The 57,671-nt window shown below is 47.3% G+C and carries 53 protein-coding genes and 2 other annotated features (1 of these 55 running past the window's edge); of the genes, 46 read left to right on the forward strand and 7 right to left on the reverse strand.

Annotated features, from left to right (window positions below; translation table 11 throughout):
- The first annotated feature begins 836 nt into the window (after positions 1–836).
- The 8 genes from hemA (at position 837) to BBI11_RS06915 (ending at position 11,332) form a co-directional block, all read left to right on the forward strand.
- Positions 837–2,219, forward strand: coding sequence for a glutamyl-tRNA reductase (hemA, locus tag BBI11_RS06880; protein WP_068461788.1), 1,383 nt, complete (start codon positions 837–839; stop codon positions 2,217–2,219).
- A 161-nt stretch (positions 2,220–2,380) separates the two neighbouring features.
- On the forward strand, positions 2,381–3,211 hold the full coding sequence (gene ccsA, locus BBI11_RS06885) for a cytochrome c biogenesis protein CcsA (protein ID WP_068461789.1): 831 nt from the start codon (positions 2,381–2,383) through the stop codon (positions 3,209–3,211).
- A gap of 18 nt (positions 3,212–3,229) precedes the next feature.
- The gene (gene hemC, locus BBI11_RS06890) at positions 3,230–4,159 is read left to right on the forward strand and encodes a hydroxymethylbilane synthase (RefSeq protein WP_068461791.1); all 930 of its coding nucleotides are present in this window, start codon (positions 3,230–3,232) and stop codon (positions 4,157–4,159) included.
- Positions 4,152–4,838 (forward strand): uroporphyrinogen-III synthase, encoded by a 687-nt coding sequence (locus tag BBI11_RS06895; RefSeq protein ID WP_068461793.1) that lies wholly within the window; start codon positions 4,152–4,154, stop codon positions 4,836–4,838. The genes hemC and BBI11_RS06895 overlap by 8 nt, the downstream gene beginning before the upstream one ends.
- Positions 4,835–5,815 (forward strand): porphobilinogen synthase, encoded by a 981-nt coding sequence (gene hemB, locus BBI11_RS06900; RefSeq protein ID WP_068461795.1) that lies wholly within the window; start codon positions 4,835–4,837, stop codon positions 5,813–5,815. Before BBI11_RS06895 ends, hemB begins: the two co-directional genes overlap by 4 nt.
- Before the next feature lies 1 nt (position 5,816).
- Positions 5,817–7,103, forward strand: coding sequence for a glutamate-1-semialdehyde 2,1-aminomutase (gene hemL / locus BBI11_RS06905; RefSeq protein WP_068461797.1), 1,287 nt, complete (start codon positions 5,817–5,819; stop codon positions 7,101–7,103).
- Positions 7,104–7,329: 226 nt separating this feature from the next.
- The gene (locus BBI11_RS06910) at positions 7,330–8,379 is read left to right on the forward strand and encodes an AbrB family transcriptional regulator (RefSeq protein ID WP_068465644.1); all 1,050 of its coding nucleotides are present in this window, start codon (positions 7,330–7,332) and stop codon (positions 8,377–8,379) included.
- Positions 8,380–8,400: 21 nt separating this feature from the next.
- Positions 8,401–8,618, forward strand: a binding site (T-box leader).
- 80 nt (positions 8,619–8,698) lie between these two features.
- On the forward strand, positions 8,699–11,332 hold the full coding sequence (locus BBI11_RS06915) for a valine--tRNA ligase (protein WP_068461800.1): 2,634 nt from the start codon (positions 8,699–8,701) through the stop codon (positions 11,330–11,332).
- A gap of 460 nt (positions 11,333–11,792) precedes the next feature.
- Here BBI11_RS06915 and BBI11_RS06920 read toward each other — a convergent pair whose 3' ends face one another.
- The gene (locus tag BBI11_RS06920) at positions 11,793–12,587 is read right to left on the reverse strand and encodes an ATP-grasp domain-containing protein (protein ID WP_068461801.1); all 795 of its coding nucleotides are present in this window, start codon (positions 12,585–12,587) and stop codon (positions 11,793–11,795) included.
- Positions 12,584–13,447 (reverse strand): ATP-grasp domain-containing protein, encoded by an 864-nt coding sequence (locus tag BBI11_RS06925; protein WP_068461803.1) that lies wholly within the window; start codon positions 13,445–13,447, stop codon positions 12,584–12,586. The genes BBI11_RS06920 and BBI11_RS06925 overlap by 4 nt, the downstream gene beginning before the upstream one ends.
- A gap of 74 nt (positions 13,448–13,521) precedes the next feature.
- Here BBI11_RS06925 and BBI11_RS06930 point away from each other — a divergent pair, with 74 nt between their 5' ends.
- Entirely contained in the window at positions 13,522–14,703 is a 1,182-nt protein-coding gene (locus tag BBI11_RS06930; protein WP_068461806.1) for a bifunctional folylpolyglutamate synthase/dihydrofolate synthase, read from the forward strand.
- A 51-nt stretch (positions 14,704–14,754) separates the two neighbouring features.
- Positions 14,755–16,458 (forward strand): sensor domain-containing diguanylate cyclase, encoded by a 1,704-nt coding sequence (locus BBI11_RS06935; RefSeq protein WP_068461809.1) that lies wholly within the window; start codon positions 14,755–14,757, stop codon positions 16,456–16,458.
- 48 nt (positions 16,459–16,506) lie between these two features.
- Here the strand turns inward: BBI11_RS06935 and BBI11_RS06940 are convergent, their stop codons facing one another.
- Genes BBI11_RS06940 through BBI11_RS06950 form a run of 3 tightly spaced genes read right to left on the reverse strand, consistent with a single transcriptional unit; the run spans position 16,507 to position 19,303 of the window.
- Positions 16,507–18,357 (reverse strand): hypothetical protein, encoded by a 1,851-nt coding sequence (locus BBI11_RS06940; protein WP_068461811.1) that lies wholly within the window; start codon positions 18,355–18,357, stop codon positions 16,507–16,509.
- 3 nt (positions 18,358–18,360) lie between these two features.
- Positions 18,361–18,912, reverse strand: a complete 552-nt coding sequence (locus BBI11_RS06945; protein ID WP_068461814.1) for a PulJ/GspJ family protein — start codon at positions 18,910–18,912, stop codon at positions 18,361–18,363.
- Positions 18,896–19,303 carry a type IV pilus modification PilV family protein gene (locus BBI11_RS06950; RefSeq protein WP_068461816.1) on the reverse strand — a complete coding sequence of 136 codons (408 nt, stop codon included), beginning with the start codon at positions 19,301–19,303 and terminating at the stop codon, positions 18,896–18,898. The genes BBI11_RS06945 and BBI11_RS06950 overlap by 17 nt, the downstream gene beginning before the upstream one ends.
- A 426-nt stretch (positions 19,304–19,729) precedes the next feature.
- Between BBI11_RS06950 and BBI11_RS06955 the strand changes: the two genes are divergently transcribed.
- The 10 genes from BBI11_RS06955 to BBI11_RS07000 all read left to right on the forward strand — a co-directional run bounded on the left by BBI11_RS06955 (position 19,730) and on the right by BBI11_RS07000 (position 29,351).
- A complete protein-coding gene (locus tag BBI11_RS06955; protein ID WP_068461817.1) occupies positions 19,730–20,089 on the forward strand; it encodes a hypothetical protein in 360 nt (119 codons plus the stop codon).
- Between the two features lies 1 nt (position 20,090).
- Positions 20,091–21,524 (forward strand): VanW family protein, encoded by a 1,434-nt coding sequence (locus BBI11_RS06960; protein WP_068461820.1) that lies wholly within the window; start codon positions 20,091–20,093, stop codon positions 21,522–21,524.
- A 20-nt stretch (positions 21,525–21,544) separates the two neighbouring features.
- Positions 21,545–23,206, forward strand: coding sequence for a GspE/PulE family protein (locus BBI11_RS06965; RefSeq protein WP_208597182.1), 1,662 nt, complete (start codon positions 21,545–21,547; stop codon positions 23,204–23,206).
- 4 nt (positions 23,207–23,210) lie between these two features.
- Positions 23,211–24,251, forward strand: a complete 1,041-nt coding sequence (locus tag BBI11_RS06970; RefSeq protein WP_068461821.1) for a type IV pilus twitching motility protein PilT — start codon at positions 23,211–23,213, stop codon at positions 24,249–24,251.
- Complete coding sequence (locus BBI11_RS06975; RefSeq protein ID WP_068461823.1) at positions 24,252–25,463, forward strand: type II secretion system F family protein; 1,212 nt, start codon at positions 24,252–24,254, stop codon at positions 25,461–25,463.
- A 129-nt stretch (positions 25,464–25,592) separates the two neighbouring features.
- Positions 25,593–26,042: a prepilin-type N-terminal cleavage/methylation domain-containing protein gene (locus BBI11_RS06980; protein WP_068461826.1), complete on the forward strand. Its 450-nt coding sequence runs from the start codon at positions 25,593–25,595 to the stop codon at positions 26,040–26,042.
- Positions 26,043–26,067: 25 nt separating this feature from the next.
- Entirely contained in the window at positions 26,068–27,006 is a 939-nt protein-coding gene (gene pilM, locus BBI11_RS06985) for a type IV pilus biogenesis protein PilM (protein ID WP_068461828.1), read from the forward strand.
- Entirely contained in the window at positions 27,007–27,747 is a 741-nt protein-coding gene (locus BBI11_RS06990) for a fimbrial assembly protein (protein WP_237150329.1), read from the forward strand.
- On the forward strand, positions 27,744–28,499 hold the full coding sequence (locus BBI11_RS06995; RefSeq protein WP_068461831.1) for a pilus assembly protein PilO: 756 nt from the start codon (positions 27,744–27,746) through the stop codon (positions 28,497–28,499). Before BBI11_RS06990 ends, BBI11_RS06995 begins: the two co-directional genes overlap by 4 nt.
- A gap of 96 nt (positions 28,500–28,595) precedes the next feature.
- Positions 28,596–29,351, forward strand: coding sequence for a prepilin peptidase (locus BBI11_RS07000; RefSeq protein WP_068461833.1), 756 nt, complete (start codon positions 28,596–28,598; stop codon positions 29,349–29,351).
- A 298-nt stretch (positions 29,352–29,649) separates the two neighbouring features.
- On the opposite strand, the gene BBI11_RS07005 is transcribed toward BBI11_RS07000, so the two are convergent.
- Positions 29,650–31,176, reverse strand: coding sequence for an AbgT family transporter (locus tag BBI11_RS07005; RefSeq protein WP_068465651.1), 1,527 nt, complete (start codon positions 31,174–31,176; stop codon positions 29,650–29,652).
- Positions 31,177–31,550: 374 nt separating this feature from the next.
- Between BBI11_RS07005 and BBI11_RS07010 the strand changes: the two genes are divergently transcribed.
- The 14 genes from BBI11_RS07010 to pheA all read left to right on the forward strand — a co-directional run bounded on the left by BBI11_RS07010 (position 31,551) and on the right by pheA (position 42,209).
- A complete protein-coding gene (locus tag BBI11_RS07010; RefSeq protein ID WP_068461835.1) occupies positions 31,551–32,162 on the forward strand; it encodes a Maf family protein in 612 nt (203 codons plus the stop codon).
- The gene (gene radC / locus BBI11_RS07015) at positions 32,152–32,844 is read left to right on the forward strand and encodes a RadC family protein (RefSeq protein ID WP_068461837.1); all 693 of its coding nucleotides are present in this window, start codon (positions 32,152–32,154) and stop codon (positions 32,842–32,844) included. The genes BBI11_RS07010 and radC overlap by 11 nt, the downstream gene beginning before the upstream one ends.
- A gap of 95 nt (positions 32,845–32,939) precedes the next feature.
- The gene (locus BBI11_RS07020; RefSeq protein ID WP_068465653.1) at positions 32,940–33,968 is read left to right on the forward strand and encodes a rod shape-determining protein; all 1,029 of its coding nucleotides are present in this window, start codon (positions 32,940–32,942) and stop codon (positions 33,966–33,968) included.
- 46 nt (positions 33,969–34,014) lie between these two features.
- Positions 34,015–34,896: a rod shape-determining protein MreC gene (mreC, locus tag BBI11_RS07025; RefSeq protein ID WP_068461839.1), complete on the forward strand. Its 882-nt coding sequence runs from the start codon at positions 34,015–34,017 to the stop codon at positions 34,894–34,896.
- Positions 34,893–35,423, forward strand: a complete 531-nt coding sequence (mreD, locus tag BBI11_RS07030; RefSeq protein ID WP_068461841.1) for a rod shape-determining protein MreD — start codon at positions 34,893–34,895, stop codon at positions 35,421–35,423. The genes mreC and mreD overlap by 4 nt, the downstream gene beginning before the upstream one ends.
- Positions 35,423–36,112, forward strand: a complete 690-nt coding sequence (gene minC / locus BBI11_RS07035) for a septum site-determining protein MinC (RefSeq protein ID WP_068461843.1) — start codon at positions 35,423–35,425, stop codon at positions 36,110–36,112. Before mreD ends, minC begins: the two co-directional genes overlap by 1 nt.
- 1 nt (position 36,113) lies before the next feature.
- Positions 36,114–36,917, forward strand: coding sequence for a septum site-determining protein MinD (gene minD, locus BBI11_RS07040; RefSeq protein WP_058380996.1), 804 nt, complete (start codon positions 36,114–36,116; stop codon positions 36,915–36,917).
- A 978-nt stretch (positions 36,918–37,895) separates the two neighbouring features.
- Positions 37,896–37,969: a sequence feature (ribosomal protein L21 leader region), on the forward strand.
- 14 nt (positions 37,970–37,983) lie between these two features.
- Positions 37,984–38,292, forward strand: coding sequence for a 50S ribosomal protein L21 (gene rplU, locus BBI11_RS07045; RefSeq protein WP_068461844.1), 309 nt, complete (start codon positions 37,984–37,986; stop codon positions 38,290–38,292).
- Positions 38,293–38,294: 2 nt separating this feature from the next.
- Positions 38,295–38,624, forward strand: a complete 330-nt coding sequence (locus BBI11_RS07050) for a ribosomal-processing cysteine protease Prp (RefSeq protein ID WP_068461847.1) — start codon at positions 38,295–38,297, stop codon at positions 38,622–38,624.
- Between the two features lie 12 nt (positions 38,625–38,636).
- Complete coding sequence (gene rpmA, locus BBI11_RS07055) at positions 38,637–38,927, forward strand: 50S ribosomal protein L27 (protein WP_068461850.1); 291 nt, start codon at positions 38,637–38,639, stop codon at positions 38,925–38,927.
- 126 nt (positions 38,928–39,053) lie between these two features.
- Positions 39,054–39,566 carry a Spo0B domain-containing protein gene (locus tag BBI11_RS07060; protein ID WP_068461851.1) on the forward strand — a complete coding sequence of 171 codons (513 nt, stop codon included), beginning with the start codon at positions 39,054–39,056 and terminating at the stop codon, positions 39,564–39,566.
- 4 nt (positions 39,567–39,570) lie between these two features.
- The gene (obgE, locus tag BBI11_RS07065; RefSeq protein ID WP_068461853.1) at positions 39,571–40,860 is read left to right on the forward strand and encodes a GTPase ObgE; all 1,290 of its coding nucleotides are present in this window, start codon (positions 39,571–39,573) and stop codon (positions 40,858–40,860) included.
- A 16-nt stretch (positions 40,861–40,876) separates the two neighbouring features.
- Positions 40,877–41,329: an ACT domain-containing protein gene (locus BBI11_RS07070; RefSeq protein ID WP_068461855.1), complete on the forward strand. Its 453-nt coding sequence runs from the start codon at positions 40,877–40,879 to the stop codon at positions 41,327–41,329.
- Positions 41,330–41,348: 19 nt separating this feature from the next.
- On the forward strand, positions 41,349–42,209 hold the full coding sequence (gene pheA, locus BBI11_RS07075) for a prephenate dehydratase (RefSeq protein WP_068461857.1): 861 nt from the start codon (positions 41,349–41,351) through the stop codon (positions 42,207–42,209).
- A 53-nt stretch (positions 42,210–42,262) separates the two neighbouring features.
- Here pheA and BBI11_RS07080 read toward each other — a convergent pair whose 3' ends face one another.
- Positions 42,263–42,796 (reverse strand): transcription repressor NadR, encoded by a 534-nt coding sequence (locus BBI11_RS07080; protein ID WP_068461859.1) that lies wholly within the window; start codon positions 42,794–42,796, stop codon positions 42,263–42,265.
- A 187-nt stretch (positions 42,797–42,983) separates the two neighbouring features.
- Between BBI11_RS07080 and ruvA the strand changes: the two genes are divergently transcribed.
- From ruvA to BBI11_RS07140, 12 genes are all read left to right on the forward strand, one after another.
- A complete protein-coding gene (ruvA, locus tag BBI11_RS07085; RefSeq protein WP_068461861.1) occupies positions 42,984–43,580 on the forward strand; it encodes a Holliday junction branch migration protein RuvA in 597 nt (198 codons plus the stop codon).
- 16 nt (positions 43,581–43,596) lie between these two features.
- Positions 43,597–44,595: a Holliday junction branch migration DNA helicase RuvB gene (gene ruvB, locus BBI11_RS07090; RefSeq protein ID WP_068461863.1), complete on the forward strand. Its 999-nt coding sequence runs from the start codon at positions 43,597–43,599 to the stop codon at positions 44,593–44,595.
- A complete protein-coding gene (queA, locus tag BBI11_RS07095; protein ID WP_068461864.1) occupies positions 44,592–45,671 on the forward strand; it encodes a tRNA preQ1(34) S-adenosylmethionine ribosyltransferase-isomerase QueA in 1,080 nt (359 codons plus the stop codon). Before ruvB ends, queA begins: the two co-directional genes overlap by 4 nt.
- The gene (gene tgt, locus BBI11_RS07100) at positions 45,668–46,810 is read left to right on the forward strand and encodes a tRNA guanosine(34) transglycosylase Tgt (protein ID WP_068461866.1); all 1,143 of its coding nucleotides are present in this window, start codon (positions 45,668–45,670) and stop codon (positions 46,808–46,810) included. Before queA ends, tgt begins: the two co-directional genes overlap by 4 nt.
- A gap of 40 nt (positions 46,811–46,850) precedes the next feature.
- The gene (gene yajC, locus BBI11_RS07105; protein WP_068461868.1) at positions 46,851–47,108 is read left to right on the forward strand and encodes a preprotein translocase subunit YajC; all 258 of its coding nucleotides are present in this window, start codon (positions 46,851–46,853) and stop codon (positions 47,106–47,108) included.
- 526 nt (positions 47,109–47,634) lie between these two features.
- Complete coding sequence (locus BBI11_RS07110) at positions 47,635–47,955, forward strand: post-transcriptional regulator (protein WP_068461870.1); 321 nt, start codon at positions 47,635–47,637, stop codon at positions 47,953–47,955.
- Positions 47,956–48,018: 63 nt separating this feature from the next.
- Complete coding sequence (secDF, locus tag BBI11_RS07115; protein ID WP_068461872.1) at positions 48,019–50,295, forward strand: protein translocase subunit SecDF; 2,277 nt, start codon at positions 48,019–48,021, stop codon at positions 50,293–50,295.
- Between the two features lie 107 nt (positions 50,296–50,402).
- On the forward strand, positions 50,403–50,843 hold the full coding sequence (locus BBI11_RS07120) for a LapA family protein (RefSeq protein WP_083389023.1): 441 nt from the start codon (positions 50,403–50,405) through the stop codon (positions 50,841–50,843).
- Between the two features lie 85 nt (positions 50,844–50,928).
- Entirely contained in the window at positions 50,929–53,271 is a 2,343-nt protein-coding gene (recJ, locus tag BBI11_RS07125) for a single-stranded-DNA-specific exonuclease RecJ (protein WP_068461874.1), read from the forward strand.
- Complete coding sequence (locus BBI11_RS07130; RefSeq protein ID WP_068461876.1) at positions 53,262–53,774, forward strand: adenine phosphoribosyltransferase; 513 nt, start codon at positions 53,262–53,264, stop codon at positions 53,772–53,774. Before recJ ends, BBI11_RS07130 begins: the two co-directional genes overlap by 10 nt.
- 88 nt (positions 53,775–53,862) lie before the next feature.
- Positions 53,863–55,416 carry a glycosyl hydrolase family 28-related protein gene (locus BBI11_RS07135; RefSeq protein ID WP_083389024.1) on the forward strand — a complete coding sequence of 518 codons (1,554 nt, stop codon included), beginning with the start codon at positions 53,863–53,865 and terminating at the stop codon, positions 55,414–55,416.
- 117 nt (positions 55,417–55,533) lie between these two features.
- A protein-coding gene (locus tag BBI11_RS07140) for a RelA/SpoT family protein (RefSeq protein ID WP_068461877.1) crosses the window boundary here: on the forward strand, positions 55,534–57,671 show its 5' portion. 55 nt of this gene lie beyond the right edge of the window; the window shows 2,138 of its 2,193 coding nt (coding positions 1–2,138); its start codon is at positions 55,534–55,536; its stop codon lies off the right edge, out of view.

Here is a 57,671-nt window from a genome sequence, read left to right on the forward strand (position 1 = left end):
AGACCCGGAAAATCATTGATTTTCCGGGTCTTGTTTTTTGTATAATGATTAGCTGATATATGTGAACGAGATGAATGGCTCGTTGGTTATTTCTTCATAAAGTAGTCGCCTCCCGCTTGGGGCATGCCTCCCGCAATAAGACAAGAAGAACACTTGTCTCATTGCTCCGGCTAGCCAATGAATGGGCGAAAGGAAGTTAAGCCCATTTATTTGCGACGCATCTGCTCGCAGATGTGGGAGCACGGGTTTGTGCGCGGTTCGGCTTGTTGATTTCATTAGATTTTATTTGCGAGGTAGTGTCACTGTTTGTTGGTTTCATCCACTGATGAGGCAGCTTAGCTGGGCTTGATAGCGAGATGAATCGGCTGTGATTATTTCGTCTAGTAGCCGCCGCCTCCCGCTTAGGGCATGCCTCCCGCAATAAGCCGAGAAGAACATTCGTCCTGTCGCATCGGCTGCATGACCCGTATCCTGCGGGCCTAAAGCTTCCCCTTGAAGCGAAATCTCCACCACATACATTTCCTATTAAAATTCGATAACTCACATACCTTTTTCCTAATTCAACACTAGGAAATTCACCATTCATTGGGCGACAGTTCACAGTTAATTCCGACTACAAGCGTTATACTTGTGACTCGATAATCGCTTTGCTAGAATTGTAATTGGATTAAGTTTAGAATGATTATAATCTAGAGTTTCCATTGCGGAAACGCATAGAGCATATAGTGAAAATCGATTAGGTTCATGCCTTGTTCACAAAATCGCAGGCATAATCGAATGAAAAAGTGGTATACTTAGGGAAATGAAATATTGAACGCGAAAGGTGTTTTAAACCCATGCATACACTCGTAGTCGGGGTCAATTACCGTTCAGCGCCTGTATCCATTCGTGAGAAGCTGTCGTTCATCGAAAGCGAGCTTCCGCAAGCGATGCAAGCCCTGCAACAACAAAAAAGCATATTGGAGAATGTCATCGTATCGACATGCAACCGGACGGAGATTTATGCCGTTGTGGACCAATTGCATACCGGTCGTTTTTACGTGAAGCAATTTTTGGCTTCCTATTTCGATATTCCGATGGAGCAGTTCTCCCAGTATTTGTTCCTTCATGAACAGGACGAAGCGATTGATCATTTGTTCCGTGTCACTGCCGGCATCGATTCGATGGTCCTTGGCGAGACGCAAATTCTCGGTCAAGTGAAATCCAGTTTCCTCGCAGGACAGGAAATCGGCACAACTGGAACTGTCTTCAATCAATTGTTCAAGCAAGCGGTGACGCTAGCGAAGCGTGCGCATAACGAAACAGCAATTGGCGAGAATGCCGTATCAGTTTCTTATGCAGCGGTCGAGCTTGGCAAGAAAATCTTCGGTTCATTGAAGAACAAACATGTTGTCATTCTAGGTGCAGGCAAAATGGGCGAACTCGCCATCAAGAACCTGCAAGGCAGCGGGGCAGACCGCATTACAGTCATCAACCGCACCTTTGAGAAAGCAGAAGTGCTCGCCGACAAATTCGGCGGAACGGCAAAACCATTAAACCAATTGCAATGCGCATTACTGGAAGCGGATATCCTCATTTCCTCTACCGGTTCGACAGATTTCGTGATTGATTTGGAATTGATGCAGTTTGTCGAGAAGCTTAGAAAAGGCAAACCTTTGTTCATGGTTGATATCGCAGTACCGCGTGATATGGATCCGCGCATCGGTGACCTGCAAAATGTTTTCCTCTATGACATCGATGATATGCAAGGCATCGTTGAAGCAAATCTTGCAGAACGCGAACGGGCGGCGAAGCAAATTGCCGTCATGATCACACAAGAAGCAGAGCAATTTAACGACTGGCTCGGCACACTTGGCGTTGTACCGGTTATTTCGGCATTGCGTGAAAAAGCGCTCGGGATCCAGGCAGAAACGATGGAAAGCATCGAGAACAAAATGCCGGATTTGACGGACCGCGAGAAAAAGATTCTCAATAAGCATACGAAATCCATCATCAACCAATTGTTGAAAGAGCCGATTTTGCAAGCTAAGGAAATGGGAACAGCGAAAAAATCACGCGAGCAGCTTGAGATGTTCATGCAGATTTTTGGCATCGAAGAAGAAGTCGAAGAACAGCGTGAAAAACAAGCACTTGCGACGCGTCAAAAAGCGGAGCGAGCACGCCTTGAAAAGCAACAGGAATCGCTCCAAGCACAGGAAAATCCAGGCTACACTGTCTAAACACATCTTCAACTGGCATGGGTTTTCATCTCCATCGCTGTAAATGACCCGCTCATGCCGCGAATGCGGGACAGGGCTATCTTATAATGAGGCGTTTTCGAATCTATATGTTAAAATATAGAGGCGAAACGCCTTTAATTATGGAAACGAAGGGGAATAGGATGGCTGATATAACAATGGCAAGGCTGCACGAAGCTATGGTTATACTATATGCTATCAGCCTTGTCTTTTATTTTGTCGATTATTTATATACTACGAAAAAAGCTATCCGCGTCGCCATGTCACTTCTTGGGGCCGTATGGTTATTGCAGACCGTGTTTCTAGTGCTGTATATCGTCGAGACGCAGCGCTTCCCGGTACTGACTTTGTTTGAAGGCATTTATTTTTATGCGTGGCTATTGGTTACGCTATCGCTCGTCTTGCGGATTTTTTACCGTTTCGACTTTGCGGTATTCTTGATCAATATTATCGGATTCATCTTTATGGTTATCCACACATTTGCGCCGGTGCAAATCGAACGGTCGCCGGTCGGGGAGGCATTGGTGTCGGAGTTATTGTTCATCCACATCACCTTCGCCATCTTGTCTTATGCTGCATTTTCATTGTCATTCGTCTTTTCCGCATTGCATTTACTATTGTATCGGCTATTGAAGCAAAAGAAATGGACCAAGCAGTGGAGCAGCTTGCCGTCACTCGGGCAGACCGAGCAAGGCATGACGATCTCTATTTTAATTGGGATTCCGATGCTGTTTGTGTCGCTAGTGCTTGGATTTCAATGGGCTATCGTATCGCTAGAAGAGTTTTCTTTGTTAGATGTCAAAATTGTGGGTTCGTTCGTTCTGCTGATTGTCTATAGCTTCATTTTATGGCGCCATCGCAGAGGGAATTTGAATGGCATGAATTATGCCTGGGCTCATCTATATGCGTTTTTGTTATTGCTGCTTAATTTCTTTTTCGGCAGCCGGTTATCGGAATTTCATTTTTGGTATTAATAGAAAGGTAGGATTCAGTTGAGAAAAATCATTGTAGGGTCAAGAAGAAGTAAACTTGCGTTGACGCAAACCAATCAATTTATCGACAAAATGAAAGCGGCAGGTGCGCCGTTCGAGTTCGAAATCAAAGAAATCGTCACAAAAGGCGACCGCATCCTGGATGTGCAATTATCAAAAGTCGGAGGCAAAGGGCTGTTTGTTAAAGAAATCGAAGAAGCGCTCTATGCCAAAGAAATTGATTTTGCCGTCCACAGCATGAAAGATATGCCAGCCGTTCTTCCTGAAGGGTTAACGATTGGCTGTATTCCCGACCGAGAAGACCCACGCGATGCGTTTATCTCGAATGACCACGTAAAATTGATGGATTTGCCAGTCGGTGCAGTTGTAGGCACAAGCAGCTTGCGACGCAGCTCACAGCTTCTGTTGTTGCGCCCGGACCTTGATGTCCAGTGGATCCGTGGCAATATCGATACACGCCTCTCGAAGCTCCATGCAGGCGATTTCGATGCCATTATCCTGGCAGCAGCCGGCCTGAAACGTATGGGCTGGGGCGATGATATCGTTACCGAATTCATGAAAACAGAAGATTGTCTGCCAGCAATCGGCCAAGGAGCACTCGCTATTGAATGCCGCGAAGGCGACGAAGAGCTTCTAGCAGAATTGGCGAAAATAACGGATAAAGAAACAGAGCTTGCCGTAACGGCAGAACGTAAATTCCTAAAAGACATGAATGGCAGCTGCCAAGTGCCGATTGCAGGATATGCGACAGTCTCTGGAGATGAAGTTTCTTTTACTGGATTGATTTCTTCTCCTGAAGCTGACCAAGTGTACAAAGAATCCGCAGCAGGCAAAGACCCGGTTGAAGCGGGACGCATTGTGGCTGAAAAAATCAGTGCTCAAGGCGGCTATGATTTGATTCAACGCGTCATTGCCGAGAGCAATGTATAAGAAAAAACCGGTCATCATTTTTACCGGCAGCCGCCTGCCGAAAGAAGCGGCGGAACTGGCCCAGCAGATAGGGGCGCAAGTAGAGTATTTTCCGCTGATCGAAACGGTGCTGCGAGATACTTCAGCACCTGATTTCGGCCGTTACGGCTGGCTCATTTTCACGAGCCGCAACAGCGCGGAGGCATTTTGCAAGCTGCGCCCTAAAACCTCAGCGAAAATTGCGGCTGTCGGCGACAAGACCGCTGAAATGCTTGAAGCGAACGGCTATTCAGTCGACTTCATCCCAACAACGTTCAGTGCCGATGTTTTTGTTCGGGAATTCCCGGACATCGCCGGCAAGGAACGCTGTTTGTTTGTCAGGGGCGCTCTTGCGAAAGACACGATCTTGTCGATGTCTCTTGAAATCGATGAATGGACCGTTTACGACACGGTCAAAAAACACAGCAATGCACAAGCGCTCGCTGAAATGTCCGATGTCACGATTATTTTCGCCAGCCCGTCGGCAGTTGCTGCTTATACGGAGGCCGGAGGAAATTTTAAGGGCATTCGGACTGCTGCGATCGGCCATATTACTGAAAGAGCCATAGTGGAAGCGGGAGGAGACGTTGATTTCCGCCCGGAAACCTATACGTATCTTGAAATCATCCAGTCAATAGCGAAAGGAAGTTGCAGTTTATGAAAGACTTGAAATTCGATCGCCATCGCCGTTTGCGCGGTTCTGCCAATCTTCGTGCCATGGTCCGTGAAACCTCAATTCAAAAAGAGGATTTCATTTACCCGATTTTTGTCGTAGAAGGCGAAGAATATAAAAAAGAAATTTCTTCTATGCCAGGCGTCTACCACTACTCGATTGATCGCCTTGGCGAAGAGTTGGACGAAGTGGTCGAGCTCGGCATTCCGTCCGTTATTCTTTTCGGTGTGCCGAAAGATAAAGACCCGGTTGGTTCACAAGCGTATCATGACCACGCGATCACACAAGAAGCGATCCGTTTTGCGAAACAGCGCCACCCGGAACTCGTCGTCATTGCTGATACGTGCTTGTGCCAATATACAGATCACGGCCATTGCGGTGTGATCGAAGACGGCGTTATCTTGAACGATGAGTCGCTTGATCTATTGGCTCGCACGGCTGTGTCTCAAGCGAAAGCTGGGGCAGATATCATTGCGCCGTCGAATATGATGGACGGCTTTGTAGCAGCGATTCGCTACGGCCTGGATGAAGCTGGATTCAGCCATATTCCAATCATGTCATATGGTGTGAAATACGCCTCTGCATACTACGGGCCATTCCGTGAGGCAGCCCATTCAACGCCTCAATTCGGCGACCGCAAAACTTACCAGATGGATCCGGCCAACCGCATGGAAGCACTTCGCGAGGCATCATCCGATGTCAATGAAGGCGCAGATTTCATGATCGTTAAACCGGCACTGTCTTATCTTGATATTATTCGTGAAGTCCGCGATAACTTCGATATTCCAATTGTCGCTTACAATGTTTCCGGCGAATACGCCATGGTCAAAGCAGCCGCGCAAAACGGCTGGGTTGATGAAGAGAAAATCGTTCTTGAAACTTTGCTCAGCATGAAACGTGCTGGGGCAGACATTCTCATGTCGTACCACGCAAAAGATGCGGTACGCTGGTTGGAGGGGAAATAAGATGGGATACGAAAATTCTAAACAAGCATTCACAGAAGCAAAACCATTAATGCCAGGCGGCGTCAATAGCCCGGTACGCGCATTTAAATCGGTCAATATGGAACCCATTTTCATGCAATCCGGAAACGGCGCAACCATTACCGATATCGATGGCAATACGTATATCGATTACGTTTTGTCGTGGGGGCCGCTGATTCTTGGCCATGCCCATCCTGAAGTGGTTCAAGCGATCCAGGAGCAGGCAACGCTCGGTACGTCTTTCGGCGCACCGACGATCCTCGAAAACGATATGGCGAAACTAGTGCAAGAGCGCGTGCCGTCGATCGAAATGGTCCGCATGGTCTCATCCGGTACTGAAGCAACGATGAGCGCACTTCGCGTAGCGCGTGGCTATACCGGACGCAACAAGATCCTGAAATTTGAAGGCTGCTACCACGGCCATGGCGATAGCCTATTGATCAAAGCAGGATCGGGTGTCGCGACACTCGGTTTGCCCGATTCACCAGGCGTTCCGGAATCAGTTGCGAAAAACACCATCACGGTGCCTTACAATGATTTGGAAAGCGTGCGTCTCGCATTCCGTGAATTCGGCGACGACTTAGCAGCAGTAATCGTCGAGCCGGTTGCCGGCAATATGGGTGTTGTGCCGCCAACTGAAGGATTCCTTCAAGAGTTGCGCAATTTGACGCATGAAAACGGCACCGTTTTAATCTTCGATGAAGTCATGACCGGCTTCCGCGTCGGTTACAATTGCGCTCAAGGGCATTATAACGTGACGCCTGATATGACTTGCCTTGGCAAAGTCATCGGCGGCGGATTGCCAGTCGGCGCATTCGGCGGCAAGCGCGAAATCATGGAACAAGTGGCACCAAGCGGTTCTATTTATCAGGCAGGTACGTTGTCGGGTAACCCGCTCGCCATGCGTGCAGGCTTTGAGACTTTATCCCATCTTGACGAATCAAGCTACGAAACATTCGTTAAACGTGGTGATGAGCTAGAAAAAGGGTTCCGTGAAGCTGCTGAAAAATACAATATCCCGCATACGGTTAACCGTGCTGGTTCGATGATCGGCTTTTTCTTCACGAACGAGGAAGTGACGAACTTTGAAACGGCTTCGAGTTCCGATCTGGAGTTGTTTGCGGAGTACTACCGTTTGATGACGGAAGAAGGCATTTACTTGCCGCCATCTCAGTTTGAGGGCATGTTCCTATCGACTGCCCATACACCTGAACATATCGAGCGCACAGTTCAAGCATTCCATAACGTGTTTGCGAAGTTGGCCCGATAAGTGAAATATTCCGTCCTCACAGGCCAGTTAAAATGGCTTATGAGGGCGGTTTTTTGTGAATAAATTTAACCTGTGTTTTGAAGATTATTAATTTATAAAGCTCATGGTTTAGCAGTAGTGCTTTACATCGACTAGGCTTTATTATTTTCGAGAAGGTCTATTTCTTTGTGATAGTCTGGTAATATAAAACTAATGTGAATTTTGTTTAGTGAAAGTTGGTAACGCTGTGAAATCATTTCTACTCACTTTGGCCATTGCGCTTACAGCTGGCTTTTTGTTTAGCTTGACCGGCTTGTTTCTGCCCTGGCTGTTAGGGCCGATGGCAGCTTTTCTTATCTTACGGCAACTGACCGATATGAACTTCCGCTGGCCAAAAGTATTCCGGACACTGGGATTATTGCTGCTCGGTGTCCAGATCGGGGCAGCATTCACGCAAGAGGCGGTGCTGCTGATGGGGGCAGATCTGCCGTATATGTTCGTGATGACCATTGCGGTTGTCGCATTTTCCTTACTGCTTGGCCTGTTGTTTCAACGCATGACGCGCGTAACCATGTCGACAGCCTTGCTCGGTTCAATGCCGGGGGGCTTGTCGCAAATGGTGCTGATCGCTGAAGAAGTGAAATCGGCCAATGTCACTGTTGTTTCGGTCATGCAGACCTTTCGCATCTTGCTCATCGTGTTTACCGTGCCGCTTGCCGCAGGATTCTTGTCGGGACGCGTGCCTGGTGATATGACGGAAGCGAGCTTTCGGTTCTCGCCTTATGCGTTTGGCATCGCCCTGGTCGTTGGTTATGTGTTGTACTGGATCATGAAACGCATTTCCTTTCCAGCTCGTGAGTTAATGGCGCCCGTTTTGGCGATGGCACTCGTCCAAACTTTAACCGGCAGTGATTTAGTCGACTTGCCGAGCCTTGTCGTCATCGTCGCGCAAGTACTCATCGGGACGCATCTTGGCTTGTCGATGGAAAAGCTTGGCGATTCCATGGACGGCCGGATTGCGGGTGCCGTTTTCCTAAATACTGTGTTGCTCATCGCGTTTTCGGCAGGTCTCGCTTATGGCTTAGAGCTGCTTTTGCCGGAGTATCTATTTCTCGATTTCTTTTTGAGTGCAGCGCCCGGTGGCATGGCGGAGATGACCATCACAGCACTCGAAGCTGGGGCGGATGTGCCGCTTGTGACAAGCTTTCATTTGTTCCGTTTGTTCTTTATTCTCCTCGTCGCCGCGCCACTCGTTTCTTACTACGTGAAAAAGCTTGACGCTAAATCAGGCTATTGAGTACAATAAGCTTAATAGGATATAGATGCGTAGATGAGGATAGTAAAATGCCGGGAACATTTCAGAGAGAGAGCCGAGTGGTGAGAGGCTTTCATGGACCGCATTTGAATGTCACCTCGGAGCAGTTGCCGTGAAATGAGTAGCGGGAACCGGATGCGAATCCGTTATCGAACTTGAGAGCCAGGCGAATTCTGCCTGTGTATAAAGGTGGTACCGCGAAAAACTCCTTCGTCCTTTACGAGACGACAGGAGTTTTTTTGTATTCATTTTTAAGTTCGACAGAATATGTGCCGTGTGTTGGCCAAGAGGAGGAATTTGGATGAGCAAGCAATTATCAACGAAATACGAACCGCAGGCAATCGAACAAGGGCGTTACGACTGGTGGGTGGACAATAAGTTCTTCGAAGCAAAACCCGAAAGCGGCAAGACGCCGTACACGATCGTCATTCCGCCGCCAAACGTAACCGGCAAATTGCATTTAGGCCATGCATGGGATACCACTTTACAAGACATCATGACACGCATGAAGCGTATGCAAGGCTATGATGCATTGTGGCTACCGGGGATGGACCATGCTGGCATCGCGACACAGGCAAAAGTAGAAGGGAAATTGAAAGAAGAAGGGCGTTCACGCCACGACATGGGCCGTGAAGCGTTTCTTGAAGAGTCATGGAAATGGAAAGAAGAATACGCAGGCCATATCCGCCAGCAATGGTCGAAGCTTGGCCTAGGACTTGATTATTCACGTGAGCGTTTCACTTTAGACGATGGCTTGTCTAAAGCGGTGCGCGAAGTATTCGTCAAATTGTACGAAAAGAAATTGATCTACCGCGGCAAATACATCATCAACTGGGACCCGGCGACACAAACGGCAATCTCCGATATCGAAGTAATTTACAAAGACGTCCAAGGCGCGTTTTACCATATGCGCTATCCGCTTGCAGACGGGTCGGGACATATTGAAATCGCAACGACGCGTCCAGAGACGATGCTCGGCGATACAGCGGTAGCGGTTCATCCAAGAGATGAGCGCTATCAGCATTTAATTGGCAAAAAAGTCATCTTGCCGATTGTCGGCCGTGAAATTGACATTGTTGCCGATGAGTATGTAGACCGTGAGTTCGGAAGCGGCGCTGTCAAGATTACCCCTGCACATGACCCGAACGACTTTGAAATTGGCAATCGCCATAACCTGGAACGCGTTCTGATCATGCACGAAGACGGTTCCATGAACGAAAATGCCGGCAAGTACGAAGGCATGGACCGCTTTGAATGCCGTAAAGCGATCATTAAAGACTTGCAGGACATGGATGTTTTGTTCAAAATCGAAGAACATTTGCACTCAGTCGGACATTCCGAGCGCAGCGGCGCCGTTGTCGAACCGTATCTATCGACGCAATGGTTCGTAGACATGCAGCCACTTGCGAAAGCGGCTGTTGATAGCCAGAAGAGCGAAGGCGGCGTCAACTTTGTGCCGGATCGTTTTGAGAAAACGTATTTGCACTGGATGGAAAATATCCGCGACTGGTGCATCTCCCGTCAATTATGGTGGGGCCATCAAATCCCGGCTTGGTACCATAATGAAACCGGCGAAATCTATGTCGGCCACGTTGCACCAGAAGATGCCGAAAACTGGACGCAAGATGAAGACGTTCTGGATACATGGTTCTCATCTGCACTATGGCCGTTCTCGACACTCGGCTGGCCGGAAGAAAACGATGAGTTGAGCCGTTATTACCCGACCGATGCTCTCGTGACGGGCTATGACATCATCAACTTCTGGGTATCGCGCATGATTTTCCAAGCGCTGGAGTTCACTGGCGAAAAGCCATTTAAAGACGTGCTCATCCACGGACTTGTTCGCGATGCAGAAGGTCGCAAAATGTCGAAATCACTCGGTAATGGCGTTGACCCGATGGATGTCATCGCAGAATACGGTGCCGATTCCTTGCGCTACTTCCTGGCGACTGCCTCGTCTCCAGGACAAGATCTGCGCTACTCGAACGATAAAGTCGAGTCGGTGTGGAACTTCGCCAACAAAATCTGGAACGCTTCGCGCTTTGCGATGATGAACATGGAAGGCATGGAACACCAAGACATCGATTTGTCTGGCGAGAAGTCCGTGGCTGACACATGGATTTTGACACGCCTAAACGAAACGATCGAGCAAGTGACAGGCCTTGCGGAACGTTACGAATTTGGGGAAGTCGGCCGCCTATTGTACAACTTCATCTGGGATGATTTCTGTGACTGGTATATCGAAATGGCGAAATTGCCATTGTACGGAGAAGACGAGCAAGCGAAAGCGATGACGCGTTCGGTGCTCGCATACGTGCTCGATAACACGATGCGCTTGCTGCATCCGTTCATGCCATTTATCACAGAAGAAATCTGGCAGAACTTGCCGACAGAAGGCGAATCCATCACGATTGCCGCTTGGCCGACAGTGAATGCTGAACTTAGCGACAACGATAAAGCTAACAGCATGAAACTGTTGATGGACGTGATCCGTTCGGTCCGCACGATCCGTGCCGAAGTACAGACGCCGATGAGCAAAAAAGTGCCAATGACGATCAGCGCGAAAGACGAAACGACGTTATCGGTGCTTGAAGAAAATGCGGCGTACATCGAACGTTTCTGCAACCCGGAGACTTTGACGATCGGCCACAACATCGAAGCACCAGAGAAATCGATGTCAGCGGTCGTATCCGGAGCGGAATTGTTCATGCCGCTTGAAGGTTTGATCGATATCGAAGAAGAACTGAAACGCCTGCAAAAAGAACTCGACAAATGGGCAAAAGAAGTGAAACTCGTTCAAGGCAAATTGTCGAACGAACGCTTCGTATCGAAAGCACCGGAAGCGGTAGTGGCAGAGGAGCGCAAGAAAGAAGCGGATTACCTCGAGAAACACGCAACGGTTGAAAAACGCATGGAAGAATTGAAGAATTTGTAATATAAAAAAGCGATTCCCCTCGATTGGGGAATCGCTTTTTCAGAGTGTTGAAGAAGTCCGCAGTTCACTCTCAATTATGAAAAAGAGAATCTTTTTCTATAGCCAACAGTCAATAACCTCTCTAAGTATTTGGAGAAGCGTTCGCTCGTAAACCCTTCTGCTCAATAATGCTACGCATTACTTTCGCAAAGATAAGGCCTCCCGTAGGTCGACCTTATCTTTCCTGTGGATCAGCGAGACGACCGAGACCCCGCAAGAAATGAATGAGTGAAGCTTAGCTGAACGCATTCATTTGCGACGCATCTGCCACGCAGATGTAGGAGCACAAGGGTTTCAAAGCGGCTGAGGAGGCTTGGGCGCGAGCCCACGGAAAGCGAGCGATAAGCTTCGGAAAATACGACTTTATCACTTTCTCGACAGCCTGAAAAAAGCGATTCCCCTTGATTGGGGAATCGCTTTTTTAGTTCCGGTCATATTCGCGGAACGGATAGTTTTGGTCGAGCTTCGTGAAATGACGTGCCAAGAGTTCGGCGATGTTATCGCCGTGTGTTTGATAAAAAGAGCGTGCGCCGACGGGGTCTTCGATTTCGTTAAACAAATGGCGACCGTCTTCTAATAGAAGAAAATCGATGCCGAGGTAATCGCTCTTCAAAGCTTCGGCAATTTTTTTGATGTCTTGCCGCTGCGAAGCCGATAGCTCAAAGCGTTCAACAGTAGCGCCAAGAGAATAATTTGCTTTGAATGAATCGGTGGCACTGCGTTTCACGGCGCCGACGATTTCCTTGCCAATCACATAGGCCCGGACATCGGCTATGTGCGGAACAACAGGCTGATAGAGGAGAGGGGTGTTAGTGTCCGGCTGATCTTGTGGCGATTCTACTAGCCACACTTCCTGACCGCCATGGCCGTCAGCGGTTTTAGCGATATAAGGGACCGCAAGCGGCGTTTTCTGTGTCGGGATCACCGGCACGCCGAGCAACTGCAGCAATTGATAGCTTTGCCATTTGTCGTTAGCGATGCGATTCACTTCTGCGCGGTTGATTAACCGGACACCGTGATCCTCTAAAAAACGCGCAGCGTTGGGCTTCCGAACGCGGAAAAAGACCGATTGACCGTGCATGCGCTTGAGCAATTCCTTGAGCCCGGACTCACTCCAGTCATCCCAAGTGAGCAGCTCAATCGGATAAAAGCGTTTTAAGTCGTCAATCCATGCCATATTGTGCTGTGCAGATGCAGTTTCATACAAAGCGATCATGACAAATCCTCGACAATATAGCGAATCATCGCATCGCCGACGTTAATGCCGGTGACATTAAGGATATTGCGAATATGTGCCGCAGCATTGACCTCGCAGACGAGCGTCTCGTCGTTCGGACCGTAGAGCAAATCAACGCCGGCAAATACTGCCCCGACGGCTTGAGCCGCATTTAGGGCGAGTTGCTGTTGCTCGGACGTCAACTCGACGGGGAACGCACGGCCGCCATTGGTGATGTTCGCACGGAAATCGGTATCAGACTGGCGCTTCATCGCTGCCACGATTTTCCCGCCGACAATATTGACGCGAATATCGCGCCCGCGGCTTTCTGAGATGAATTCCTGGAAGACGTAATCGATGCCAGACAGGCTTTCGACTTTCTCGTAAAACTGCTTTTCGGTTTCGATCAAATACACTTTCATGCCGAACGAGCCGTGCCCTTCCTTGATGATCATCGGCAAGCCAAGCTGATTTAAGACGCCTTCATAATAACCCGAACCTTGGATGGAGAAATTCGGATACACTTTCGGCGCGACGATTGTTTTTGGCATCGGGATTTGCCGTTCAGACAGCCGCAAGTATTGTGTGGCCTTATTGTCACACAAGTCGATGATGGCGGGATCGTTATAAACCGGCACGCCTCGGCTTTTGAGGAAATAGCCGAGCAGGATGTCTTTGTCGAGCAACACCGCAAAGTCCGGAAACTTCTGTTGTTCAGACAGCGACATTTGAATTTCGTAGTTTTTTTTGATGTCCACTTGGATTCCTTGGCGCTTGGCAGCTTCTGCCATCAATTGCGCTTGGTCTTGAAATTTATCGGAAACGAGACTTCCGTTATAGATCACCCAACAACTCAGCATTTCCATTCCACCTTCATGATATACTCATACGTAAAAAGTGTATCACGTTTACTTAAGGAAAGAGGTTTTTATTCATGATTACAGGGCTCGACCACTATAAAGAAAAATGGGGCATTCGGTCGGACGCTGCCATTCAACCTGGACTCGAAGCAATGGAATCGGCTTTAGCCGAACTAGGGCATCCTCATCACGGGTTGCCATTTATCCACATTGCCGGAACCAATGGCAAAGGCTCGACAGCGGCTTTCATCTCATCTATCCTCATGGCTCACGGCAAACGGGTCGGTAATTTCTTCTCGCCTGCAATTGAAGATGTTCATGACCAGATTCAAATCAACCGGCAGCCAGTTGGCGAGAAAGAATTTGATGTGGCGATGAAGCAGCTTGCGGCAGTGAAAACACCGCTGACGGATTTTGAATTGCTGACGGTGGCGGCAATTCTTATGTTGAAAGAACAATCTCCAGATTACATCATCATGGAGGCGGGGATGGGGGGCAGGTTTGACAGCACCAATATCATCGAGCCGCTTGTCAGTATCATCACAAGCATTTCCAAAGAACACACAGCCTTTCTCGGCGACACGATTGAAGAAATCGCTTGGCATAAAGCGGGCATCATCAAACAAGGCAAACCAGTCGTTATCGGTGAATTACCGGAATCAGCGCATGAGCAAGTAAAAAAAATTGCAGAAGACAAAAATGCTCTTGTCTTCACAGTGCAGCCGTACAAAGGCTCGTTAACATTGAAAGGAGCCCATCAGGAAGTCAATGCGTCACTGGCATGGACAGCTGTAAAGCAATTACTCGGGGAATCCTTTATAGAAGAAAAAGCGGTTTCCGGTTTGGCGCAAGCAGCCATTCCCTTCCGGTTTGAGGAAGTATATCCAGGTGTCATTTTTGACGGTGCGCATAACGAGGCGAGCATCAATGCGCTTGTTGAAACCATCAAGGAAAATTACCCAAATAAAAAAATTCATATTGTGATGGGCTTAATTCAAGGAAAGGACTATTTATCCATTTTAAAATCTCTGGAAAATATCGCCATCCGTTTCACGTTTATAGATTTTAAAGATGAGCGTGCCATGCCGGCAAAAATTTTATTTTCAGAAAATATAAGTAAAATAAAGACAATTCAAAATGAATATGATATATTACCTGTACACGAAGAAGTAGAAGTGACAATAGTCACAGGTTCTCTGTACCTACTGAGTCTCTTGAAACAACAAAATTATGAAATGTTCCGGCTGTATAACTAGCCATTGATCGGGAAACGGGTCAATCCGTGAGCATAGCGAGGGAGAAAAGCGATGGATCCAATAACCAAAAGAACGCGAATCCTATGGACAGCTTGGTTGTTCGTAGTGCCGCCAGGTCTTTACCTTATCTATCAATATTACCCGCCTCCTGCCATGGAACTGACCGACGTTTTAGCTTATTTAGCCTTTTTTGTGCTGGCTTGTTTATTCCCGATGAATATCAGTGGGGTGCCTACCTATCTCGTCCAGTGGCTGACGGTGGCGGTTTTCTTGAAATACGGAATCTTCACAGAAGTCATTCTGTCTCAAGTAGCGATGATTATCGTGATCTTGAGGCTACGCACTTCCGAGAATCTGTCGGCACGATTTCCCTTTAATTCCATCATGTTCTTTGCCGTCTCGGCGATTGCCGGATTACTGTTCCTGTTTGCCGGCGGTGAGATCGGTTCCTTGAGTCTGGCTCACGTCATTGTATTTGGCTTGCTATTCCAGACTGTCTCTTTTGTCTCCAATCAACTGATTCTCTACGGTTATATCCGGATTCTCGGCGAACATAAAAACTTTTTCTCGCTCGATACGATTTGGGATTTCACCATTGCCTTTTTAGTGTTTCCGTTTTCAATCGCCCTTTATATGTCAGAAGCCTATTTCGGGTTGGCGGCTTTGTTATTGCTAGGCATCCCGTTTTTTACAATGACCGCTGTCATTCACATGTACACTAATTCCGAGAAGGTTAATAACGATTTGAAGAAAGCGGGAGAAATCGGCCACCAATTGGCTGCTCGGCTGTCTTCAGATGAAGTGCTCGATCAATTCGTCATCCAAGTCGCAGAGCTTTTCAAAGTGGACTATGCCTATGTCATTGACTATCACAAAGGGCAATTGTTAATGTTGAGAACCTATGAAGACAAAGAATTTAAATCGCTCGATGCAAAACCCGTCAATTGCGATCAAGGGATAGCGGGCAAAGCGATTATTGAAAACGATTCCTTTATGTTCAGCAGAAAATCCCAGTGGAAAGACATTCAAAGCGATCATATCAACCCAGAGTCAGAGAGCCTCATGGCGATGCCGATTTCACGCAATAATAAAATTGAAGGGGTTCTGGTTCTCGCGGCTCGCAGAAAGCATGCGTTTCTTCATCACCAGCTTCAAATTCTCGATATCTTAAGCACCTATTTCGCTGTATCACTGGAAAAAGCGGTACTCGTCCAAAACGCAATCGCCAAGAGTGAACGCTGCGGGCTCACTAAGCTATACAATTACCGCTACTTGGACGAAGCAATTGGTAAATGCATGGACCAGGTCAATAAAGGTGAACTAAAAAGTTTATCCGTCATCATGATGGACATCGATTACTTCAAATCCATCAACGACAAATATGGCCATCAAAGCGGCAATGAAATCTTGATAGCCTTGGCAAATTTATTGACAGAGATGATCGGTGACGAAGGCACAGTCGCACGATATGGGGGAGAAGAGTTCGTCATCTTGCTTCCAAGCTATAGCAAAGAACTGGCTATGCTGCTCGCTGAGAACATTCGCAAAGAAATTAAAAGCCACGAATTTCTCGTGCAAAGTGACCTCGACGACAATCGCGGGACTGTTAGTATCCACATCACCATGAGCATCGGCGTTTCATCCGCACCAGATGATAGTGACGATGCCATGGCGATGATCCGCAACGCCGACCGTGCTCTGTATATCGGGGCGAAGCAGGCGGGGCGGAATAAAGTGGCGGCGTATTCGAAATAGAATAAAAAGAAAGCCCAAGTTCAGAGGTGAACTTGGGCTTTCTTAAAGTTACGGAGCATCATAGCTTCGTTCTAGTTCTACTGGAGGAGAGATATTATTAATCCATGGCTCAGTATCAATATCCAACTTTGAAAAATTTTTAATTATATCTTGATCGTATATAATGTTTAATCTGGAAAGTGCTTTTGACATCTTAAGTTGTTCGTTACTCGAGTAGTACTTTTTGCCATCTCCTCTTAGTGCATTGAGAGTGATTCTTCTAGCTGAAATGCCTCCCTCGATTCTAATATTCGATCCTACACCATATATCTCCATAGCTTGTTCGCTATAAAAATAACCTTTAATCCGACTAGGATTGGGCTTGTCTACAGAGTTATTTGAGAGATTAATATTTCCTTTAGCAAAAATGATTAAAGAACCTGTGCGATCATCATATGGAATACCATATATTTCAGATTCTGTGATAGTAACATCACCCTCGACGTAAAAAATCACGTCACTTTCAAGATGAGCGTTTTCAATTTTTAAATCTCCATTAACGTATACGATGCCTTTAATTTTAGATGGATACTCCTCAGTTGAATTTTTTATGTACATATTCTCTTCTATATACGCACCTTCTTTGAAAGTTGTATTTGTTGAATAAAGCACAAGACTCCCGCGGGTGCCAAATTTATTAAAGTTATTTTTTCCGGATCCGTAAAAGCTGCCGTCATAGTCTAGTTCAATCTCTTTATTTTTGTTGTTACACCTTCTAATACATTTTTCTTCAACTAAATACACGTCACCAGCGTTATCTAAATTACTGAAAGCTCTATCATCACCTACGTCATATATATTTGTCGCGGTTGGTTTAATATGTACTTTACTTAATTGACTTTTGAAATTAATAGGATCTACGTTTACTAATTTATTAGTATTTAAGGGGGCCTGTTTATCAAAGAAAAGATTTTCTTCAGTTATTAAATTCCCGTTATACTTACTCCCGACTTTAGTGTAGTACCAATTATCCTTGTCTAAGAATGTGGAGTTCAAATGTTTATCGTAATTAAATACACTGTTTTGGGTAGTGCCATTAAAAATAGCATTAAACTTGTACATGCTACCACCAAGAAATAGTTTTCCTTTTTTCCCCGAACTAACAGCTGAAATTTGAGGGAAAACACTAGCTTGCGAATAATCACTGTAGCCAACAATCCAATAATTTGAAGTTCTTCTAATACCGTAGTCGGATACAATTAAATTTCCATCAACTTTCAGATCGCCTTCGATTGAAGAACCCCCATTTAAAAACAAATTACCTTCACCTGGAACTATAGGAAAGCGATTAGGATCATCCAAGTCAACAAAGTCACTTTTCGCTTTGTAGGCGCCAACTGCATAATTCAATACTTCCGGATATTGCGTTGATCCGATATTATATGTTGTATAAAGAGTTTCTGATTTGTCATCTGAAGTACCGATGCTTTTGAAAGTAATGTTCTTTCTTAAATACTTTTGGGTAGAATTTACAACAAGTAGGCTATCTAGGTCGTCAACAGACTTTGATATACAGACTGTATAATCTGTTCCGGCTCCAGGGTTCGCTTCTCCAGTTAAAGGCATACCGCCAATGCACTTGTATTTATCTACTACATTATTCAGTTTGTTTACATAGTCAGCTGCTGAAATTCCGTTTGCAGAAATAGACTGATTTAACTCGGTGGTTATTTGGGAGGTAATTAACTCAATACCTTTATCAGCTAAATCGGAAGACTGTATGACCTTTTCCCGAGTTTCGTTTTTCTGAGTACCATTAATTGTCATCGCCATCAAACTGGCGCCGAGGATAGAAAATAAAAGTACAAGCATTAAGGTTAATAGCAAAGAATATCCTGTTTCACTGTTTAGTATCTTCATCGTTTAGTCTCCTCCACCATTAATTACCTGTACAGTATTTTCAAAATCCATTGTATGCTCTTGCTTCCCCTTTAAAGTCTTCAATGTGAATTTAACTTTGTATTCCGTGTTGTCTTTTTCTTCTGTAATTAAATTATAAAGTTCACCATTACAATCATTTTCTAGAAGAGTAACTGAATTATTGTGAAAATGAACCGGCTGGTCTTTTACAATCACTTCTCCGTCTTTAAATCCAGTGTTGTATTGTTCAATTACTTCTTCGGAATTAATAGGGTTACGTTTAGTTATTTTCATTAATGTGGTGGAGGAAGCGTCTAAACAAATAGATCCCATTTCTATTTCTTCACCTTTCAGAACAAACATATCCTTAATAAAACTAGACATGATTAAATCTGCTTCATCACGCAATTCTGCTTCTGCCTGTATCCTTTGATAATTGGAATAGCCCTGGGAAAGAACTGAGTATGAGAGTGAAGCGACAATGCTAACAATGACTAACGTAGCTAAGAGTTCGACTAGTGTAATGCCCTTTGAGTTATTAATCTTTGCTAACATCGGAAATGTACCCCTCCACGCTGCTTGACATATTAGAGTCAACGGCAGTTACTATTACTACTACATTAATTAAAGATAAACTGCATTCGTCTAAATCCTGATAAGTATTTACTTCAATTCTGTAATCTTTTTCGTTGATATTGTAAATGAAAGAGGGCATTTCTTTACTGTTACATTTATCTGCCGTAGGAAATTCAATATATTCATCAGCTTGTACTTTGACTCTCTCTAAATAAGCATCTGCCAAATTGATCACCACTAGTTTCTCGCTGTTGCTGACAGCGAGTTTATTTGTATTGGAGAAGATTGCCATAAAACTCATTAGGACAATGGAGATAATGACGAGGGATGCTAAAACCTCCACTAGTGTAAAACCATTTTCGTTTTCCATACTTCACCCCTCACAATCTCTTTCTGCAAAATAAATCTTTATAAGTGTTTGAAAATACCCGATATCTTACTGAATCCTCATTAGTAATCTGATTTCATGACATAAAACGACGAGAAAATGAAAATAAAAAGACCTTTCAAACTTTCAAATGGGGTCTTAATAAATAATAATACCTACTTTTATTTATAACATTTATCTTGTATGATAGCTATAGAAACGTGGGAGTGTAATACTAATAAGGTGGATTTTTTTTACAATTAAAGAATGATAAATTCTTATTAATAGATTGACTATGATAATCATTACTTTCATATCAAAATTAGTATTGAATTTCGGGTCGACAGATAAGACTCTCTTCACAAATGCCTATTTTTGAAGTAATAGCCTTGTGAGACAAGAGTGTAACCAAAAAGAGGGGGATTATATATGGTTCGTTTATTAATTTTGATCATGCTCGGAAGTGTTGCGCTGGCAATAGCTCATTTTTTCTTTAAGTCCATACCGATGAGTAAAAAAATAATAACGGTTGGAGGGGGACTGATCGCTGCTATGGCAGCGGTCGCGTTGCAAGGGAACTATCCGTTCTATATGCCATTGATTGCCATCGTTGGAGTGGCTCTACTGGTAACATTAGTTTATGTGAAGTTAGAGGAGAAACGGCAACTTGAAAAGCAACGGTATGTTAAAGAAAGAAAGGGAAGAGTTGCTGCAGCATCTTCGTCAAAAAATACAACAGAAAATAGTTTTAGCATGAGCCCAGTTGAAACGGGTAAGGGGGAGCAATAACTTGGATAATAAAGTATTTGGTTTGACGTTTGTGACAGTTCTGGCTTCTGCGATGGTTTTTTTCGGAATAGCCAATGCCGGTTCATATGCGGTTGATAATTTGTTGTTCTCCTCTGAAGAGTACGGTGACAATACATATATAGGCACTACAGATGTTTCAAATATGGAAGTGGCAAGTGCAGTTTCGACTGTCTCGAGCAGTTTCGATTCTTGGAAACAGAACGCTGCATTGTTCGTTCGTTTTCAAGATGCTACCGCAGAGTATCCTCTTAAACATGCGGAAGCTCTAGTGGAAGAAACAACATCACAAGCACAAAGCGGTCAGCAAAATAATGTTGTCATTAATTTGCCGGAAGCAAAAACGCGTTCGTTTTTGGAATCGAATTTCCCAGAAGTGGCTTTTTCTGAAACCGATACCCAAAGCATTACATCGATACTGGAGCAGGCACTGGCAGCTGGGCAGACAGAAACCCGGGTAGATATCAGTGACGATTCGTTGACGGTTGAAAAAGTTATCGTCTCTGAAACGAGCTTTCCACATGATTTAGAAAGCGACGGGGCGGACTTGGTCATCGAAGAGTTGGATGGCATGCAGATAGCGCCCGAATCGCAATTCTCATTATTGGCCGTCTTAGCTGAGCTGAATGCATGGGACATTACGGATGAGGAATTGACGGAAATTGCTTCTGTTGTTTATTCGACCGTATTGAAGACGAATTTATTGATTGATGAGCGCAGCATCGGTGCTACGCAGCCGGCGTCAATTCCACTTGGTTTTGAAGCAACTATCAGCCAAGATCTTGCAATCGATCTGGCGTTCACCAACCCGAACCATAATACCTTTACATTGAATGTCGATAAAGCTGGCGAAATGATTACTGCTTCACTCACTGCTTTGCCTTTTGTTTACGATTACTCGGTTCAAACGGGCGGCGAAACAGAAATCGAGCCGCGCTTGATCAAACAATATAGCGCGTTTGTATCTTCTGGTACATCGGTTAAAGAAGATGGTGCTGATGGCGCGCGCATCGAAGTCAGCCGTGCCGTCTTCGATGACAATGAGGAACTAGAGGTTGAACCGGTGTCAACCGACTTTTATCCGCCTATTCATCGGGTAGAAGTCTATCCGCTCGAAACTCCGGAAGCAGCATCGCCAGGGGATGCAACTGATCCAGCCGGTGAAGATGCAGGAAACCCTGATGCCGATCAAGGACAAGGCGATTTGATTGTTGAAGATCCGGAAAACCCAGGATTTGACCTGGATGGCTATCCGATCATATTTGATGAAAATGGTGACATTGTCCAAAACGGCCAAAATGATAGCGGTTCAGATGCAGGCAGTGACAGTGGCAATGCAAATAGCAATGAAGAAAACGGCGACGAACAATCAGATGAACCTGTTTACGATAAATCCGGCAAGTTGATCAACCCTTAAATGGTCTAGGAGGAATTAGTTTGGCGATCATCCGCAAAAGATTAGGCGATATATTGATCGAACAAGGTCTGTTGACCGAAGAAGATCTTCAATTGACGCTGAAAGAGAAAAAAGATGACCAAAAATTAGGGGATGCTTTACTTTCCCGTGCACTGATTACCGAGCAACAATTGATTGAAACACTTGAAGTCCAGTTGAACATTCCGCACGTGACCTTGTTCCGTTATCCGTTCGATCCGAAACTCTTCAATGTAGTGCCGAAGGAATTTGCCAAGCGCAATTTGCTGGTGCCCTTGAAGGTCGAAAGCGATAAACTGTTTATCGCCATGAGCGACCCGATGGATTTCATCACGATTGATGATCTCCGGTTGACAACTGGTTTTCAGGTTGAACCAGCGATTGCCTCACGAGACGATATTTTAAAAACCATTGCGAAATATTACGAAGAAGAATCTTACGATGAATTATTAGGCGAACTGCCAGAGGTTTCACAAGAACAGAAAGAAGAGCTCAATGACAACGATGCTCCGATTGTTCGGCTCGTCAACCAGATTCTCTCCAGTGCAGTTTCCTTAAAAGCGAGCGATGTCCATTTTGATCCGCAGGAAGGCCAGATCCTTGTCCGCTACCGTATCGACGGGACGCTGCGGACAGAGCGCACATTGCCGAAAATGATGCAGCAAATGGTGACTGCGCGCATTAAAATCTTGGCAAACTTGGACATTACCGAAAGCCGGGTTCCACAGGATGGGCGTATTAAGACTAATGTTGATTTTCGCCCGATCGATTTGCGTGTATCCTCTTTACCTACTGTTTATGGAGAAAAAATCGTCATGCGAATTCTCGATTTAAGCAACAACTTGACTGATATTTCAAAACTAGGTTTCAGCGAGTTGAATATGAAGCGTTTCATGCGCGAAATCGAGAAACCGAACGGAATCGTTTTAATCTCCGGCCCGACTGGTTCGGGTAAATCGTCCACTTTATACGCAGCACTCAGTAAGTTGAATGATGAAGCGGTTAATATCATCACCGTGGAAGATCCGGTGGAATATCAGTTGCAAGGGATTAACCAGATTCAAGTAAACACCAATGTTGGTCTGACCTTTGCCGCGGGATTGCGCTCCATTCTTCGACAGGACCCAGACATCGTCATGGTAGGGGAGATTCGGGACAAAGAAACCGCTGATATTTCCATTCGCGCCTCTTTGACTGGCCACTTGGTTCTCAGCACAATCCATACGAACGATTCCATTGCTTCAGTGACGCGGTTGATGGACATGGGTGTCGAGCCGTTCCTGGTTACTGCCTCGCTCAATGCCGTAGTAGCGCAGCGGCTAGTGCGGAAAGTATGCCGCGACTGCCGTGAACTGCAGGATCCGACTGTCAGAGAAAAAGAGATTTTTCATAAGCGCGGTTTGACGATAGACACCATCGCCAGAGGAAAAGGCTGCTCGCAATGCAATATGACGGGGTATCGAGGGCGTATGGCGATCCATGAAGTATTGGTCGTTGACGAAGAGATCAAAGAAGTCATCAACCGGAGCGGTACGGCTGCAGAGATCCGCAAGATTGCCGTGAAAAACAACACGATTTTCTTGATCGATGATGGCCTGATGAAAGTACAGGAAAGACTGACGACCACAGAAGAAATTCTGCGTGTCGCCACGATAGCGGAGTGATAATATGCCAACCACTTATATAGATAAAGTCCTGACGCAAGCACGCAACTTAAATGTTTCGGATATTCATTTGACGACCGGCATTCCGCCCGTTTTCCGCATGCATGGCACCTTAAAGCGCTACGGTGATGAAAACTTGACGCCCGACATGACCAAGGAAATCGCCAAAGCGTTAATGCCGGAACTTCTTTGGCAGCAATTTCTAGATAAAGGCGAGATGGATTTTTCCTATTCGCTTTCTGGAGTTGCCCGTTTCCGAGTCAATTCCTTCCACCAGCGCGGCTCGATTTCGCATGCGTTCCGAACTATTCCAACCGAAATACCGACAATCGCTGATTTGAATATGCCGAAAATCTTGGCGAATTTGGCAGAAACCCAGCAAGGACTTATTTTAGTGACAGGGCCGACTGGGTCAGGAAAGTCGACCACCTTGGCAGCAATGATTCGCCACATTAATGAAAATTTAACTAAACACATCATCACATTAGAAGACCCAATTGAGTATTTGCACCGCCATGGTTCATCTATTATTGACCAGCGCGAAGTTGGTTTTGACACGGATTCATTTGCAGCCGGTTTGCGTGCAGCTTTGCGCCAAGATCCAGATGTCGTTTTGGTAGGTGAAATGCGTGATCTGGAAACAATTTCGACCGCCATCACCGCCGCGGAAACCGGTCACCTTGTGATGGCTACCCTGCATACGTCCAGTGCAGCTTCGACAATCGAGCGAATCATCGATGTGTTTCCGCACGGACAGCAAGCGCAAGTGCGCACGCAACTCGCCGGAATTTTAAAAGCGGTCGTGTCCCAGCGTTTGCTGCCGACCGCTGACGGCACAGGACGAATCGCTGCAACAGAAATTCTCATTAACAACCCTGCGGTGGCGAACTTAATTCGCACTGAAAAAGTTCATCAAATTCCGAATGTTATTTTGACGAACCGTTCATTCGGAATGCATATGATGGTGTCGTCTGTTCAAGAATTATTGGCGACTGGCAAAATCAGCCGCCAGACCGCCCAACCGTTCCTTGAAGGGGGTGAGTAAGTGGCTCGCTTTAAATATGAAGGCCGTGACCATAAGAAAATTCGTTCCGGAGTGCTGGTCGCAAAGACACGAAGAGATGCCATCATTCGTCTGAGAGACGACGGCATCAAAGTAATCGACATTCGAGAACTCGAAACAACAGCTTTGCAAAAAGACATAGTTATTGGCAATCCGGTTAAACAGGATCAGTTCATCATGTTCTTGCGACAGTTTTCTACACTTATGCGGGCTGGGGTGACGATTGTTGATGCGGTGCGTATCTTATCTCAGCAAGTGGAATCAAAGGCGCTGCAAAATGCCCTGATGGAAGTGGACGAGGAGTTGAGAAAAGGGAACTCGTTATCTGACTCATTGGCAAAATACCCAAAAATCTTCGAGCCGCTGACTTTGAATTTGATCAAAGCGGGAGAGTTGTCCGGGAATATCGATGAATCTTTGGACCGTCTGGCAACACATTATGAAAAAGCGTACCAGACCAAACAAAAAGTAATCTCGGCGATGACCTATCCGGCAGTCGTCGGTATATTGGCGATTGGCGTCGTAATTTTTCTGCTGTCTTCGATCGTTCCCATGTTTGTCGACATGTTCGAAAGCAGCGGCGGCGAGTTGCCGATGATTACGGTTTTTGTGATGGGAGCCAGTGATTTCATCATGAACTATTGGTATTTACTAATTGCAGGAGTCGGCGTTACTGTCGGCAGCTTTTGGATCTTATACCGCACTGAACAAGGCAAATATATGCTCGATGCCTTAATGTTGCGTTTGCCTATTTTTGGGAAAATATTAAAAAAATCAGCGCTTGCTCGGATGACACGGACATTGAGTTCCTTGTTCTCCAGTTCGGTACCAATTCTCCAAGCTTTGGCGATGGTCGAGAAAGTTGTCGGCAATGCAGTCATTTCGAAAGTAGTGCTCGCTTCAAAAGATTCGCTCGAACGCGGCGGTTCCTTGACCGAACCGATGAAAAATCATTGGGCGTTTCCGCCGCTCATTCCGCATATGATTTCGATTGGTGAACAAACGGGATCACTTGATCATATGTTGTCGAAAGTCGCTGAGTTTTACGAAAAAGAAGTCGAAGCGGAGACCGACCGATTGAAGGCCTTGATCGAGCCGTTAATGATCGTTTTTCTTGCAGTATTAGTCGGGACTATAGTACTTGCTATTATGATGCCGATGTTCGGTATGTTTGAAAATGTAGACAATATGTAGACTTTTGTATTAATTGTATAGAAAATAATGCTTATTTTTGTAAAAAAATTATTGCTATATCCATACTCATTGCTATAATGAAAATGTGCTTATAAAGTACCAATTGAAAGAAATAGGGAGGCAATACACATGAAGAAGTTTATCCAAAACAAGTTGAAAGATCAGAAAGGCTTAACCTTGATCGAGCTATTGGCCGTCATCGTTATCTTAGCTATTATTGCAGCTATCGCAATTCCAGCTATTGGGAATATTATTGAAAACAGCCGTGTTGGAGCTGCAAAATCAGATTTGACAAATGCGATATCTGCTGCTGAACTGTATATAGTTGATAATCCTACATCTACTACCGTTACTCTAGATAATCTTAAAACGGGAAATTACTTGCCGGATCAAGGCTCTATAACATCATTTAGTTATGCGGTAACAAGCAAACTAGTTACTGGAGTAGCTTTAAATGATGACATTACAATTACAGCAACTGCAGCAACTAAAGCGCAAATTAGTTCAATTAAAAATAACGATCCCACTAATACAACTAAGGGTACTGGGACGAATGGTGCAACTTTAGTTAGACGATAATTAAAAAGATCTAGGAGCTGAAAAAATGGCCTTATCGTTTTTATCGAGAAAAGCGCGCGTAGCGACGATTACAATAGAAGAAGATGCAATTCGCTATGTGGAATTGAAGTCGGTGTCTCCGCTTCAGTTGAGCGCTGCCGAAGAGCTTGCTCTTCCGGCTGGTGTCATTGAAGACGGAAAAATTACCGATGACAAAACGCTTGGAATGATACTCGATGAGGCTGTCAATCAGTGGGGTCTCTCCAAAAAGTCAGTCCGCTTCCTCGCCCCTGACGAATTTGTTATTATCCGCAAAGTTACATACCCCGAAGATGTTAAACCGGATGAACTGAAGGGCCATTTCTTTATCGAAATGGGCTCGACGGTTTATCTGCCTTTTGAAGACCCTGTATTCGATGTGGTGCCATATCATATGGATACGGAAGAACCGGAAGCGATCATCATCGCTTCCAAAGAATCGATCGTGAAATCATATGAATCGGTGTTTGATGAAGCAAAACTGAAGCCGGTGGTCGCGGACATCACGCCGCTCGCCCTTTACCGTCTGGCGTATGTAGAGCATGATTTCACCGAGGAAGAGCATGTGCTGCTCATTGATGTGCGGCGTAAAAAGATGACCGTGTCAATCTTCCACGGACACTATCCGCTGTTTATGCGCTCGGTCGATCTGGAATCTGCGACGACGATTGCGATGGAACCGGCATCCACGCTGGAAACGATTCAAGAAGAAGCTGAAAAGCTAGCGAATTTCTACCGCTATAATTTGAATGCCGGCGCTTCCGGCATTACGAAAATTATCTGCAATATCGATCCGTACGAATTCGAACAACTGCGCGGACCGATGGAAAATCGTTTTGCTGTGCCGTTTTTGCCGATTGTTCTCGGCGAAATCGCATCCGATGAAACGCATTCGATTCCGTCGCGCTTTAACCGGGCAATCGGCCTTGCGCTGAAAGAGGTGTAAATGATGCTAATTGATATTAATTTACTGCCTCAAAAAGAACAGAAACGCCCTTATCCTCTTATTATCGCCGGTGTGCTCGTGTTATTGGCATTATTGAGTTGGGCTTTGCTGTTTTTCATGGCCCAAGCAGAAGAGCGGGCCCGAGCAGAACTCATTGAAGAGTCGGCGTTAGTCGCTGCTGAACAGGAAGCGATACGCCAACAGATCGGCGCGACTGAAGGCCTGAACGACGAACAACAATTGAAAAAGACAGTGGAATGGGCAGAAAGCTATGAATTCGATACGGTGCCTCTGCTTGAAGAACTGGTCGCCGTGCTGCCAGAAAGAGGGTTTTTTAATACTTTTTCGTTTACCGGGCCCAATATTGCGACGCTGACACTTCAATTTGACACAGCGCGCGAAGCGGCTTATTACCTTACGCAGTTGAAATCAGCTGAAAGTCTGGCTTCTGCAACATTGGATTCTGTGACCAATCAAGAACTGGATCTTCTTGAAGAAGAGGCGGGCGGGGCAGAGGATGCTTTGCTGCTGAATCCGAGATACTTGGCAACATACAGCTTGGTGTTTGTCGATGACCGGATTCCTGCTGAAGGAACTGTGGCAGAAGACGGCACTATTATCGAACAAGAAGATAATGAGGAATCTGAACAACAAGTCGGAGAAGAGATAGAGGAAACTCCAGAAGTAGTTCCGGAAGAACCAGAAACTGCGCCGGATGAAACGCAGGAGGATGCACTATGAACTTTTCCAAACAACAAAAAGATAACGCTTTGATCGTATTGGCCAGTTTGTTTTTGATTGCGGTCATCGCTTTCACTTACTTTGCTACCTATGCTCCGGCGAAAGAGATGAAAGAACAAAGCGAACAAACGCTTTCTTCGGAGCGTGAAGTGTTGATGGCGCTTCAAGGTCAATTGAAGGAACTACCTGAAGGCGAACGTATCAATCCGCTCGATTTGCAGCAAAAAGTTGCGGTAGAACCATTGGCTGATAAAGTACTGCTTCAAATTGAACAAGCTGAGCTGCTTTCCGGTACACTGATTCAATCCGTCGGTTTCACTGAAGGCCCGCTCGAATTACTAGCGCCGGTCGAAGGTGTCGAGAACATACAGGAGCTGCTAGCGACGGTCGAACTCGAAGCCTATGACTACGAAAGCATCACTGCTTTTATTGAGGAAATCGAATCAATGAAACGCATCATGGTCATCGAAGCGATCAATTTCTCCGCTTATCCGGAACAGACGCAACAAATAAGCGAGGAAGAGGCTTTGGCTGTCTCTATCCAGTTTTCCGCTTTCTACAGACCGGATTTGATTTCTTTGGTGGAAACCGCACCTAAAGTTGATGCCCCGGCTCCAGCGAACAAAGTCGATCCGATGCCGCAAAATGATGGCACGTTTATTGTCACCGAAGCGAGTGATGAAGAGGAACTTGAAAACGAAGAAGATGTAGAGATAGACGTAGAAGTCGATGAAGAAGACACAGAACAATGACGGACTGCACAAACAATGGGAGAAATCATGGCGATTTCTCCTTTTTTGATAAAGAAAAATGGATGTAACTATATTAATAAGTAAAAGAGGTATCTTATGACTATTGCCTATACAGCTTTTATGTCTCTATTCGGCCTAGTGTTCGGCTCGTTCTATAATGTAGTCGGCTTGCGCGTGCCGAAAAATGAATCAATCGCGTATCCGCCTTCGCATTGCACGAACTGCGACCGGCGTTTGACGGCGCTTGACTTGGTGCCGGTGTTTTCCTATCTGTTCTTGAAGGGGGAATGCCGGACGTGCGGTTCGAAAATTCACTGGGTTTACCCACTGATGGAAGCGATCACCGCTCTATTGTTTACTGCCGTGTTTTTGAAATTTGGCTTTACACCAGAACTCGTTATTGGCTTATTGTTTGTGTCAATGCTCGTTATTATTACCGTATCCGACATTGCCTATATGCTCATTCCAGATAAAGTGCTGTTGCCGTTTGGGATTGTGTTGCTCGTCTTGCGATTGATCGTGCCACTGGATCCGTGGTGGGATTCACTCGTTGGTGCAGCGGTCGGGTTTGGCGTTTTGTTATTGATAGCTGTGCTGTCAAAAGGCGGTATGGGCGGGGGCGATATTAAACTGTTTTTTGTCATTGGGCTCGTGCTCGGAACTGCCGGAAGCTTGCTGACGTTATTTTTGGCGTCGTTTATCGGAGCTGTCGCAGGCATTATTTTGTTGAGAGTGCGCAAGCAAGGACGCAAGACACCGATTCCGTTCGGCCCATCAATTGCTTTATCCGCTGTCCTCGTTTATTTATGGGGAGAACAATTTATCGATTGGTATGTTAATTTGTTTATGTAGATTATAAATATATTATGTAAACTTATAATATGTTTGACGATTTTAGCGTTTTAATGACAACATTCAAAGGTATTAAAATGTTATAAAACAATGAGATGCTTAGATGTTTGAAGAAGCGTTCGCTCGACTACGGTGGATCAGCGAGACGACCGAGACCCCGCAAGACGCGAAGCGGCTGAGGAGGCTTGGGCGCGAGCCCACGGAAAGCGAGTGGTAAGCTTCGGAAAACATAATCATACCGAATGTATTGAACACAAAAAAGCGACAAAACCGAATTTCGGTTTTGTCGCTTTTTATATTATCCGTTATAGCGGATCGGTGAAGCCGGCCCAAGATCAAGACCGAACAACATCCAAACGATGAGCATCAAAGTCCAGAAGATCATGAAGAAAATCGAGTACGGGAACATGACCGAGATCAATGTACCGATGCCCATTTTCTTATCGTATTTCTGTGCGAATGCAATGATGATCGCGAAATACGTCATGAGTGGCGTAATGATGTTTGTCGAGGAATCGGCGATACGGTAAGCCATTTGTGTCAGTTCCGGCGAGTAGCCAAGTTGCATCATGATCGGTACGAAGACCGGTGCAAGCATTGCCCATTTCGCAGATGCGGAACCGATGAACAAATTGATGATCCCGACAACAATGACAAAGCCGATGATCAACGGAATACCGGTCAGGCTCATTGATTCAAGTGCTTCAGCACCGTAAACGCCGAGCACCATGCCCATGTTCGATTCAGCGAAGTAAGCGACGAATTGTCCAGCGGTAAACGCCAGGACGATAAAGACGCCCATTGAAGCCATTGTATCGGACATTTGAGCGGCGACGTCTTTGTCGCTTTTGATGCTCTTTGTGGCGATGCCGTATGCAAGGCCAGGCAGGAAGAACAAAATGGTAATAATCGGAACGAGCGAGCTCATGAACGGCGATTGGACGATGGCGCCGCCTTCACCGCGCAAGACGCCGTTTTCCGGAACAATTAGTAACGCTGTCAAGATGACGCCCACAAGAGTTGTCAGACCAGCCCATAGCAAACCTTTTTTCTCAAGTGTTGTCAGGCTGGTCATTTCTTCGCGGAACTCGCCTTTGTATTCGCCAAGGCGAGGTTCAACGACTTTTTCCGTTACGACTGCGCCGACGATGGTCAATAAGAAGACCGACACGATGATGAAGTAATAGTTCATCGCGATGTTCATGCCTTCAGCATAGCCTGGGTCAATGATCGACGCGGCTGCGATCGTCAATTCCCCAAGCATCGCGTCTGTTGCCGATAGCAATAAGTTGGCGGAGAAGCCGGCAGAAACACCGGCAAACGCTGCGGCAAGGCCGGCAAGCGGATGGCGTCCGAGTGCGATAAAGATCACTGCGCCAAGTGGAGGCAAGACAACATACCCTGCATCCGATGCGACACTCGACATGATCCCGGCGAATACCAATCCGCCAGTGATCAGGAATTTCGGAATCGATAGGACGAATCCGCGCAGTGCTGCGGAAATGAGGCCGGTGCGTTCTGCGACCCCGATCCCGAGCATCGTGACAAGCACAACGCCGAGCGGTGCGAAGCCGATAAAGTTATCGACCATGCTCGCGAAAATGTATTGAATGCCTTCAGCGTTCAATAAGTTCTTCACTTCCACGATTTCGCCTTCTTGGCCTGGGTGTTCGACAGAGATGCCGAGATTCGCCAGCAAAGCGGAAAGCGCAAGGACGACGATGGCGAGAACCGCAAACAAAGTCACTGGGTGTGGCAGTTTATTACCGATCGTTTCGATGCGGTCGAGTGATTTTTGGAAAAATCCTCGTTTTTGTTTTTTCAAAATAGATAAGCTCCCTTCGAACATAAATGTAAAAACCACTATTAAATTATTGTCTAATAGTAATTTTCAAAAAATTAAAGACTCTATCTATTATAAAACCTTGGTAAACATAATAAAAGCTATTTGAGGAAGTGCCAATTGCGCTAATTTTGTATAATTTTTGACAAGTCGTAAGAATGCACCTCAGACGGGGCTAGAGGAGGATGGAATAATGTCGGTATGCTAAAAAATAAATCGAAATTCTCGATAATGATATGAAAGCGCTATCTTAAAAATAGGATTTAAATGCCTTTTTCGATTGAAAATTAAGATTTGACCATTTTGCCCCCGCTTTTTGATAATGGTATGATGACTTGAAAAAAGGAGGTATTTTAATGAAGTTCACATCGAACCATCCGCTCATCTTAGCGTCGCAATCGCCGCGCCGAAAAGAGCTGCTCGGCCTACTCGGCATTCCTTTCGATATCGTGCCAAGCGACATCCCAGAGCCTGATCCATCCAGCTTTCCATCAGCGGTCGATTATGTTCGTGCTTGTGCCGAGCAAAAAGCAGGTGATATCGCAAAGAATGATCCTGATGCACTTGTCATCGGCTCAGACACGGTTGTCGTGTTACAGGAAGAGGTTTTATTGAAGCCGACAGACAAACCACAAGCAGCCGAATATTTGCGCAAGCTGTCTGGCAATGCACATGAAGTCATTACGGCCGTCAGCATACGCCAAGGTGACCAAGAGCTAACGTTCCATGAACGGGTTCTCGTACGCTTTTATGAATTACCTGAATCTTGGATTGCTGCCTATATTGAAACGGAAGACCCTTACGATAAAGCGGGGGCATACGGCATCCAGACGGTATCGGGTTTATTTGTTGAAGCGATCGAAGGCGATTATAACGCAGTTGTCGGTTTGCCGGTCGCTGAGTTGCTTCAGCAATTGACACGTTTAGGCTATGTGAAACTGGAAGGAGCGCCGGATTATGCCAAATGACCAAGCGTTGATGATACGAGATGTCCACATTGCCGACCGGCCGCGAGAACGCCTTATTAAACAAGGAGCGGTGAGCTTGTCTAACCAAGAGCTCATCGCCATTCTTTTGCGTACCGGAACCCGCGAGGAATCGGTATTGCATCTTGCGAACCGCGTGCTCAAACAATTCGAGCACCTCCACGAATTAAAACACGCCGCCATCGAAGAAATGACGGCGATCAATGGCATCGGTGAAGCAAAAGCCGTCCAGTTGCTCGCTGCCATTGAACTCGGGCGAAGGCTCGCTTCCAAACAAACCGATGAACGCTTTACGATCCGCTCCCCAAAAGACGCCGCTACGTATTTAATGGACGATATGACTTCGCTCAAGCAAGAACATTTCGTCTGTTTATTCCTCAACATCAAAAACCAAGTGATGCACCGCCAAACCATTTTTGTCGGCAGCCTCAACGCCTCCATCGTTCATCCACGCGAAATTTTCCGCGAAGCCGTCAGACGCTCGGCAGCATCGATCGTTTGCTCGCACAATCATCCTTCTGGTAACCCCGCGCCGTCACCTGAAGACATCGATGTCACCAAGCGTCTCATGGAAGCGGGATCGATCATCGGCATCGAACTGCTCGACCATATAATCATCGGCGACCATCAATTCACTTCATTAAAAGAAAAGGGGTTCATGTAGCACTGTATATTTTTTTCCGGATGTTCTATAATGGGTGGTATTGCGCAAAGCAGTTGCCGGTATCACCCGGTTTACATAAGAAAGGACCGATTCATGTGTTTGGATTTGCTTCAAAAGATATCGGCATCGACCTCGGAACAGCGAATACGCTCGTCTATTTAAAAGGGCGCGGCATCGTGCTCCGAGAACCATCGATTGTCATTAAGAACACTCGCACCAATGAAATCGTCGCGGTCGGTAAACGCGCGCGCGAAATGATGGGCAGAACGCCAGCTAATATCGTTGCTTTGAGGCCCATGCGAGATGGTGTCATTTCTGACTACGACACGACGCTTGCGATGATCAAGCATTGCATCGCTGAAGCGACCGGCAAAGCACCGGGCAAATGGCGCGGCGGAAAAGTCATGATTTGCGTGCCATACGGCGTGACTTCCATTGAACAGCGTGCCGTACTCGATGCAGCACGAGCGGTCGGAGCGGCGGAAGCTTATACGATCGAAGAGCCGTTTGCGGCAGCAATCGGCGCAGGGCTCCCGGTATGGGAACCTGTCGGCAGCATGGTCGTCGATATAGGAGGCGGAACGGCGGAAGTCGCCATTATCTCGCTCGGCGGCATCGTCTCGAGTGAATCGATTCGCGTTGGCGGAGATGAGATGGACGAAGCGATCAAGCAATTCGTGCGCAAGCGCTATAACGTCGTCATCGGGGAACGTACAGCCGAAAACCTGAAAATGGGTATCGGCACGGCCGCGGTACTGACGGATGCGGAAGCGCAAGCGGAGATGGATATTCGCGGTCGTGATCTCGTGACCGGGTTTCCGAAAACCTTGACGATCACCGCAGAAGAAATGCAACAAGCGTTGAAAGAACCCGTGACGCGCATTGTCGAAGGATTAGGCGCCACTCTTGAGAAAACGCCTCCTGAACTGGCATCTGACATCATGGACCGCGGCATTGTGTTAACAGGCGGTGGGGCATTGCTGAAAAACCTCGACAAAGTGATCGCGGATGAGGTCGGCATGCCTGTATTCACCGCAGACCATCCACTCGATTGTGTCGCGCTTGGAACAGGGCGGGCACTGGAAGATTTTGACCGTTACCGCAATGCGATCGAAAGACGCTGATTTTTATTGCTCGACTCGAGCCAATCAATAAGGAGGATGGCCTCATATGCCACAATTTTTATCCAATAAGCGGCTTATCCTGCTGTTGATCGGCGTCATCCTGCTCGTCGCCTTGATTTCCTTAACGCTTCGGGACCGCGGCCAAGTATCGCTGCCCGAACAAATTGTGAAGGAAGCTGTAGGTGCCGGGCAATCGGTATTTTCACGGCCCGCTCATTTCGTGACGGGCGTCTTTGACAATATCGACTCGCTGATCAACACATTTGAAGAAAACCGCTTGCTAAAAGCGCGCCTTGAGGAATTTGCAGGCGTGCAGGCAGAAGTGACCGATCTCCGTTCCGAAAACGAGGAACTGAAAGAACTGGTCGGCAAAGAAGAAGATTTACGCGAATACAACCCAATCCAGGCAGTCGTTATTGCGCGTAACCCGGATCAATGGGAAGAAAAAATCATTTTGAACCGTGGCACCAACCACGGCGTCAAGGAAAATATGGCTGTCATGACCGCTGGCGGCTTGATCGGCAAGGTAACCATCGTTACGCCGACCACATCGACAGTGGAGTTGGTGACGACACAAAACCCGAACTACCGCGTATCGGCAATGGTGCTCGGTGAAGACGATGTGTTCGGTTTGATCGAAGGATATGATGCAGAACGCCGTGAACTATTACTGAAACGCATCGACTTTTCGATCGATCTAGAAGAAGGCGATCAAGTTGTCTCAAGCGGTCTCGGCGGCATTTTCCCGAAAGGCATTGTCATCGGGGAAATCACGGAAGTGACAATCGATGAATTCGGCTTGACGAAACTGGCATATGTGAAACCGGCTGCTGACTTCTCGATGCTTAATCACGTTGTCATCGCAGACCGCCTCGTACCGGAAGTCGACGGCGAAGACAATGGCGTAACAGAGGATGAGGAATCATGATCCGCTTTCTCGTTCCCATCGTCTGTCTCGTGCTGTTTTTCGTCGAACCGATCTTCGGCTTGTTTTCGCCTTTATCGATTGGCGGATCATTTTATTACGTAGTGCCGCGCTTTCTTATCTTATTCCTGATCTTTTTGACCGTTTTTTATGAACTGCGCCATGCGCTGTTTTACGGTTTGTTCTTCGGGCTCTTGTATGATGTCTTTTACATTGATATTATTGGATTATATTCTTTTCTGTATCCGGCCGTCTGCCTGATCGCCGCGTACTTTTTCAAAAAGATTCCACAAAATCTATTGTCAGCGACGCTCTTGGCACTCGGTCTCCTCATCGCGATGGAAGTGGCACTTTACCTGTTCTTCCAATTGATTGGGTTGACCGATGCGCCAGCCGGAACGTTCCTAACCTCGAGATTGTGGCCGACCTTAATCGCCAACGCCCTGTACTTAGGCTTGCTTGGCTGGGTATTCAGGTCGATGATGGTCACGCAAGACCCACAGCGTGGCACTAAGTTCGGGTTATATTAATGAAAGCGCAGGTGACAGGTTTTTTGAAAAATATCGTGAATATTAAAGGAACGAACAAAGGGCTTCTCATCCAGCTCAATGATATGGCCTCCTATACGGAAATCCTCGATGAGCTGAAAAAGAAAGTATCAGATCCTGCTCTTGCAGGCGATGCGGAAGTACAGATCCAATTGGCGAAGCGCCATTACAGTGATGCCCAATTGGAAGAAATCAAGAAAGTCATCCACGAGCATTCGAAGATGAAAGTGATCAGCACAAAATGCGATGTTGTCACTGTCGAAGAATGCAACCGGATGATCAGTGAGCGCCAGTCAGAAACTTATGTCGGCATCGTCCGTTCCGGACAAGTGGTGAAAGCGAAAGGCGACCTCGTCGTCATTGGCGACGTCAACCAGAACGGCCGCATTGAAGCAGGTGGCAACGTCTATGTGCTTGGGCGGCTAAAAGGCTTTGCCCATGCCGGTGCGAGCGGCAATAAAGAAGCAGTCATCGCCGCCTCTTGGCTTGAAGCGACACATCTGAAAATTGCCGATGAACTCGAGACGATGACCGACGAACTCGACAGCTTATCGGAGCAGCCAGAAATGGAATGCGCATATTTACATACCAGCGGCAAAATCATTATCGACCGTTTGCAAGAACTGAGATTCCTGCGGCCGCAAATTTCTACGTTTAAAGGAGGAAGCTAGTGTGGGAGAAGCTATCGTAATTACATCAGGCAAAGGAGGCGTCGGCAAAACGACGTCTACTGCGAACCTCGGCACTGCATTGGCTCTTCAAGGCAAAAAAGTGTGCTTGATCGATACCGACATCGGGCTTCGCAACCTGGATGTCATTTTAGGCCTCGAGAACCGCATCATCTACGATTTGATCGATGTGCTCGAAGGCCGTTGCAAAATCCATCAGGCGCTTGTGAAAGACAAGCGTTTTGAAGACAAATTATTCTTGCTTCCGGCAGCACAGACGGCCGATAAAAACGACGTCAACCCGGAACAAATGAAAGAACTAATCGAAGGAATGAAAGCGGACTACGATTTCATCATCATCGATTGCCCAGCAGGCATTGAGCAAGGCTACAAAAATGCTGTCGCTGGTGCAGACCGCGCGATTGTCATCACGACGCCGGAAATCTCTGCCGTACGTGACGCCGACCGCATCATCGGTTTACTGGAGCTCGAGGAAAACCTTGAAGCGCCCAAACTCATCATCAACCGTATCCGTCCACATTTGATGGAAGCGGGGGATGCGCTTGATGTCAACGAAATCACGACGCATTTATCGATTGACTTGCTCGGCATCGTGCCGGACGACGAACGCGTTATTTCAAGTTCGAACAAAGGCGAGCCGGTCGTCATGGACCCATCAAACCCAGCAGCACTCGGCTACCGCAACATCGCGCGCCGCCTGCTCGGCGAATCGGTCCCGCTTATGACGATGGACAAGCCAAAACCTGGCATGTTCGGCAAACTCAAATCCATCTTCTCAAGCAAATAATATTCTATAGTAGAAACGCCACTGCATATGCGGTGGCGTTTTTTGTGTTGCAAAATTTTTCGAATGAAATGTAGGAGAGGGGCAGAGGGATTCAGGACATTCTGCTTGCTGATATGATATTACATTACGAACTCAAAAGAATTATAAAAATGAGTGTGGAGGAGATTTCGCTGCAAGGGGCACGCTTGCCGAGGGGCGGGTGTTGAGCCAATGTGCCGCAAAAAGCGCAGCACATTTGTCTCGCCAGCCCGCGCGGTCCCTCAGGCGTCGGCCCCTTTCCGCTTCATCTCTACTTTTATAGTGGAACTGATATTTAATCTTCGCTGAAATTAGTTTCGATAATTTGTTTCAGCGATTGAAGGGGAAGCGATTCCTCAACTAGCCGGCAACTGGCTATAGAAGCAGATCCATTTAAACAAACAAGAATCAACGGAATCTCTTAGCCGACCAGCGCCAAGGGTGAGCCGAAGCAATGAGACAGACGTTCTTTCTGGCTCATTGCGAGAGGCCATCCCAAAGCAGGGAGGCGATACTCCAAAAATGAAATAAACTCGAACACGTGGAACCTCTCCACATATTTCATTCTTCAACTCACACAAACCGATAGGGAAGCGATTTCCCCACTAGCCGGCAACTAGTTATAGAAGGAGATCCATTTAAACAATCCTGAATCAACGAAATCTCCTAGCCGACCAGCGCCCAGGGTGAGCCGAAGCAATGAGACAGGCGTTCTTTCTGGCTCATAGTGAGAGGCCAACCCCAAGCAGGGAGGCGACGCTCCGACATGGTGCAAACTCGAACAGAAGAAACATCGCCACACTCTTCATTCCTAAAATCACACCCTAGGTAAGAAGCGATATTTAATTCCTTTAACCACAATCCCAAAAATGAAAAGAACACATTCCCAACTCTTTTCAGTTCTCTGTTGACGCGGGTCTCTCTCGCATGATATTATTCTAATGTTATGTTTGTAGCGCACCCGTGCTACAACCGCTCGAACCAGGTTGTTAAGCATCGCAAGATCACCTGGAGAGGCGAGTCTTAGTCTAAGAGGAGGTGCAAGGATATGTACGCAATTATTGAAACTGGTGGAAAACAAATCAAAGTGGAAGCTGGCCAAGAAATCTACGTTGAGAAAGTAAACGCAGAAGCTGGCGAAACAGTAACATTTGATAAAGTTCTATTTGTAGGTGGAGACGATACTAAAGTGGGAGTTCCTTTCGTAGAAGGAGCAACTGTTACAGCGAAAGTTGAAAAACAGGGCCGCGGCAAGAAAATCACAGTCTTCAAATACAAAGCGAAAAAGAACTATCACAAAAAACAAGGTCATCGTCAGCCATTCACGAAATTGACTGTTGATGCAATCAACCTGTAAGAATGATTCAGGTGACTATTCATCAAACCGGCAGCTACATTAAAGGCTTTGAAATGTCGGGACATGCGGACTTTGCCGAGCACGGCAAGGATCTGGTATGTGCCGGGGCTTCAGCTGTTTCCTTCGGGGCAGTGAACGCCATTATGGAGTTGACGGGAATTGAGCCGGAAATCGAACAGGCAGATAGCGGTTTTTTGAAAATCGCCTTTCCAAAGAATATGGACAAAAAGACGGATGAGCAGGTTCAACTGCTTGTACGCGCTATGGTCATTTCTTTGGAAACGATTGAACATGATTATGCAGACTTTATAAAAATAACCTTCACAGCTTAGGAGGTGGGACATATGTTGAAATTAAATCTTCAGTTTTTTGCATCCAAAAAAGGTGTTGGTTCAACGAAGAACGGTCGTGATTCGGAATCAAAACGCCTTGGCGCAAAACGCGCTGACGGACAAATCGTAACTGGCGGATCTATTCTTTACCGTCAACGCGGTACGAAAATCTATCCAGGCGAGAACGTTGGACGCGGCGGAGATGACACACTTTTCGCGAAAATCGACGGAACAGTACGCTTCGAGCGCTACGGCCGCGATAAGAAAAAAGTGAGCGTCTACCCGGTTGCTCAGGAAGCTTAATACAAAACGAAAAGGGCTGCTTTCGCAGTCCTTTTTCTTTTGAAACAAGACGAACCAAAACCCGCGCCGGGAAATCCGGCCGGAATCTTGGTATACTAAGTAAAAGTGTGTAAAAGGAAGTGCAGTATGGACGATAGGCTAACGGTGGCACAATCGCTTCGGCATGCGCGCCATGATTTTTTGAATGAGCTGCAGATGATCAAATTGAATCTGGATTTAGGGCGCACAGATAGAGCCCAAGCGCTTATTCGTACGTATGCCGAAGCGGCTATGCACCAAAGCCGGCTGTCGGCTCTCTCTTTGCCCGAGACGGAAGAGTGGCTACTGACAGCTGGCTGGCGTTTTCCGGAATTGCGCCTCACGATGTCCTGCGAAGCGCCGCAAGCGCCTAGCGACTTGGATACGACTCTTTGCCAATGGCTTGAGTCCTTTGCAAAGGCTGTGAAAGAGGCATTTTCCGATGCTTGGCCATATCCGGTAGAGCTGCGCATTATAGAAGTGGACGGCCGATTTTCGCTGGAACTTTCCGGTCCCGGCGACTGGTCGTCCCTGGTTTTGGATTCACCGCAATTAGCAATTGGTAAAGCGTGCGGATCGGATCGCTCGAAAGTTGAGATCCACGCACAGATGGAGGGATAAGAATATGTTTGTCGATCACGTAAAAGTATATGTAAAAGGTGGCGACGGCGGGGATGGCATGGTAGCATTCCGCCGCGAAAAATACGTACCGAACGGCGGGCCGGCCGGCGGTGACGGAGGAAAAGGCGCTGATATCGTCTTCCAAGTTGACGAAGGCTTGCGTACATTAATGGATTTCCGTTTCAAACGGATCTTTAAAGCTGAACGCGGAACGCACGGCATGAGCAAAAACCAGCACGGCGCTAAAGCGCATGACACGATCATCAAAGTTCCACCGGGCACTGTTGTAAAAGACTCAGAAACCGGCGAAACGATCGCCGATTTGGTCGAAGAAGGGCAATCCGCAGTCATCGCACGCGGAGGGCGCGGCGGACGCGGCAACTCGCGTTTTGCGACGCCTCAAAACCCGGCTCCTGAACTTTCGGAAAAAGGAGAACCAGGTCTTGAGCGCAACGTCATCTTGGAATTGAAAGTATTGGCGGATGTCGGATTGGTCGGTTTCCCGAGTGTCGGCAAATCAACATTATTGTCGGTCGTCACGGCAGCCAAACCGAAAATCGGCGCGTATCACTTCACGACGATTGTCCCGAACCTCGGAATGGTCCAAACAGAAGACCAGCGCAGCTTTGTCATGGCAGATTTGCCTGGATTGATTGAAGGCGCACATGAAGGCATCGGCCTAGGTCACCAATTCCTGCGCCACATTGAACGGACACGCGTCATTGTCCACATTATCGATATGTCGGGCATGGAAGGCCGCGATCCGTATGAGGATTATGTGACCATCAACGAAGAATTGAAGCAATACAATATGCGCTTGACGGAACGCCCGCAATTGATTGTGGCGAACAAGATGGACATGCCAGATGCAGAAGAAAACTTGGAAACGTTCCGCAAGAAATTGCCGGAAGACGCAAAAGTATTCCCGATTTCTGCTTTGTCTAGAAAAGGCTTGAACAACTTGATGTTTGCAGTAGCCGATTTGCTTGAAGTGACGCCTGAATTCCCGATGGAAGACGAGGCAGATCCGGATGCAGCGGATACGGTGCTATACAAGCACGAAATGCAAGGCGACGGATTCGATATTTCACGTGACCCGGATGGCGCTTTTGTCCTTTCTGGCTACGCGATTGAGCGGATGTTCAAGATGACGGACTTCTCCCGTGAAGATTCGATTCGCCGATTCGCCCGCCAAATGCGCGGCATGGGCATTGATGATGCTCTTCGCGAGCGCGGAGCGGAAAACGGCGACACAGTCCGTTTGCTCGAATTTGAGTTCGAATTCACCGATTGATGCGGAGGGTACTTGAATGAAGGATATTTCGGAACAACGCTATTACCTGGTGCGGGAAGATGTATTGACGGAAGCGATGGTTAAGACGCTGGAAGTGAAAAAACTTCTTCAGCGCGACCGCATGTCTATTTTAGATGCGGTTTCAAAAACCGGCTTATCGCGCTCGGCATTTTATAAATACCGAGACGCGGTTTTTCCGTTTCATTCCATCGTCAAAGAGCGGATCTTGACGGTCTTTCTTCAATTGGAAGACCGTTCGGGTACGCTTGCGACTTTGCTTCAGGCGGTCGCGGAAATGGGCTGCAATATTTTGACCATCCACCAGACCATCCCGATTCAAGGGCGTGCAAACGTCACTTTGTCATTGGATGTGACGGCGATGGACGTGGACTTGGACATGTTCTTGCAGCAATTGAAAAAACTCGACTTTGTTGAGTCGGCCGATGTGGTATCGAGCGGTTCGTCATAAATGTAGGGGGAATGAGTCCATGACTAGAGAGAAAAAGAGAATTTCGTTTTTAGGCCCGGAAGCGTCGTTCACGCATTTGGCTGCTTCTAAAGTGTTTCCAACAGAACAGCTGATGCCGTATACGACCATTCCCGAATGCATTGAAGCGGTTGCGGATGGTACGGTCGATTATGCGGTTGTGCCGCTAGAGAATGCACTCGAAGGTTCAGTGCCGCTGACGGTGGATTATTTATTCCACGAAGCGGAACTGTATGTGACAGCGGAAGTGCTGTCGCCAATTGAGCAGCATTTACTCGTTCATCCCGAAAACCGGGGGGCGGAATCGTTTGAAGCGATTTATTCGCATCCGCATGCTTTGGCGCAATGCCATAAATATTTGTTCTACACGTATAAGCATACGCCGCTCGAGCAATATAGTTCGACGGCAGCGGCTGCGAAAATGGTCGCAGAACTTCCGGAGCGAAATATTGCGGCGATTGCCAATGATTACGCAGCGGAAAAGTACGGTTTGGACATCGTGCAGCGCGACATTCACGATTTCCACTTCAACCATACGCGGTTTTTCGTCTTGTCGAGAAGCAATCACAAATTGACGGATCCGGGACACGAAGCGCAAATCAAGACGACCTTGATGATCACGCCGCCAAAAGATGACCGTTCTGGTGTTTTGCACCAAGTGCTGTCCGTTTTTGCATGGCGCCAGTTGAACTTGTCGAAGATTGAATCGCGGCCTTTGAAAACAGGGCTCGGCAATTATTTTTTCATTGCCGATGTGTTGGAAGATGAGAATGCCGCGATGATGCGTGGGGCGTTCGAAGAGCTCACGGCTCTTGGCTGCGGCGTTAAGACGCTAGGTTCCTACTATACGTACAATTCGTGATAAGCAGTCACATAAGAAATCCCCGGACGCCTCAGGCATCCGGGGATTTTTTCTTATTCCGCCTCTTCGAGCAAATAGCCGTGCTGCTTCATCGCTTCAACCGCTTGCGAGAGTGTTTCGGGGAGATCTGCAGTGATGGTGTGGATATGTGTGCCTTCGGTCAGCTCCAGTAAATAGCTTGCGCCGGTTTCGCGTACGCGCTGCATGAACAAGTCCACGTCAAGTGGCGTCGACACATGAATTCCTGCAGTCAGCTCACCGTATACAGGATGTTCAATAGATACGTCTTTGACGGTGACACCACAATCGACCAATAAGCGCAGTTCCGCTTCTGTTTCTTGTGGCAGGTGATTGCAGGCGATGCGTCGGCTCACTTGTTTATTGCCGCTTGGGTCCAAATACAAATAGCCCTGACTCGTGGCGATAATCGGTTCACCTTTTGCCTTCAATAAGGTCATATCGCCGACCACGACTTGCCGCGATACGTGCGCGAGTTTTGCGAGTTCACTGCCAGTCATCGGTCGCCCTGACTGCTTCAGCTCATCCAATAAAACATTGCGGCGTTCTTCGCCATATAATTTTTTCATGAAAACCCTCCGTTGCTCGATATTGCTATACTCCATTTTAGCATAAAGAGAAACTTCAATCATCGGGGAGCTCTTTTTATAGTAGCTATTGCCTGATTGAAAGAGCCGGAAGAACCGGATAGCTTTCTTCGTAGGAGCGGGCGGAATATGGTATAATCAATAGGTTGAAAATGAAGGGGCGAGTGCAATGTACGATTACATAAAAGGGCAAGTCACCCGTGTGACACCTGAATATTTGGTAGTGGAGCAGCAAGGGGTCGGCTGGCAAATCTTTGCCCCGAACCCGTATTCTTTCGGCTCGGATGAATTGCAGATTTTTGTGCATCATCACGTACGGGAAGACGCTCAGTTCTTGTTTGGCTTCCCGACGCTTGAGCAGCGGGAATTATTCCGTAAGCTCATCAGCGTATCCGGCATCGGCCCAAAAGGTGCGCTTGCGATTTTGGCATCCGGCCAGCCGCAGTTTGTCATCGAGGCGATCGAGCAGGAAGACGAGAAGTATTTAGTGAAATTCCCTGGCGTCGGCAAAAAAACCGCCCGCCAGATGATCTTGGACCTAAAAGGCAAGCTGACGGATTTCTTCGGGGAATCGTATACAGAAGAAGGGCAGCCAGATTTGTTTGGCGGCGACGAGTCAGAGCTTGAAGAAGCGATGCTTGCACTTGGCGCACTTGGCTATTCGGAGCGCGAGATCACGAAAGTGAAACCACAACTCAAAGGTCTTGAGCTCGACACAGAAGGCTTCATGAAAAAAGCTCTTCAATTATTATTGAAACAAACTTAACGAGGAGGCGAACGCCATGGAAGAACGCATCATTGACGGCGAAGTTTCGGAATTTGATGAGCGCTTTGAGCAATCCTTGCGTCCACAGCGTTTGTCGCAATACATCGGCCAGCAAAAAGTAAAACATAACCTGGAGATCTTTATCGAAGCGGCGAAAATGCGCAACGAATCACTTGATCACGTGCTACTTTACGGGCCACCGGGTCTTGGGAAAACGACGCTTGCGACTGTCATTGCTAATGAAATGGAAGTCGGGGTGAAGATGACTTCAGGTCCTGCGATTGAACGGCCGGGCGATTTGGCAGCCATTGTCTCATCACTTGAGCCAGGAGATGTCTTGTTCATCGATGAAATTCACCGTTTGAACCGTTCGATCGAAGAAGTGCTGTATCCGGCGATGGAGGATTTCTGTCTCGATATCGTCGTCGGCAAAGGCCCGACCGCGCGCTCTGTTCGGCTCGACTTGCCGCCATTTACCTTGATTGGTGCTACGACACGCGCAGGGGCCTTGTCCGCTCCTTTGCGGGACCGTTTTGGCGTATTATCAAGGCTTGAGTATTACGACACGGAAGCTTTGACCGATATCGTCGAGCGCAGCGCCACTCTGTTTGAAGCGGATATCGATCCGCTCGCGGCTATTGAAATTGCCCGCCGTTCCCGTGGAACCCCACGTATCGCCAACCGTTTGTTAAAGCGCGTACGCGATTACGCGATGGTGCGAGGCAACGGTTCGATCACGACCGATATGGCCGAGCAAGCTCTCGAGATGCTTCAAGTCGATCCGCTCGGACTGGATCACATTGACCACAAGCTATTGACTGGCATGATTAGCCGTTTTCGCGGCGGGCCGGTTGGCGTGGACACGATCGCTGCCAGCATCGGGGAAGAATCGACGACCATTGAAGATGTCTACGAACCGTATTTATTGCAGATCGGATTTATTCAACGGACGCCAAGAGGGCGCATGGTGACGCCTCTTGCTTACGAACACTTTAAAATGGAGATGCCTGAATGACGAAACTTACAAACGAACAGCAATTAAATGTAAACGATTTTGATTTTGAACTGCCAGAGGAATTGATCGCCCAAACGCCGCTGCTTGACCGTACGTCGAGCCGACTTTTGGTCATGGGCAAAGAGACAGGAGCGGTCGAGCACAAGCATTTCCGCGATATCCTGGACCATTTGCACGAAGGCGATACGCTCGTATTGAACGACACCCGCGTGCTTCCGGCGCGTCTAATGGGCACAAAAGAAGAGACCGGCGCCAATATCGAAGTGCTGCTATTAAAGCAGACCGAAGAAGATGTGTGGGAAACGCTTGTTAAGCCAGCGAAAAAAGTGAAAATCGGCACGGTCGTGTCATTTGGCGACGGCTTATTGCGCGCCGAATGCACAGGGATCTTGGACCATGGAGGCCGCTATTTTAAATTTATTTATGACGGCATTTTCTATGAGATTCTTGACCAGTTAGGTGAAATGCCGCTGCCGCCTTATATTCGCGAAAAGCTGGAAGACCAGGACCGCTATCAGACGGTCTTCGCGAAAGAGCGGGGCAGTGCCGCAGCGCCGACAGCCGGACTGCATTTTACCGACGAATTGCTCAATGACATCCGCAACAAAGGGGTCAACATCGCGTTTATCACTTTGCATGTTGGGCTTGGCACATTCCGTCCGGTATCAGTCGAGTCGATCGAAGACCATGAAATGCACGCGGAATTTTACCGCATCACGCAACAAACTGCAGAGCTCATCAATGAAACCAAACAGCGAGGCGGCCGTGTTATTTCCGTCGGTACGACGTCGACGCGCACGCTCGAGTCGGTCGCGAAGAAATTTGGCGGCACCTTACAAGAAGACAATGGCTGGACAGATATTTTCATCTATCCAGGATACCGCTTTGAAGCGGTGGACGGTTTGATCACCAACTTCCACTTACCAAAATCGACGCTCGTCATGCTCGTTAGTGCGATGTCGAACCGAGATGCTATCTTAAATGCATACAATGAAGCCGTCAAAGAGCGCTACCGCTTTTTCAGCTTTGGCGACGCGATGTTTATTGAACCACAGAAAAAGGAGACCGAATCATGACCCATGCAGTAACTTACGAACACATTAAAACATGTAAACAAACAGGCGCACGCCTCGGCATCGTCCATACGCCACACGGCTCTTTTGAAACGCCGGCATTTATGCCTGTCGGGACGCAAGCGACTGTTAAGACGATGAGCCCGGAAGAACTGAAAGCCATGAACGCTGGCATCATCTTGAGCAACACCTACCATTTGTGGTTGCGCCCGGGAAATGACGTCATTAAAGAAGCGGGCGGCTTGCACAAATTCATGAACTGGGATCGTCCGATTTTGACCGATTCCGGTGGCTTCCAAGTGTTCTCACTTAGTGAATTCCGTAACATTAAAGAAGAAGGCGTTCATTTCCGCAACCATATGAACGGCGATAAATTGTTCTTGAGCCCGGAAAAAGCAATGCAAATCCAGAACGATCTCGGTTCTGACATCATGATGGCGTTTGATGAATGCCCGCCTTACCCGGCGACGCATGAATACATGAAATCCAGTGTGGAACGGACCTCTCGCTGGGCGGAACGCTGCCTAGCAGCCCACGCACGTCCTGAGGATCAAGGCTTGTTTGGCATCATTCAAGGCGGCGAATACGAAGATCTTCGCCGGCAGAGTGCAGAAGACCTCGTCGCACTCGATTTCCCGGGTTATGCGATCGGTGGATTGTCTGTTGGTGAACCAAAAGACGTCATGAACCGTGCGCTCGAATTCACGACGCCGTTTATGCCATTCGATAAACCGCGCTATTTGATGGGCGTTGGCTCACCTGATTCCTTGATCGATGGTGCTATTCGCGGCATCGATATGTTCGACTGCGTGTTGCCGACGCGCATCGCTCGCAACGGCACGTTGATGACAAGCGAAGGCAGACTGAACTTGAAAAATGCTAAGTTCAAGCGTGATTTCACGCCAATCGATGAGAAATGTACATGTTATACATGCACGAATTACACGCGTGCTTATGTCCATCATTTATTGCGCGCCGATGAAACCTTCGGAATTCGCCTTACGAGTTATCATAACCTGCATTTTCTGTTAAACTTAATGGAACAGGTGCGTCAAGCGATTCGTGAAGACCGCCTGGGAGATTTCCGCGAAGAATTTTTTGAAGCGTACGGATTCAACAAACCGAATGCAAAAAACTTCTGAGTTCGAAACGATAGAGAACACGAAAGGGGGAAATTGAACAATGGAAACATTAATTGCGTTATCACCTTTACTATTGATGTTCTTGCTGATGTGGCTTTTCATCATCCGCCCGGCGCAAAAACGCCAAAAAACGACAGCTAACATGCAGTCGGAACTAAAGCGTGGGGACCGCATCGTGACGATCGGCGGCTTGCATGGCCAAGTCGACGCAGTAGACGACGCTACGATCTACATCACGGTAGCAGATGGCACGCGCATGCAATTCGAGCGCCAGGCAATCGCCCGCATCGTAGAATAAGCAACCGCAAAAACCGTCTTCCTTTCGGGAGGCGTTTTTTTCGTCCAAGGAGAAAACCACTATACTCTAACTGAACAAAGTTATTTATAGCCTTTTTAAGAACAATATTATGCAAAACAACTAAAGCTGTGGATTAAGTAGCCTATTTTGGTTTGTTTCCTATCTAATTTAGATATTCAAATGAAAGAGCGGAAGGCGGCGACTAATGAATAAGCGAAAGACATTTGAGCTTGTTCATTTGCGACGCATCTGCCTCGCAGATGTGGGAGCAGCTGCGTTTTGAACTCACTGCTTAGCGAACAAGAGGCGGCTGAGGCCATGCCCTGGCAGCTGGCATCGCGACGTCCTGTCGTGCCAGATGCATGACCCACATCCTGTGAGCCCGAAAGCGTCCGCCTGGAGCGATTTCATTAACCTATGTTAACAAAAATAAATTAAACAATTTTCCAAAAATTTTCATGCATTTGTTCTAAAATTTCCATCTGGGAGTTACAATGGAAACAGAACTGCAGAAAGGAGAACCAACATGATGAGCTATCCGGAAAAATACGAGCAAGTGCTGCCAGCATTAGAGAGCAAATGCAGCGAATTCACGTATTTGCAATACGAAACATTCACCCCGGAAGCGTTGTGGGAGTATTGCCTGAAAAAAGCGTGGAAAAAGAAAAAAGTCGAAGATATGCGCTTGCATGAAATGGTGTCAGATATCATGGATCTGACCGCTTCCGACTTTGTCGCGTATCATCAGGTAGAAGGCTTTAAAACCGCAAACTTTTTCACGGAAGACAGCATGGAGGACCTGCAGCAGCTTCTTCGTCCGGCGCGACCGAAATCGCGCGGGATTTGACACCTTTTGGCACGTCACCGATAATGTAAGTGCTGTGTTCTATATTGAGGAGGAACTATACATATGAAAGCAAGATCTCGCATCATCGCCTTTTTCCTGTTGGTCTTTCTGCTCATCGGGCTCGTTGGCACGACCAGTCTGCCGATCGCCAAAGACATCAATCTCGGGCTCGATCTGCAAGGCGGATTCGAAGTTCTCTACCAAGTGGAAGAGCTTGAAGAAGGCCAGGAAATTACAGAAGAAGTTGTATCGGATACTACGGATGCACTGAGAAGCCGTATCGATGTGCTTGGCGTCAGTGAACCGAATATCCAAATCGAAAGCGGCAACCGAATTCGCGTTCAGTTGGCGGGCATCGAAGACCAATCGTCAGCACGCGAACTGCTTTCAACAGAAGCGAATTTATCGTTCCGCGACGCAGATGACAATGTCATGCTGTCCGGTAACGACCTTGCTCAAGGCGGCGCGACGGCCACTTTCAATCAGGAAGGCCAGCCGATCGTTACGCTGGAACTGAACGAACCCGGTAAATTCGCCGAAGTGACTGGCGAAATTGCCCAAAAATCCGCGCCGGATAATGTCTTGGTCATCTGGCTCGATTTCGAAGAAGGCGTTGATTCTTATCAGGAAGAACGTTTAAAGCCTGATCCGAAATTTGTTTCTGACCCGCGCGTTTCTCAGCGCATCAATTCACCAAGCGTTGAAATCTCGGGTTCATTTACTGTAGAGGAAACGCAAAACTTGGCGGGTATTTTAAATGCTGGTGCCTTGCCGGTGAAATTAGAAGAAATTTATTCGACCTCGGTCGGTGCGCAGTTTGGGGAACAGGCACTTGAACAGACGACATTCGCAGCCGGTATCGGCATCGCAGCAGTGTTGATCTTCATGCTATTGTTCTACCGTTTCCCAGGCGCGATTGCTGTTGTCACACTTTCCGCTTACGTTTATTTGATTCTCGTGATCTTCGAATGGATCGGCGGCGTCTTGACTTTGCCAGGTATTGCAGCCATCATGCTCGGTGTCGGGATGGCAGTCGATGCCAATATCATCACTTACGAGCGGATACGTGAAGAGCTGCGGACCGGTGAGTCTGTGCGAGATGCATTCCGTACAGGTGCTAGATCATCGTTCTCAGCAATCATTGATGCGAACATCACGACGCTTCTCGCTGCAGCTGTGTTGTTCTACTTCGGTACCAGCTCTGTCAAAGGCTTTGCGACGATGCTAATCATTTCGATTCTCGCGAGCTTCTTGACGGCCGTTTGGGGCTCTCGCTTGTTACTTGGGCTGTGGGTGTGGAGCGGCTTCTTAGATAATAAGCCTGGATGGTTCGGCTTATCAAAGAACAAGATTCATGCAAAAGAAGAGGAATTGCACATCACCGATTTGACAACGCCTTACGACCGCTTTGACTTTGCTGGCAACCGCCGTAAATTCTTCGCTGGTTCGCTTGCGCTTATTTTGTCAGGTATGGTCGTGCTGTCGATTTTCCAATTGAATTTAGGCATTGATTTCTCCAGCGGTACACGCGTGGAAGTCACGTCTGAATCTTCCTTATCACAAGACGAAGTGGCAAGTTTCCTTGACGGTGCTGGCTTCCCTTCCGATGACATTGTCATGGCAGGAGAAGGTTCTTCCATTGGCGTTGTTCGCTATGCAGAGGAATTTAGCCAGCAAGAAATTGAGGAATTGAAATCGGCGGCTGTGGATGAATACGGCATCGAACCAAACGTCTCGACCGTATCGCCGACCGTCGGCATTGAACTGGCACAGAATGCCTTGTATGCCCTTGCCATCGCTGCAGTCGGCATTATCATCTATGTGGCGTTCCGCTTTGAATGGCGCATGGGGGTTGCTTCTGTCGTGGCGTTATTGCATGATGCATTCTTCATCGTTGCGGCATTCAGCATTTTGCGTCTCGAGGTGGATATTACCTTTATCGCCGCTGTACTGACGATCATTGGTTATTCCATCAACGATACGATTGTCACGTTTGACCGGATCCGCGAAAACATGCGCCGCGTTAAAAAAGTCGAAACAGTGGAGCAATTGGAGAAAATCGTCAATACTTCACTACGCCAGACTTTGACGCGTTCGATCAATACGGTACTGACGGTCTTCCTCGTCGTACTGGCGCTGTTGATCTTCGGAGCTGCATCGATTACCAATTTCTCGATTGCGCTTTTGATCGGCTTGATCGCAGGAACCTATTCATCGATTTTCATCGCTGCCCAGCTATGGCTTGTCTTGAAAAAAGGCGAGTTGAAAAAGAAAGGGCCGATCGATATCGAGAAGAAAGAACAAGAGTCCAAATGGGGCTCTGACGAACCAGTCGTATAAGTTTAATAGGACAAAGGGACAGGGTATAGGATAATGATACCTTGTCCCTTTTTCTGTGCAAAATGAGGCAAGGTGTACGCAGCTTGAACGAAGAAAGGGTGGTTTATATGAAATTGCAATGGCTCCTATTGCTCGGACTTGTTTTTGCTATCATCATCGCAATTTTCGCAGTGTTTAATGTCGATAATGTGCCGGTCAATTATGTCTTTGGAGAATCAGAGTGGCCGTTAATACTCGTCATTCTCGTCTCCGCTTTGCTTGGGTTCTTGTTATCAAGTATTCTTGCCATGACGCGCAATTACCAATTGAAGCGCAAAGTGAAGACGCTTCAAAAAGACGTGGCGGTCAAAGAATCACTTATCGCGACACAGCAAAACGAAATTGCAGAATACCAGAAGGCGGGTGTCTCGCCTGATGCGATGGTTGTCACCGGTGAAGAACGGACACATGATCAGGACGAGTCGCTTCGCTCGCAGCCAAAACGCGATGACTTTGGCGTCAACGATACAGAAGATCGCCGTCCGGACTCGAGCCGTGACGGATTGTAAAAAAATGAACCTTTCGGCGCTTAGCCGAAAGGTTTTTGTCTGCTCGCTGATGCTGTATAATGGACGGGTGAGGAAGTGAGAACCAATGATTGAATCCAAAAAAAGATGGCAATTGACAAGTCCGGATGAACAAGCGGTACAAAATTTACAGCAAGCGCTATCCTTGTCTTCTGTGTTGGCGAAGATTCTCGTCACGCGCGGAATCGACACGGTGGACAAAGCTGAAGAATTTCTGGCCGTCGAATTATCCGGCATACATAATCCGTTTTTGATGAAGGATATGGACGTCGCTGTGGCGCGTATCCAACAGGCGATTGAAGCGGAAGAAAAAATTCTGGTTTACGGCGATTACGATGCCGATGGCGTGACGAGTACGACTGTCATGATGACGGTGCTCGAAGATTTGGGTGCGAACGTATCGTTTAAAATCCCCAACCGTTTTGATCATGGCTACGGCCCGAATGCAGAGCTGTTTAAAGAAGCTCACGCTGAAGGCGTCAAATTGATCGTCACCGTAGACAACGGCGTATCCGGCATCGAGCCAGTACGCTTGGCAAACGAACTCGGCATGGACGTCATCATCAGTGACCACCACGATATCGGCGACGAGATGCCGGAAGCGCTCGCGATCATCCATCCTCGGCATCCACAGGGCAATTACCCATTCGGCGAATTGGCCGGTGTCGGAGTGGCGTTCAAGATGGCGCAAGCGCTTTATGGCGACATTCCGGATCATTTGACGGAGTTAGTCGCAATCGGCACCATCGCTGACTTAGTGCCTTTGCACGGTGAAAACCGCGTGCTGGTCAAAGAAGGCTTACGGGCCTTACAGGATTCGCCGATGCCTGCGATTGCAGCGCTTGCGGATGTGGCAGGCGTCAAGCAGCGCGATATTACGGAAGAGACGATTGGCTTTATGTTCGGCCCACGCATCAATGCGATTGGCCGCTTGCAATCGGCTGATCCGGCAGTGCGGATGTTCATGACGGATGACCCGTCAGAAGCTCGTTCACTCGCAGATGGCTTGGACGTTTTGAACAAAGAACGTCAGGCCATCGTTAAGGCGATTTCTGAGCAAGCAATTGAGCAAGTAGAAGCGCGCTACGGCGAGCAGTTGCCGCACGTCATTATCGTTGCCCAGGAAGGCTGGAACCCTGGCGTTGTCGGCATTGTAGCCTCGAAATTGACCGAGAAATTTTACCGTCCGTCAATTGTATTGTCACTTGATTTGGCGAATGGCAAAGCAAAAGGTTCGGCGCGCAGTATCGAAGGCTTCCATCTATACAACGAACTTGCCAAAAACCGCGACATCCTGCCGCATTTTGGCGGCCACCCGATGGCAGCGGGCATGACGCTTGCGGCAGCCGATGTAGATGAATTACGAGAACGCTTGAACGAACAGGCAAAGAATGCATTGACGGCTGAAGATTTGGTGCCGGTTGTGTCAATCGATATTCCAGTTTCTCTAGATGAAGTGGACACGGAAACCATTGAAGGCATGCGCCGGCTTGCGCCATTTGGCATGGGTTTCGCGAAGCCCAAATTCTATCTAGAAGGCGTTAAAGTGGCGGGCATCCGGAAAATCGGCGCAAGCCAAGCGCATCTCAAAATGGAGCTTGCGCAAAACAGCTCCACATTGGATGCAGTTGGCTTTGGCATCGGCGAACTCGGCGATCAACTGACGCCCGACGTTAAAATCGATGTCATCGGCGATTTGCAGATCAACGAATGGAACGGCCGTAAAAAGCCACAACTTTTGGTAGAAGATATCCGCACGGATGAATGGCAGTTATTCGACATCCGCGGCATTCGCCAAGTGAGCCGTTGGTCTAAGCTTATCCCGGCTCAGAACCAAGTGTACGTCGCTTTTCAACAAGAGACAGAAGCGGTATTCAGCTCATTGCTTGATGGGCCGATCGTTTCGGCACAGTCACTCGCTGAGCAGGGAACTGCAAAAGATCATCTAGTATTGCTTGATTTGCCGGATTCTGAAGAGCAACTATCGTCTGTGCTGAAGCAATTAAAGCCAAAGCGGGTCTATGCGCATTTCTATGCCCAGGAATCCCAATACTTTGAACGTATTCCGGACCGCGACCAGTTTAAATGGTTATTCGGTTTCGTTAAAAAGCGCGGCACGTTCGACTTCAAAAAGAACGGTGACGAACTCGCCAAACATAAAGGCTGGAGCCGGGAAACATTATTTTTCATGCTTCAGGTGTTTTTTGAACTCGGTTTTGTTACACTTAACAATGGAATTACCGAGATTGCACAGGCTCCGGGAAAACGTGATTTGACGGAAGCGCCGGCTTATCAAAAGCGCGAGCGGCAAATTGCTTTAGAACAGAAGCTCTTGTATGCATCCTATCGGGATCTAAAAGACTGGTTTGACGCCCAAGTGTCAGCCAAGGAGGAAGAATTATGGATTTAAAGCAGTATATTACGATTGTCGAAGATTGGCCGAAGCCAGGAATCAGGTTCAAGGATATTACATCTTTGATGGACAGTGGCGAAGCCTATAAATACGCAACGGACCAAATCGTTGCATACGCGAAAACAGTGGACGCAGAAATTATCGTTGGGCCGGAAGCTCGCGGCTTTATCATTGGCTGCCCTGTTGCTTATGCGCTGGAAATCGGTTTTGCGCCGGTTCGCAAAGAAGGCAAATTGCCGCGTGAAGTGATTCGTGCACAATATGGCCTTGAGTACGGCACGGACGTATTGACGATGCATAAAGATGCCATCAAACCGGGACAGCGCGTCTTGATCACAGATGATCTTTTAGCAACAGGCGGCACGATCAATGCAACAATCAATTTGGTGGAACAATTGGGCGGCGTTGTAGTTGGCTGCGCATTTTTGATCGAATTGACTTATTTGGATGGCCGCAAAAATCTCGATGGCTACGATGTTACAACTTTGATGCAATATTAAGAAAATCACCTTGCCTTTTGGGCAAGGTGATTTTTTTTCTGACGGTAGGGTATGGTAGAGAAAGAAACTTGGGAGAGAGGTGATTTCCATGATCGAATTGGACAGACGGTATGATCCTGTGCAAAATAATGAATTGATTGGGCAGCTATTGAACGATGCCACCCCTCTAGAACAGGTAACCAGGGAGACCGAAGCGCTGTTCAATGACATCAAGAAAGATCTTCCCCGCGTACGCATCAAGCGGCCGGTCCATTTCTTCGAAAAATTGTGGTCGGTTTTTGCCGATGACTATGAAGTGGCGGATGATAACGGCTATGGCACCATTGTTTTTGGGCAGGATCTGTTTCCGGAGTGGAAAGGCAAACTTGACCGCGAATACAAAAAACTCGATTCGACGATCAACCGCCGCGTCAATATACGCGACTATGGCGCAGTTGGCGATGGCATGACGGATTGCACCGAAGCGTTCAAAAAAGCGCTTGGCAACGGCCGGGTGGAAGTGACAGTTCCTCCTGGTGTCTATATCGCGAGAGGCATCCGTGTCCCTTCATGGAGCCGAATCGTTGGTGCAGGAAAAACCGCTTCTGTTATCAAACTGCACCCAAAAGCACCAAAACGTTCCCGGCTATTGACGAATTCCAATTACGTCAATGGCAATCGCAATATCTCGGTCGAAAGCTTGAGCCTCGATTGGAACGTAGAACGGCTCGGGCATACAGACCGCACAAATAGTTGGGGGAATTACTCGAGCTGCATCACTTTTGCGGGGGTTACCAACGGCTGGGTGAGAGATGTCGAAGCGATCAACCCCGGTTTGCATTGCGTTGACATTACCTCGCCGCTTTATAATTACGCGGGCGACGGCATGCGCGGCAGGGGCGGCAGCAAATATATTTGGGTCGATAAGGTCAATGGCTTTGGTTTTGGCGACGACGGTTTGACGACTCATCATAGCGATTATGTGTTTGTCTCCAATTGCCATTTCTCTGACCCGAGCGGAAAAGCGCATAAAAAAGGCTTTTCAAATTCCAATGGCATTGAAATCGATGACGGGTCGAGACATGTTTGGTTATTTAATAATTCCACTTCGCGTTGTTTCGGGGGAGTGGAGATCAAAGCCCACGCCAATTCTTCGGCAGCGTCTGGCGTCTTCATTTCGGGTCATTTATCCGTTAACGACAACCGTTCGTTTAATTTTCGCCATATCGGGCATCATCTGCGAGAAGATCCGGAATCGCTGTCTGCCTATAACATCAAAGCGCAGCGCCTCGTTTCCTTGGCACCTGTCGAGACGAGGCTCTATAAAGATTCATCGCCACGTGCGCTCGTCATTTCGGGCTACCGCAACGTTGCGGTCAACCGCTTTTTGTTTAAAGGCGACCCGCTGTACGATTACAAAGGACGTCCAGCATCGGCTATCCAGTATCGTGCCGAACATATTTCGCTGTCTAACGGCGTAGTGCGTGGCTTTCGTACGGCAGGTTCAGACATTTCCATCATGGGCGGCCAGCAAAGTGCGCGAAATGTCCGTGTCAAAAATATCATGAGTGTGGATTCGGCGAACAAGACCGTAGCGGTTGGCGATGACAGCAAATGGATCATGGTGGACGGCATCCGTAAACAAAGAGGCGACCGCCTGTAGCCTATGGGGTATTTCCTGGAGATAGATGAATATACGCAAAAGCTTTACTTTTCAGCGGAAAGTTATCTATAATATAGAAATACTCTTCTGGAAATAAATAAAGCAAGGTGGGCAATTATGGCGAAAGATCAAGTGAGAACAGTTGAAGATGTATTCGAAATGGTTGCGTCCTATATGAATGCAGAGCACGTAGAAACGATTAAAAAGGCGTACCAACTTGCCTATGAAGCCCATGATGGCCAATTCCGGAAATCCGGTGAACCGTATATTGTGCATCCGGTGCAAGTGGCCGGGATCCTGGCAGAACTGCAGATGGATCCGGCTACTGTTGCAGCGGGTTTTTTGCATGACGTCGTAGAAGATACCGATGTCAGCCGCGAAGACATCGTCCGCGATTTCGATGAAGAAGTCGCTTTATTGGTCGATGGCGTGACAAAACTCAGCAAGATCAAGTATATGTCAAAAGAAGAACAGCAGGCGGAAAACCACCGCAAAATGTTTGTTGCGATGGCCCAGGACATCCGCGTCATTCTTATTAAACTAGCGGACCGTTTGCACAATTTAAGAACCTTGAAATACCAATCGGTTGAAAAACAGCGCATTAAGGCAAACGAAACGCTGGAAATTTTCGCGCCGATTGCTCATCGTCTTGGGATCAATACGATCAAATGGGAGCTCGAAGATACAGCTCTTCGTTATTTGAATCCGCAGCAATATTACCGCATCGTCAATTTGATGAAGAAAAAACGCACAGAGCGGGAAGACTATTTAAACAATGTCATGGGCGAAATTCGCGTCCAGCTCGATGATGTCGGCTTAGAAGCGGATCTGTTTGGGCGTCCAAAGCATATTTACAGCATCTATAAAAAAATGGCCATACAAAACAAGCAGTTCAACGAAATCTATGATTTGCTTGCCGTGCGTATTACGGTCGACAGCATTAAAGACTGCTATGCGGTGCTTGGCATTATCCATTCCACATGGAAGCCGATGCCTGGACGATTCAAGGATTATATCGCTATGCCGAAGCAAAATCTTTACCAATCGCTGCATACGACAGTCATTGGTCCACAAGGCGATCCGCTGGAAGTGCAAATCCGCACAGAAGAAATGCACCGCATCGCGGAATACGGTGTGGCGGCACACTGGGCGTATAAAGAAGGCAAGACATCTGACAAACCACTCAGTTCGGTTGATTCCCGTTTGTCGTGGTTCCGAGAAATTCTTGATTTCCAGAACGAATCCGACAACGCCGAAGAATTTATGGAATCGTTGAAATTCGATTTGTTCTCAGATATGGTTTATGTCTTCTCGCCAAAAGGCGACGTCATCGAAATGCCGGACGGTTCTTGCCCAATTGATTTTGCCTACCGTGTCCATAGCGAAATTGGCAATAAAACAATCGGCGCGAAAGTGAACGGCAAAATGGTGCCGCTTGACTTTGAATTGCATACGGGCGATATCGTCGAAATTTTGACGTCCAAGCAATCGGTCGGCCCGAGCCGCGACTGGCTAAACATCGCCAAATCAACGCAAGCTAAAAATAAGATCAAGCAATTTTTCAAAAAACAAGTCCGCGATGATAATGTCCATAAAGGACGCGACCTTGTTGAAAAAGAGATCAAAGCACAGGAGTTCACCCAAAAAGAAGTACTGACGGGGGAGAACATCAAACGCGTTATTGAGAAATACAATTTTGCCAGTGAAGACGATATGTATGCGGCTGTCGGTTTCAACGGCATCACCGCACAGCAAGTCGTCAATCGCCTGGCAGAGCGCCAGCGCAAAAAGCGCGAGCAGGAAGAAGCCATTGAAAAAATCACCGTAGAAATGAAATCCAACCAACCGAAAAAACAGACGGAATCTGGCGTTATCGTGCGCGGCATTGACAATATGATGATCCGCTTGTCGAAATGCTGCAACCCAGTACCTGGCGATGCCATTCTCGGTTTTATCACCAAAGGCCGCGGCGTCTCAGTCCACCGTGCAGATTGCCCGAATATCCAAGCGGATGAATCTGACCGATTGATTCCGGTTGAATGGGAAAATGCAGGATCGCCTGAAAACAAATCGTATCAAATTGATATCGAAGTGCAGGCATATGACCGCACAGGCTTGATCAATGAAGTGATGCATATGGTCAGTGAGACGAAGACGACGATCACTGCCGTCAGCGGCCGTGCTGACAAAGATAAGATCGCCACGATCAATTTATCGATTATGATTCCGCATCTCTCTCATTTGAACCGTGTTGT

The sequence above is a fragment of the Planococcus maritimus genome (assembly GCF_001687625.2).
GTDB classification, from domain to species: Bacteria; Bacillota; Bacilli; order Bacillales_A; family Planococcaceae; genus Planococcus; species Planococcus maritimus.

What these genes read in the sequence shown, in the direction of transcription:
- rplU (WP_068461844.1), top strand. Translation starts at nt 37,984, where the DNA reads ATGTACGCAATTATTGAAACTGGTGGAAAACAAATCAAAGTGGAAGCT.
- BBI11_RS06915 (WP_068461800.1), top strand. Translation starts at nt 8,699, where the DNA reads ATGAGCAAGCAATTATCAACGAAATACGAACCGCAGGCAATCGAACAA.
- BBI11_RS06940 (WP_068461811.1), bottom strand. Translation starts at nt 18,357, where the DNA reads ATGAAGATACTAAACAGTGAAACAGGATATTCTTTGCTATTAACCTTA.
- BBI11_RS06925 (WP_068461803.1), bottom strand. Translation starts at nt 13,447, where the DNA reads ATGCTGAGTTGTTGGGTGATCTATAACGGAAGTCTCGTTTCCGATAAA.
- BBI11_RS07135 (WP_083389024.1), top strand. Translation starts at nt 53,863, where the DNA reads ATGATCGAATTGGACAGACGGTATGATCCTGTGCAAAATAATGAATTG.
- ruvA (WP_068461861.1), top strand. Translation starts at nt 42,984, where the DNA reads ATGTACGATTACATAAAAGGGCAAGTCACCCGTGTGACACCTGAATAT.
- BBI11_RS07060 (WP_068461851.1), top strand. Translation starts at nt 39,054, where the DNA reads ATGGACGATAGGCTAACGGTGGCACAATCGCTTCGGCATGCGCGCCAT.
- BBI11_RS06995 (WP_068461831.1), top strand. Translation starts at nt 27,744, where the DNA reads ATGAACTTTTCCAAACAACAAAAAGATAACGCTTTGATCGTATTGGCC.
- BBI11_RS07110 (WP_068461870.1), top strand. Translation starts at nt 47,635, where the DNA reads ATGATGAGCTATCCGGAAAAATACGAGCAAGTGCTGCCAGCATTAGAG.
- BBI11_RS06920 (WP_068461801.1), bottom strand. Translation starts at nt 12,587, where the DNA reads ATGATCGCTTTGTATGAAACTGCATCTGCACAGCACAATATGGCATGG.
- tgt (WP_068461866.1), top strand. Translation starts at nt 45,668, where the DNA reads ATGACCCATGCAGTAACTTACGAACACATTAAAACATGTAAACAAACA.
- queA (WP_068461864.1), top strand. Translation starts at nt 44,592, where the DNA reads ATGACGAAACTTACAAACGAACAGCAATTAAATGTAAACGATTTTGAT.
- BBI11_RS06930 (WP_068461806.1), top strand. Translation starts at nt 13,522, where the DNA reads ATGATTACAGGGCTCGACCACTATAAAGAAAAATGGGGCATTCGGTCG.
- pilM (WP_068461828.1), top strand. Translation starts at nt 26,068, where the DNA reads ATGGCCTTATCGTTTTTATCGAGAAAAGCGCGCGTAGCGACGATTACA.
- hemL (WP_068461797.1), top strand. Translation starts at nt 5,817, where the DNA reads ATGGGATACGAAAATTCTAAACAAGCATTCACAGAAGCAAAACCATTA.
- yajC (WP_068461868.1), top strand. Translation starts at nt 46,851, where the DNA reads ATGGAAACATTAATTGCGTTATCACCTTTACTATTGATGTTCTTGCTG.
- BBI11_RS07120 (WP_083389023.1), top strand. Translation starts at nt 50,403, where the DNA reads ATGAAATTGCAATGGCTCCTATTGCTCGGACTTGTTTTTGCTATCATC.
- BBI11_RS07050 (WP_068461847.1), top strand. Translation starts at nt 38,295, where the DNA reads ATGATTCAGGTGACTATTCATCAAACCGGCAGCTACATTAAAGGCTTT.
- mreC (WP_068461839.1), top strand. Translation starts at nt 34,015, where the DNA reads ATGCCACAATTTTTATCCAATAAGCGGCTTATCCTGCTGTTGATCGGC.
- BBI11_RS06895 (WP_068461793.1), top strand. Translation starts at nt 4,152, where the DNA reads ATGTATAAGAAAAAACCGGTCATCATTTTTACCGGCAGCCGCCTGCCG.
- BBI11_RS07080 (WP_068461859.1), bottom strand. Translation starts at nt 42,796, where the DNA reads ATGAAAAAATTATATGGCGAAGAACGCCGCAATGTTTTATTGGATGAG.
- BBI11_RS07000 (WP_068461833.1), top strand. Translation starts at nt 28,596, where the DNA reads ATGACTATTGCCTATACAGCTTTTATGTCTCTATTCGGCCTAGTGTTC.
- radC (WP_068461837.1), top strand. Translation starts at nt 32,152, where the DNA reads ATGCCAAATGACCAAGCGTTGATGATACGAGATGTCCACATTGCCGAC.
- BBI11_RS06950 (WP_068461816.1), bottom strand. Translation starts at nt 19,303, where the DNA reads ATGGAAAACGAAAATGGTTTTACACTAGTGGAGGTTTTAGCATCCCTC.
- BBI11_RS06980 (WP_068461826.1), top strand. Translation starts at nt 25,593, where the DNA reads ATGAAGAAGTTTATCCAAAACAAGTTGAAAGATCAGAAAGGCTTAACC.
- BBI11_RS06990 (WP_237150329.1), top strand. Translation starts at nt 27,007, where the DNA reads ATGATGCTAATTGATATTAATTTACTGCCTCAAAAAGAACAGAAACGC.
- minC (WP_068461843.1), top strand. Translation starts at nt 35,423, where the DNA reads ATGAAAGCGCAGGTGACAGGTTTTTTGAAAAATATCGTGAATATTAAA.
- ruvB (WP_068461863.1), top strand. Translation starts at nt 43,597, where the DNA reads ATGGAAGAACGCATCATTGACGGCGAAGTTTCGGAATTTGATGAGCGC.
- secDF (WP_068461872.1), top strand. Translation starts at nt 48,019, where the DNA reads ATGAAAGCAAGATCTCGCATCATCGCCTTTTTCCTGTTGGTCTTTCTG.
- pheA (WP_068461857.1), top strand. Translation starts at nt 41,349, where the DNA reads ATGACTAGAGAGAAAAAGAGAATTTCGTTTTTAGGCCCGGAAGCGTCG.
- hemB (WP_068461795.1), top strand. Translation starts at nt 4,835, where the DNA reads ATGAAAGACTTGAAATTCGATCGCCATCGCCGTTTGCGCGGTTCTGCC.
- BBI11_RS06945 (WP_068461814.1), bottom strand. Translation starts at nt 18,912, where the DNA reads ATGTTAGCAAAGATTAATAACTCAAAGGGCATTACACTAGTCGAACTC.
- BBI11_RS07070 (WP_068461855.1), top strand. Translation starts at nt 40,877, where the DNA reads ATGAAGGATATTTCGGAACAACGCTATTACCTGGTGCGGGAAGATGTA.
- BBI11_RS07130 (WP_068461876.1), top strand. Translation starts at nt 53,262, where the DNA reads ATGGATTTAAAGCAGTATATTACGATTGTCGAAGATTGGCCGAAGCCA.
- ccsA (WP_068461789.1), top strand. Translation starts at nt 2,381, where the DNA reads ATGGCTGATATAACAATGGCAAGGCTGCACGAAGCTATGGTTATACTA.
- hemA (WP_068461788.1), top strand. Translation starts at nt 837, where the DNA reads ATGCATACACTCGTAGTCGGGGTCAATTACCGTTCAGCGCCTGTATCC.
- rpmA (WP_068461850.1), top strand. Translation starts at nt 38,637, where the DNA reads ATGTTGAAATTAAATCTTCAGTTTTTTGCATCCAAAAAAGGTGTTGGT.
- BBI11_RS06970 (WP_068461821.1), top strand. Translation starts at nt 23,211, where the DNA reads ATGCCAACCACTTATATAGATAAAGTCCTGACGCAAGCACGCAACTTA.
- BBI11_RS07010 (WP_068461835.1), top strand. Translation starts at nt 31,551, where the DNA reads ATGAAGTTCACATCGAACCATCCGCTCATCTTAGCGTCGCAATCGCCG.
- BBI11_RS06935 (WP_068461809.1), top strand. Translation starts at nt 14,755, where the DNA reads ATGGATCCAATAACCAAAAGAACGCGAATCCTATGGACAGCTTGGTTG.
- mreD (WP_068461841.1), top strand. Translation starts at nt 34,893, where the DNA reads ATGATCCGCTTTCTCGTTCCCATCGTCTGTCTCGTGCTGTTTTTCGTC.
- obgE (WP_068461853.1), top strand. Translation starts at nt 39,571, where the DNA reads ATGTTTGTCGATCACGTAAAAGTATATGTAAAAGGTGGCGACGGCGGG.
- recJ (WP_068461874.1), top strand. Translation starts at nt 50,929, where the DNA reads ATGATTGAATCCAAAAAAAGATGGCAATTGACAAGTCCGGATGAACAA.
- BBI11_RS06955 (WP_068461817.1), top strand. Translation starts at nt 19,730, where the DNA reads ATGGTTCGTTTATTAATTTTGATCATGCTCGGAAGTGTTGCGCTGGCA.